The 56,909-nt window shown below is 73.3% G+C and carries 41 protein-coding genes, 1 tRNA gene and 1 pseudogene; 19 read left to right on the top strand and 24 right to left on the bottom strand.

Features of this window, described 5'->3' with window-relative positions; all coding sequences use genetic code 11:
* The coding region (locus HET64_RS04390) for a GNAT family N-acetyltransferase (RefSeq protein WP_215102492.1) at window positions 1-323 on the bottom strand (323 nt) is incomplete at its 3' end.
* A gap of 143 nt (window positions 324-466) precedes the next feature.
* Between HET64_RS04390 and HET64_RS04385 the strand changes: the two genes are divergently transcribed.
* From HET64_RS04385 to HET64_RS04370, 4 genes are all read left to right on the top strand, one after another.
* On the top strand, window positions 467-3,121 hold the full coding sequence (locus tag HET64_RS04385) for an alpha/beta fold hydrolase (protein ID WP_215102490.1): 2,655 nt from the start codon (window positions 467-469) through the stop codon (window positions 3,119-3,121).
* On the top strand, window positions 3,118-4,032 hold the full coding sequence (locus HET64_RS04380; protein WP_215102488.1) for an ABC transporter permease: 915 nt from the start codon (window positions 3,118-3,120) through the stop codon (window positions 4,030-4,032). Before HET64_RS04385 ends, HET64_RS04380 begins: the two co-directional genes overlap by 4 nt.
* Window positions 4,033-4,248: 216 nt before the next feature.
* Window positions 4,249-5,850 carry a von Willebrand factor type A domain-containing protein gene (locus HET64_RS04375; protein WP_215102486.1) on the top strand — a complete coding sequence of 534 codons (1,602 nt, stop codon included), beginning with the start codon at window positions 4,249-4,251 and terminating at the stop codon, window positions 5,848-5,850.
* Between the two features lie 193 nt (window positions 5,851-6,043).
* Entirely contained in the window at window positions 6,044-6,511 is a 468-nt protein-coding gene (locus HET64_RS04370; protein WP_215102483.1) for a DUF1772 domain-containing protein, read from the top strand.
* Window positions 6,512-6,539: 28 nt separating this feature from the next.
* Here the strand turns inward: HET64_RS04370 and HET64_RS04365 are convergent, their stop codons facing one another.
* Together HET64_RS04365 and HET64_RS04360 are read right to left on the bottom strand one after the other, a co-directional pair.
* Complete coding sequence (locus tag HET64_RS04365; RefSeq protein ID WP_215102481.1) at window positions 6,540-7,115, bottom strand: GNAT family N-acetyltransferase; 576 nt, start codon at window positions 7,113-7,115, stop codon at window positions 6,540-6,542.
* 157 nt (window positions 7,116-7,272) lie between these two features.
* The gene (locus HET64_RS04360) at window positions 7,273-8,148 is read right to left on the bottom strand and encodes a peptidoglycan-binding protein (protein ID WP_215102479.1); all 876 of its coding nucleotides are present in this window, start codon (window positions 8,146-8,148) and stop codon (window positions 7,273-7,275) included.
* A 354-nt stretch (window positions 8,149-8,502) separates the two neighbouring features.
* On the opposite strand from HET64_RS04360, the gene HET64_RS04355 reads away from it, so the two are divergent.
* The 4 genes from HET64_RS04355 to HET64_RS04340 all read left to right on the top strand — a co-directional run bounded on the left by HET64_RS04355 (window position 8,503) and on the right by HET64_RS04340 (window position 12,516).
* Window positions 8,503-9,678 (top strand): sensor histidine kinase, encoded by a 1,176-nt coding sequence (locus HET64_RS04355; RefSeq protein WP_215102477.1) that lies wholly within the window; start codon window positions 8,503-8,505, stop codon window positions 9,676-9,678.
* Window positions 9,679-9,789: 111 nt separating this feature from the next.
* On the top strand, window positions 9,790-10,455 hold the full coding sequence (locus HET64_RS04350) for a response regulator transcription factor (protein ID WP_215102496.1): 666 nt from the start codon (window positions 9,790-9,792) through the stop codon (window positions 10,453-10,455).
* A 307-nt stretch (window positions 10,456-10,762) separates the two neighbouring features.
* Window positions 10,763-11,707 carry an ATP-binding cassette domain-containing protein gene (locus HET64_RS04345; protein ID WP_215102475.1) on the top strand — a complete coding sequence of 315 codons (945 nt, stop codon included), beginning with the start codon at window positions 10,763-10,765 and terminating at the stop codon, window positions 11,705-11,707.
* Complete coding sequence (locus HET64_RS04340; RefSeq protein WP_251144753.1) at window positions 11,704-12,516, top strand: ABC transporter permease subunit; 813 nt, start codon at window positions 11,704-11,706, stop codon at window positions 12,514-12,516. The genes HET64_RS04345 and HET64_RS04340 overlap by 4 nt, the downstream gene beginning before the upstream one ends.
* A gap of 105 nt (window positions 12,517-12,621) precedes the next feature.
* Here the strand turns inward: HET64_RS04340 and HET64_RS04335 are convergent.
* Window positions 12,622-12,694, bottom strand: a tRNA-Arg gene (locus HET64_RS04335).
* A gap of 306 nt (window positions 12,695-13,000) precedes the next feature.
* Between HET64_RS04335 and HET64_RS04330 the strand changes: the two genes are divergently transcribed.
* The 7 genes from HET64_RS04330 (at window position 13,001) to HET64_RS04300 (ending at window position 21,774) form a co-directional block, all read left to right on the top strand.
* The gene (locus tag HET64_RS04330) at window positions 13,001-14,644 is read left to right on the top strand and encodes an ATP-binding protein (protein ID WP_215102473.1); all 1,644 of its coding nucleotides are present in this window, start codon (window positions 13,001-13,003) and stop codon (window positions 14,642-14,644) included.
* Window positions 14,641-16,560, top strand: a complete 1,920-nt coding sequence (locus tag HET64_RS04325) for a GTPase (RefSeq protein ID WP_215102470.1) — start codon at window positions 14,641-14,643, stop codon at window positions 16,558-16,560. The genes HET64_RS04330 and HET64_RS04325 overlap by 4 nt, the downstream gene beginning before the upstream one ends.
* Before the next feature lie 134 nt (window positions 16,561-16,694).
* Window positions 16,695-17,156: a single-stranded DNA-binding protein gene (locus tag HET64_RS04320; RefSeq protein ID WP_215102468.1), complete on the top strand. Its 462-nt coding sequence runs from the start codon at window positions 16,695-16,697 to the stop codon at window positions 17,154-17,156.
* 199 nt (window positions 17,157-17,355) lie between these two features.
* Window positions 17,356-18,843 (top strand): Cys-Gln thioester bond-forming surface protein, encoded by a 1,488-nt coding sequence (locus HET64_RS04315; protein ID WP_215102466.1) that lies wholly within the window; start codon window positions 17,356-17,358, stop codon window positions 18,841-18,843.
* Window positions 18,844-18,968: 125 nt separating this feature from the next.
* Window positions 18,969-20,633: an energy-dependent translational throttle protein EttA gene (gene ettA / locus HET64_RS04310; protein ID WP_215102464.1), complete on the top strand. Its 1,665-nt coding sequence runs from the start codon at window positions 18,969-18,971 to the stop codon at window positions 20,631-20,633.
* Between the two features lie 5 nt (window positions 20,634-20,638).
* Window positions 20,639-21,061, top strand: a complete 423-nt coding sequence (locus HET64_RS04305; protein ID WP_030077631.1) for a thioesterase family protein — start codon at window positions 20,639-20,641, stop codon at window positions 21,059-21,061.
* Window positions 21,058-21,774, top strand: coding sequence for a hypothetical protein (locus HET64_RS04300; protein WP_215102462.1), 717 nt, complete (start codon window positions 21,058-21,060; stop codon window positions 21,772-21,774). The genes HET64_RS04305 and HET64_RS04300 overlap by 4 nt, the downstream gene beginning before the upstream one ends.
* Window positions 21,775-21,807: 33 nt before the next feature.
* Here HET64_RS04300 and HET64_RS04295 read toward each other — a convergent pair whose 3' ends face one another.
* The 5 genes from HET64_RS04295 to HET64_RS04275 all read right to left on the bottom strand — a co-directional run bounded on the left by HET64_RS04295 (window position 21,808) and on the right by HET64_RS04275 (window position 31,223).
* Window positions 21,808-23,355 (bottom strand): alpha/beta hydrolase, encoded by a 1,548-nt coding sequence (locus HET64_RS04295; protein ID WP_215102460.1) that lies wholly within the window; start codon window positions 23,353-23,355, stop codon window positions 21,808-21,810.
* A 99-nt stretch (window positions 23,356-23,454) separates the two neighbouring features.
* Entirely contained in the window at window positions 23,455-24,459 is a 1,005-nt protein-coding gene (locus tag HET64_RS04290) for an ABC transporter ATP-binding protein (protein ID WP_215102458.1), read from the bottom strand.
* Complete coding sequence (locus HET64_RS04285) at window positions 24,456-27,323, bottom strand: ABC transporter permease (protein WP_215102456.1); 2,868 nt, start codon at window positions 27,321-27,323, stop codon at window positions 24,456-24,458. Before HET64_RS04285 ends, HET64_RS04290 begins: the two co-directional genes overlap by 4 nt.
* A 1-nt stretch (window position 27,324) precedes the next feature.
* The gene (locus HET64_RS04280; protein WP_215102454.1) at window positions 27,325-30,615 is read right to left on the bottom strand and encodes an FtsX-like permease family protein; all 3,291 of its coding nucleotides are present in this window, start codon (window positions 30,613-30,615) and stop codon (window positions 27,325-27,327) included.
* A 203-nt stretch (window positions 30,616-30,818) separates the two neighbouring features.
* Window positions 30,819-31,223: a globin gene (locus HET64_RS04275; RefSeq protein WP_003969111.1), complete on the bottom strand. Its 405-nt coding sequence runs from the start codon at window positions 31,221-31,223 to the stop codon at window positions 30,819-30,821.
* A 109-nt stretch (window positions 31,224-31,332) separates the two neighbouring features.
* Here HET64_RS04275 and HET64_RS04270 point away from each other — a divergent pair, with 109 nt between their 5' ends.
* Window positions 31,333-32,328, top strand: coding sequence for a methyltransferase domain-containing protein (locus HET64_RS04270; RefSeq protein ID WP_215102452.1), 996 nt, complete (start codon window positions 31,333-31,335; stop codon window positions 32,326-32,328).
* A 30-nt stretch (window positions 32,329-32,358) separates the two neighbouring features.
* Here the strand turns inward: HET64_RS04270 and HET64_RS04265 are convergent, their stop codons facing one another.
* The 14 genes from HET64_RS04265 to HET64_RS04200 all read right to left on the bottom strand — a co-directional run bounded on the left by HET64_RS04265 (window position 32,359) and on the right by HET64_RS04200 (window position 51,966).
* Entirely contained in the window at window positions 32,359-33,789 is a 1,431-nt protein-coding gene (locus HET64_RS04265) for an FHA domain-containing protein (protein WP_215102450.1), read from the bottom strand.
* A gap of 131 nt (window positions 33,790-33,920) precedes the next feature.
* The gene (locus HET64_RS04260) at window positions 33,921-35,282 is read right to left on the bottom strand and encodes a VWA domain-containing protein (RefSeq protein ID WP_215102448.1); all 1,362 of its coding nucleotides are present in this window, start codon (window positions 35,280-35,282) and stop codon (window positions 33,921-33,923) included.
* 89 nt (window positions 35,283-35,371) lie between these two features.
* Window positions 35,372-36,805: a PP2C family serine/threonine-protein phosphatase gene (locus HET64_RS04255; RefSeq protein WP_215102446.1), complete on the bottom strand. Its 1,434-nt coding sequence runs from the start codon at window positions 36,803-36,805 to the stop codon at window positions 35,372-35,374.
* 2 nt (window positions 36,806-36,807) lie between these two features.
* Entirely contained in the window at window positions 36,808-39,654 is a 2,847-nt protein-coding gene (locus tag HET64_RS04250) for a serine/threonine-protein kinase (protein ID WP_215102444.1), read from the bottom strand.
* Entirely contained in the window at window positions 39,651-41,021 is a 1,371-nt protein-coding gene (locus HET64_RS04245) for a hypothetical protein (RefSeq protein ID WP_215102442.1), read from the bottom strand. The genes HET64_RS04250 and HET64_RS04245 overlap by 4 nt, the downstream gene beginning before the upstream one ends.
* 118 nt (window positions 41,022-41,139) lie before the next feature.
* Entirely contained in the window at window positions 41,140-42,177 is a 1,038-nt protein-coding gene (locus HET64_RS04240; protein ID WP_215102440.1) for a glutamate ABC transporter substrate-binding protein, read from the bottom strand.
* 11 nt (window positions 42,178-42,188) lie between these two features.
* On the bottom strand, window positions 42,189-43,577 hold the full coding sequence (locus HET64_RS04235) for a hypothetical protein (RefSeq protein WP_215102438.1): 1,389 nt from the start codon (window positions 43,575-43,577) through the stop codon (window positions 42,189-42,191).
* 391 nt (window positions 43,578-43,968) lie between these two features.
* Entirely contained in the window at window positions 43,969-44,952 is a 984-nt protein-coding gene (locus HET64_RS04230) for a BadF/BadG/BcrA/BcrD ATPase family protein (protein WP_215102437.1), read from the bottom strand.
* Window positions 44,943-46,208: a 6-phospho-beta-glucosidase gene (locus tag HET64_RS04225; protein ID WP_215102435.1), complete on the bottom strand. Its 1,266-nt coding sequence runs from the start codon at window positions 46,206-46,208 to the stop codon at window positions 44,943-44,945. Before HET64_RS04225 ends, HET64_RS04230 begins: the two co-directional genes overlap by 10 nt.
* Before the next feature lies 1 nt (window position 46,209).
* Window positions 46,210-47,121, bottom strand: coding sequence for a carbohydrate ABC transporter permease (locus HET64_RS04220; protein ID WP_215102433.1), 912 nt, complete (start codon window positions 47,119-47,121; stop codon window positions 46,210-46,212).
* Window positions 47,122-47,124: 3 nt separating this feature from the next.
* Window positions 47,125-48,066 (bottom strand): carbohydrate ABC transporter permease, encoded by a 942-nt coding sequence (locus tag HET64_RS04215; RefSeq protein ID WP_215102431.1) that lies wholly within the window; start codon window positions 48,064-48,066, stop codon window positions 47,125-47,127.
* 6 nt (window positions 48,067-48,072) lie between these two features.
* The gene (locus HET64_RS04210) at window positions 48,073-49,404 is read right to left on the bottom strand and encodes an ABC transporter substrate-binding protein (RefSeq protein ID WP_215102429.1); all 1,332 of its coding nucleotides are present in this window, start codon (window positions 49,402-49,404) and stop codon (window positions 48,073-48,075) included.
* A gap of 58 nt (window positions 49,405-49,462) precedes the next feature.
* A complete protein-coding gene (locus HET64_RS04205; protein WP_215102427.1) occupies window positions 49,463-50,686 on the bottom strand; it encodes an ROK family transcriptional regulator in 1,224 nt (407 codons plus the stop codon).
* 215 nt (window positions 50,687-50,901) lie between these two features.
* Window positions 50,902-51,966 carry a mechanosensitive ion channel family protein gene (locus tag HET64_RS04200; protein WP_215102425.1) on the bottom strand — a complete coding sequence of 355 codons (1,065 nt, stop codon included), beginning with the start codon at window positions 51,964-51,966 and terminating at the stop codon, window positions 50,902-50,904.
* Window positions 51,967-52,280: 314 nt separating this feature from the next.
* Between HET64_RS04200 and HET64_RS04195 the strand changes: the two genes are divergently transcribed.
* Window positions 52,281-52,817, top strand: coding sequence for an HNH endonuclease (locus HET64_RS04195; RefSeq protein ID WP_003969129.1), 537 nt, complete (start codon window positions 52,281-52,283; stop codon window positions 52,815-52,817).
* A 93-nt stretch (window positions 52,818-52,910) separates the two neighbouring features.
* Here HET64_RS04195 and HET64_RS04190 read toward each other — a convergent pair whose 3' ends face one another.
* Window positions 52,911-55,901, bottom strand: coding sequence for a beta-N-acetylglucosaminidase domain-containing protein (locus tag HET64_RS04190; protein ID WP_215102423.1), 2,991 nt, complete (start codon window positions 55,899-55,901; stop codon window positions 52,911-52,913).
* Between the two features lie 353 nt (window positions 55,902-56,254).
* Between HET64_RS04190 and HET64_RS04185 the strand changes: the two genes are divergently transcribed.
* Window positions 56,255-56,566 (top strand): hypothetical protein, encoded by a 312-nt coding sequence (locus HET64_RS04185; RefSeq protein WP_215102422.1) that lies wholly within the window; start codon window positions 56,255-56,257, stop codon window positions 56,564-56,566.
* A pseudogene (locus HET64_RS04180) lies at window positions 56,567-56,909 on the top strand (4-alpha-glucanotransferase); the annotation flags it as partial.

The raw sequence follows: 56,909 nt of genomic DNA, 5'->3' as shown, positions 1-56,909 counted from the left end.
CCCTCCACCCCGACCCACAGGTCGTAGCACCCCCGCTCCCGGGCGACGGCCACGAGCGCCAGCGTCAGGGCCCTGCCGATGCCCCGGCGGCGGAACGGGTCGTCGACGGCGAGTTCGTACAGGCACATCTCCGTGCCCTTGTCCGGGTGCAGCATCTCGATGCCCGTGACGAAGCCGGCCGGGACGCCGTCCACGTACGCGATCAGCAGCACATGACCGTCCGCCGCGAGGAAGCGGGCGGCCCATTCCTCACGGGGCGGTGCGTCGTAGAGGTGGCCGGCGGCCAGGAGTTCCCTGACGGTCGTAGCGCGGCGAATGTCCACAATGGCCTCCCGGGGCAAGGGGTCTGAGGGCATTCTGTACCGCGTCCGGAGTACGGCGGGGGCGCGCCGTACCTCTCAGGGAGGCCGCCCGCCTCCCCCTGGCGGCACGCAACCGACTTGCGTCCTCCGCTTAGGGTCGAGGGATGGAGACCTCTACTGCTCGATGGCGGCGCCTGCTGCCCCGCACCCCTGGCCGGTGGGCCGCGGTCGGCGCCGCGCTCGCCGTGCTCGTGGGCGGCGGCACCTGGACCGCCGTCGCCGACGACGGCACGCCCGCCGTGCAGCGCGAGGACCGGACACTGCGCATGGACGGGGTGCCGATCGACACCTCGTACTTCCACGCCGAAGGCTCCGGCAAGCGGCCCGCCGTGCTCATCGGACACGGCTTCGGCGGCAGCAAGAACGACGTACGGGCCCAGGCCGAGAAGCTGGCCGCCGACGGGTACGCCGTGCTGACCTGGTCGGCGCGCGGCTTCGGCAAGTCCGGCGGGGAGATCTCCCTCAACGACCCGGACCACGAGGTCAAGGACGTCTCGCGGCTCATCGACTGGCTCGCGGAGCGGCCCGAGGTGGAGCTCGACGAGAAGGGCGACCCCCGGGTCGGGCTCACCGGCGCCTCCTACGGCGGGGCCGTCTCGCTGCTCGCTGCCGGGCACGACGAGCGGGTCGACGCCATCGCGCCCGTGATCACCTACTGGGACCTCGCCGACGCCCTCTTCCCCGACGGGGTCTTCAAGAAGCTCTGGGCCGGGATCTTCATCACCACCGGCGGCGGCTGCGAGAAGTTCGAGAAGCGGCTCTGCGAGATGTACGAGCGCGTCGCGGTCAGCGGCAAGCCCGACGCCGAGGCGATCGACCTCCTCACCGAGCGTTCGCCGTCCGCCGTCGCCGACCGCATCAAGGTCCCCTCGCTGCTCCTGCAGGGGCAGTCCGACTCCCTCTTCCCGCTCGGCCAGGCCGACGCCATGCAGAAGGCCATCAGCGCCAACGGCGCTCCCGTATCCGTCGACTGGATCTCGGGCGGTCACGACGGCGGCGACAGTGAGACCGGGCGGGTCCAGGGCCGGGTCGGCTCCTGGTTCGACCGCTATCTCAAGGAGGACACCGGCGCCGGCACCGGGCCCGCCTTCCGCGTCACCCGTACCGGAGGCGTCGACTCCACCGACGGCGCCGCCCTCCTGCGCGGCGCGAGCGGCGACACCTACCCGGGGCTGCGCGGCGGCGGCCGGGACATCGCGCTCGGCGGCGGGACGAAGACCTTCCGCAACCCGGCCGGCGCCGCACCGCCCGCCATCTCCGCCGTGCCCGGCGTCGGCGGCGGACTCGCCCAGCTCTCCTCCCTCGGCGTCGGGCTCTCGCTCGACTTCCCCGGACAGTTCGCCCGCTTCGAGTCCGCCCCGCTGGACACCTCCGTACGCGTCACCGGCACGCCCACCGTGAAGGTGAACGTGACGGCGAGCGGCGGCCGGGACGCGGTGCTCTTCGGCAAGGTGTACGACGTGTCGCCGGACGGCAGGCAGCAGGTGCTGCCCCACCAGCTCGTCGCCCCCTACCGGATCACCCCCGACCAGCAGGGCAAGCCGGTCGAGCTGGCGCTGCCCGCCGTGGACCACGAGTTCGACGCCGGACACCGGATGCGGCTGGTGTTCTCCGCGACCGACCTCGGCTACGCGTCCCCGGCCGAGCCGGCCACGTACACCGTCACCGCCGACGGACCGCTGACCGTCCCCACCGCGCCCGCCGTGAAGACCGCGGCGGCCACCCTCCCGTGGTGGACCTGGGGCCTCCCGGCCGCCGCCCTCGTCATCGCGGCCGGGCTGCTGCTCACCGCCCGCCGCCGGACCGCGACGCCCGCGCCGGACCCCGCGCTCACCGACGTACCGCTCCAGATCACCGGTCTCTCGAAGAAGTACGCGAAGGCGGTCGACCGGTACGCCGTGCGCGAGCTGTCCTTCCGCGTCGAGAAGGGCCAGGTCCTCGGACTCCTGGGGCCCAACGGCGCGGGCAAGACGACCACCCTGCGCATGCTCATGGGGCTCATCACCCCCGACGAGGGCGAGATCCGCGTCTTCGGGCAGGCCATCAGGCCGGGCGCGCCGGTGCTGTCCCGGGTCGGGGCGTTCGTGGAGGGGGCCGGGTTCCTGCCCCACCTCTCCGGGCGCGCCAACCTCGACCTCTACTGGCAGGCCACCGGCCGCCCCGCCGAGGACGCGTACATCGAGGAGGCCCTGGAGATCGCCGGGCTCGGCGACGCGCTCGCCCGTGCCGTACGGACGTACTCCCAGGGCATGCGGCAGCGGCTGGCCATCGCCCAGGCCATGCTCGGCATGCCGGACCTGCTGATCCTCGACGAGCCGACCAACGGGCTCGACCCGCCGCAGATCCGCGAGATGCGGGACGTGATGATCCGGTACGCGGCCGGCGGCCGGACCGTCATCGTCTCCAGCCACCTCCTCTCCGAGGTCGAGCAGTCCTGCACGCACCTGGTCGTCATGGACCGGGGCCGGCTCGTCCAGGCCGGACCGGTCGCCGAGATCACCGGATCCGGCGACATGATCCTGGTGACCACGGCGGACGAGGTGTCCGAGCCGCTGGCGGAGAAGGTCGCCGCCCTGCCCGGTATCGGCTCCGCCGTCCGCACCGACGACGGGCGCGGACTCCTCGTCCGCCTCGACGGGGCCACCACCTCCCGGCTGGTCTCCGATCTCGTCCGGCTCGACGTCCCGGTCACCGGCGTCGGACCGCACCGCCGCCTGGAGGACGCCTTCCTCACCCTCATCTCCGGAGGAGCAGCATGAGCGCCCCCGTACAGCCCCCCGAGGCCCGGGTGGAGACCGAACACCCGGAGGCCCCCGGCTACCGTGCCGGGCGCACTCTTCCCCTCCGCGTCGAGGCCATGCGGCAGTTGCGCAGACGGCGCACCCTGCTGATGGGCGGAATCCTCGCCGCCCTCCCCTTCATCCTGATCATCGCCTTCGCGATCGGCGGCACGCCGGACGGCGAGGACGGCGGAGGAGGCGGCGGCGGGGGCGGTGGCCGGATCAACCTGATGGACGTGGCGACCGAGTCCGCCGCGAACTTCGCCGCCACCTCGCTGTTCGTCTCGGCCGGATTCCTGCTGGTGGTGCCGGTGGCCCTGTTCTGCGGGGACACCGTCGCCTCCGAGGCGAGCTGGTCCTCGCTGCGCTATCTGCTCGCCGCGCCCGTGCCGCGCGTCCGGCTGCTCTGGTCCAAGCTCGTCGTCGCCCTCGGCTTCAGCCTGGCCGCGATGGTGCTGCTGCCGCTCGTCGCGCTGGTGGCGGGCACGGCGGCCTACGGATGGGGGCCGCTGAAACTGCCCACCGGGGGAGCGCTGTCCGCCGGGGACACGGTGCCCCGTCTCGCGATCGTCGTGGCATTCATCTTCGTCTCCCAACTGGTCACCGCGGGGCTGGCGTTCTGGCTGTCCACGAAGACGGACGCCCCGCTGGGCGCGGTCGGCGGCGCGGTGGGCCTCACCATCGTCGGCAATGTGCTCGACGCGGTCACCGCGCTCGGCTCCTGGCGCGACTTCCTGCCCGCGCACTGGCAGTTCGCCTGGGCCGACGCCCTCCAGCCGCAGTTGGAGTGGGGCGGCATGATCAAGGGCACGGCCGTATCAGTGACCTATGCCCTGATCCTGTTCGCGCTGGCCTTCCGCGGGTTCAGTCGTAAGGACATCGTGTCCTGAACCTGATGTTCCGCCGGTTTCCCGCCCGCTGTTGCCGCATCGAGATGGTTCCGCAACGCTTTCGCCGACTCCGGTCGGCGACCCCGTACGTCACATTCACAGATGTCGAGGACATCGTGACGACGTGGGGGGTTACACATGCACCAGGCAGGCCGACGACACGAGAAGTGGACGGAAGGCAGGGCAGGTGTCCGGGCGGGGGGCCGGGCGGGCGCCATGGCGCTCCTTCTGGCGGGCGCCATGGTCCTCACCGCGTGCGGCAGCGGCGACAGCGCCTCGGAAGGCAAGCGCGACCTGACCTCGGATACGCGGAACGGGCAGGGATCGACCGGCGGCGGACAGCCCGCGCCGGACGCGGCGGCGCCCGAGAAGGGCCGGTCTGCCGCGCCGACGGGGGAGTCCGGTGACGAGAGCGGGCCGGGCTTCGCGGCACCCGACTACCTCTCCACCTTCGCCCTGGACGTGGACACCGCCAGCTACGGCTACGCGCGCCGCACCCTCGGCGACGGCAGGCTGCCCTCTCCCGAGGAGGTGCGCCCCGAGGAGTTCGTCAACAGCTTCCGCCAGGGGTACGAACGGCCCAAGGGCCCCGGCTTCTCGGTGAACGTCGACGGGGCGCGCATCGGCTCCGGGAAGGGCGGGGGCGGTGGAACCGGAGCCTCCGACTGGTCGCTGCTCCGCGTCGGCCTGGCCACCGAGGCCGCCCCGTCGACCGCCGAACGGCCGCCCGCGGCCCTCACGTTCGTCGTCGACATCTCGGGGTCCATGGCCGAGACCGGTCGCCTGGACCTGGTCAGGAAGTCGCTGACCATCCTCACCGACGAACTGCGCGACGACGACTCCATCTCCCTGGTCACCTTCAGCGACGCGGCCGAGACCCGGCTGCCGATGACCCGCCTCCAGGGCAACCGGAACCGGATCAAGGACGTGGTGGAGGAGATGCGGCCGGACCAGTCCACCAACGTGGAGGCGGGCATCACCCTCGGCTACGAGGAGTCGGTCGAGGGCCACCGCAAGGGCGCCACCAACCGGGTCGTGCTCCTCTCCGACGCACTGGCCAACACCGGCGACACCGAAGCCGAGGGGATCCTGGAGAAGATCGACTCCACCCGCCGGGAGTACGGCATCACCCTCTTCGGCGTCGGCGTCGGCAGCGACTACGGCGACGCGTTCATGGAGCGGCTCACCAACAAGGGCGACGGGAACACCACGTACGTCGGTGACGAGACGCAGGCCCGCAAGGTCTTCGTCGACCAGCTGCCCGCCCACCTGGAGATCCGGGCCCGCGACGCCAAGGCCCAGGTGGCGTTCGACCGGAAGACCGTGAAGCAGTTCCGGCTGATCGGCTACGAGAACCGCAAGGTCGCCGACGAGGACTTCCGCGACGACAGCGTCGACGGCGGCGAGGTGGGCCCCGGCCACACGGTGACCGCCCTGTACGCCGTACGGCTGCGTGAGGGCGCGTCCGGCACCGTGGCCAAGGCCACTGTGCGCTGGCTCGACCCCAAGACCCGCGAGGCCCAGGAAGAGACCGGAACCGCGACGACCGGGGCGGTCGACGGCTCCCTGTGGAGCGGCGGGGGCGACCGGCTCCAAGTAGCGGCGGTGGCGGCCTACTTCGCCGACCACCTGCGCGGCGGCGACCTGCCCGGCGCACCCGGCCTCGGCGAACTCGCCTCACGGTCCGCCGGGCTGGCGGAGGCGACCGAGGACAGCTCCGTCACGAAGCTGGCCAAGGCCATCGGGCAGGCGGACCGGATCGAGCGGGGATCCGGAACGGACGACGAGCCGGAACCGGGCGAGGGCGAGATGGGCTGAGGCGGAGCGGCCGGAGGTCCGAGGAGGCCGAGCGGGCGGAGGAGGCCGAGCGGGACGTGTGTCCTTGGGGGCCCGCTCGGCCCGCCCGCTCGGCCGACTCGGCCCGCTCGGCCCGGGGCCGCCGGGGCCACCGGGGCCGAAACTCTTCGCACGGTCATTCGAAAGTGGGTCCGGTGAAACGCCGTTCCGGGTCATGATGTCCGCCATGACCTCCCTCTTCCTCGTGCTCGCCACGATCGTCAACGGCCTCTACGCGGGCTTCATGCTGACCTTCCTGATCGCGATCATGCCCGGCCTCGGCGACCTGACGGACGAGCAGTTCACGGCGGCCATGCGCCGCTTCAACGAGAAGGTCCCCGGCCCCGTCTTCCTGGTCCTGTTCCTCGGCGTCGTCGCGCTGCCCGCCGCCGCGTTCTTCACCGGCCTCGGCGAGCCCGGCGAGGCGGCGGGGCCCGCCGTCCTGGGGGCGCTGATCTGCGTGGTCGCCGGTCACCTGGTGACCGTGGTCGGGAACATCCCGCTCAACAACGCCCTCGCCGCCTCCGAGGGCGGCGACGACAGTGCGGCCCGCGCGGCCTTCGAATCCCGCTGGAACACCCTCCACCGGGTGCGCACCGCGTTCGCGCTGGTGGCGTGCGTCCTGCTGGCCGTCGCGCTGTAGGGCTGGGCGCCCCTCCGTACGCGGGGGGTCACCGGTCTCCCGCCCCCGCCTCCGCCCGCCGCGGATGGCGGGGGCCGAGCAGCACCACGAGACCGGCCGCGCCGGGCACGGGCGCGTCGACCCGCTGCCAGCCGGCCCGCTCGTACAGGCGCAGCGCCGACCCGGCCCGCACGGAGGTCAGCAGCCAGCAACGGCCGTCCGGGGCGGGCCCCGTCACCGCGTGCAGCAGCGCCGCGCCGAGCCCCGCGCCGTGCGCCTCCGGCGCCACCGCCAACTCGTTCACCTCCAGCGCACCGCAGAGCCACGCCCGCGTCCGCCCGGGCCCCAGCGCCTCGGCGACCTGCCCGTAGCTGCGGTCGGCCGGAAAGGCCTCCGGGGTGATCCAGGCCGTGGCGAAACCCGTCACCGTCTCCCCGGCCGTCGCCACCGCGGCCGTGAAGCCGGGCCGGAGCGCGTCCCGTGCGAGCCGCTCCGCATAGCTGTCGGCCTGCGCCGGATCCTCGTTCCAGGGCGGGGCGGCGAACGCCCGCGCGTACACGTCGCGGATCCCGTCGGCGTACCGGTTCAGCTCCCCGGCCGCCACCGTTCGCACCTCGGCCCTCATCGCACCGTCCCTCGGATCTCGTCGGCGCTCCATCGGCGGGCCGCCGGGCGCCACCGGCGCTACGAGGAAACCACAAGGAACCGCCGTGGCCGTCGACGCCGCCCGGCTCCTCCCCTTCACCCGGGGCGGCGAGGGGGAGGAGCCGGACGTGCTGCGGTCACACGTTGGGCACCTTCAGCCGGTCCCAACTGCTCTTGCCGGGAACGCCGTCCGCGTCGCCGCCCGTGTAGCCCAGCTTGCGCTGCCAGGCGGCGTACGACTTCCGGTCGGCCTCGGACCAGGCCGGGCCGGGACCCACCGTGTACCGGCCGCAGCCCTCGGACACCAGACGCCTGCCCATCGCCGTGACGACCGCACTGGTGCGGCCGACCTTGAAGAACGCGGCCCCCGGGAACGGCTCGTACGTCGGCTTCGGCGGCGGATCGGAGGGCCCGTCCGGGGAACCGCCCAGCCGCTTGGCGATCCGCGTGCGCATCGCGTTCATGGTGAACCCGCGCGGATCGATCTTGCCCGGCTGCCACTCCAGGTGCCCGATCACCGACCGCTGCGACCAGCCGTGCGCCCGGCAGACGGCGGCTGCGGCCCGCTCGATCGCCAGCAGCTGGGCGGCCGGCCAGGGGTCCTTGCCGTCACCGAGGTTGACGCATTCGAAGCCGTAGAAGTGCCGGTTGCCGTCGGTGTTGGCCTCGTTGTCCGGGGGCAGCGCCTTCTCCGCGACGACCGCGCGCAGGACGTCGTCGTCGCCGAGCCCGGCGTGGTTGGCCCGGCCGTTCCCCACGAGGTGGACGGACCCGTCCTTGGCGATGACCCCGTGGCAGAGCGGGCCGGGCAGGGCGGAGTGGCCGTTGTAGCAGAGTTCGACGGAGGACGCGGTGCCCGAGGTGACGGTGTGATGGATCATCACGCCGTGCGTCGGACCCCAGGGTCCCTTGTGGTTCCGGTTGTTGGTACGCCAGCTCCGGTGTTCGACGACGTGGAGGCCTTCGTCGCGGAGGGCTTTGAGCAGCCTGGCTGCAGACAGCGGCGTCGCCATCGCGGCGCTCCTTTCCCTGATGGTGCGTAGTTCACGCGGGCGCTTCGGTGTGGGGTCGGCGGGACCGGCGGGCGGACGGCGGCGGGGAGCCGCGTGCGCCCGCCGGGTGACGGGACGGTCGGGAGCGCCCTGCGGCGGGGATTCCGCCTTCGGGCCCACCTGATCGATTTGCCCGCTCCCACGCCCTGCCGAACGTCCTGCCGGACGGAAGGTTGCGCCGTGCCCGAACTCCCGCCCGGGTATGTCCGAACTCCTGCCCGATGTGCACGGCCGCCCGAGCCGCCCGCCGCCCTCCCGCAGCTACTCCCGCTGTCGTATGCGGCCCGGCCCCCTGCCTCCTACCGTGAGGGGGTGATGACCTTCGACCGCCTGGCCGCCCGTGCGCGGGTTCTGCCGCCGATCGTCGCGGACCTGCTGGTGGTGACGGTGGTGGGGGTGTTGACCACCGCCGACGCGGCCGTCAACGAGCCCGGCTACCGGCAGGCCGACGCGCTGACCTGGGTCCTCCTCGTGGTCTCGCTGGCGGCGCTCGTCTGCCGCCGCCGTTGGCCCGTTCCGGTGGTCTGTGTGACCGGGGCGGCCTGTGCCGGGTGGGCGCTGCACGGGCACATCGGCGAACTGCTGAACCTCCCGGTGATCGTCGCGCTGTACACGGTCGCGGTGCTGGGCGACCGCCGGCGCACCCTGTGGACCGGGGTGATCGCCGCGACGGTCTCGGGCGCGGTGGCGCTGAAGGTCGGCCGGGACGTGGTCAACCCGCAGGGGCTGCCCGTCCTGGAGCTGGTCTGGCCGCTCGTGCCGCTCCTCCTGGGTGAGGTGGTGCGCACCCGCCGGGAACTGCTGACGGAGTACGCGGCGCGCGCCGCGCGGGCCGAGGAGGACCGCGAGCGGGAGGCCGCCCGCCGGGTGCGCCAGGAGCTGGCACGGGTCGCCCGGGAGATCCACGACATCCTCGCGCACACGGTGAGCGCGATGACCGTGCAGGCCGGGGTGGCCCTGGACGCGCTGGACGCCGCGCCGGAGGTGTCGCGGCAGGCGATGACCCAGGTACGTGCCTCCGGCAAGGAAGCCGTACGGGAACTGCGCGCCACGCTGTCCGTCCTGCGCGCTACGGAGTCCACGGCGCCGGCGCCCCGCCTCGGCCAGCTGGACGAACTGGTCGCGGGGGTCGAGGCGGGCGGCGTGCGGGTCAGCCTGCGGCGGGAGACGGGGGGCGCCGGCCTACCCGCGGTCGTCGAGGCCACGGCGTACCGGATCGTGCAGGAGGCGCTGACCAACGTGGTGAAGCACTCCGCGGCGCGGCACGCCGCGGTGTCGGTGACCCGCGACGCCACCCGGGTGACCGTCGAGGTCGTGGACGACGGCCCCCCGGCGCCGCCGCCCGCCGTCCCGCCCGCCGACCGGGGCTTCGGCCTGATCGGCATGCGGGAGCGAGCGGTCGCGGTGGGCGGCGACGTCACGTACGGTCCGGTGCCGGGCGGCGGATTCCGCGTCCGCGCCGAACTGCCGACGGAGGGAGCGGCCCCATGAACATGACGCCGTACGGAACCGGGGGAGCGGCCTCATGAGCACGATGCCGTACGGAACCGGGGGAGCGGCCCCGTGAGCGGGCAGGTGGAGCGCGCGGCGGGCCCGCCGGGGATCGTCCGCGTGGTCCTCGCCGATGACCAGACCGTCGTACGGGCCGGGTTCCGCGCCCTGCTCGACCTCACCGACGACCTGGTCGTGGTCGCGGAGGCCGCCGACGGGGCCCGGGCCGTCGAGGCGGTCCGGACGACCCGCCCGGACGTCGTGCTGATGGACGTCCGGATGCCCGGCGTCGACGGCCTGGAGGCCACCCGCCGGATCGCCGAGGACCGCTCGCTCGACCGGGTCCGTGTCGTCATGCTCACCACGTACCAGGTCGACGCGTACGTCTTCGAGGCCCTCCGGCACGGCGCGGCGGGCTTTCTGCTGAAGGACATCGAACCGGACGACCTGCGTGCCGCGATCCGCACGGTCGCGGCGGGCCGGAGCCTGCTCGCCCCCGCCGTGACCCGCCAGGTGATCGAGGAGTTCGCCCGGCTGAAGGCCCCCGAGGCGGCGGGCGCCGAACGGCTCGCCGTGCTCACCGGCCGGGAGCGTGAGGTGATGGCGCTCGTCGCCGCCGGGCTGTCCAACGAGGAGATCGGCAAGGCGCTGATCATGAGCCCGCTGACCGCGAAGACCCATGTCAGCCGGACGATGACGAAGCTCGGCACCCGCGACCGGGCCCAGCTGGTGGTCCTCGCCTACGAAACGGGCCTGGTCAGGGCGGGAGAACGCTAGGAGTACCCGAGCACGCCCGGTGCCCGGCGCGGAAGACCGCGCAGCAGGCGCGTGTACGGTTTCCGGCGCGCCGGGTGCGCCTCCGTGCCCGTGTACGCCCGTTCGGCGTGGTCCAGGCCGTCCGCCGGCAACGCGTCGTGGGGTGGGCGTCAGAGGAGCGGCCAGGTGAGCCGGCCCGGCCCGGGCACCGGCTGCCCCCTCCGAAGAACGCGCGCGGGCGGCACCGGGATGCCCTACTCCGACGGGAGCAGGAAGCGACTTCCGGCGGAGGATTCGCCATCGGCCCCCCGCTCGTAGCGTCGGCCGCATGATCCAGGCAACGGAACTCACCAAACGCTACGGCGGGCGAACCGCCGTCGACCGGCTGTCGTTCACGGTCCGGCCGGGCCGGGTGACCGGCTTCCTCGGCCCGAACGGCGCCGGGAAATCGACCACCATGCGCCTGATCCTGGGCCTCGACTCCGCGACCGCGGGGCGCGTCACCGTGGGCGGCAAGGCCTACGCGGACCTGCCCGTACCGCTGCGGGCGGTCGGCTCCCTGCTCGACGCCAAGGGCGTCCACGGCGGCCGGTCCGCCTACCACCACCTGGCCGGACTCGCCGCGAGCAACGGCATCCCGCGCCGTCGCGTGGAGGAGGTGCTGGACCTGGTCGGCCTCCCCGTGGAGACGGCCCGCAGGCGCACCAAGGGCTTCTCGCTCGGCATGGGCCAGCGGCTGGGCATCGCGGCGGCACTGATCGGGGACCCGGAGGTGCTGATCCTCGACGAGCCGGTCAACGGCCTCGACACCGAGGGCATCCGCTGGATCCGCGGACTCATGAAGTCCCTGGCGGCGGAGGGCCGCACGGTCTTCCTCTCCAGCCACCTCATGAGCGAGATGGAACTGACGGCCGACCACCTCATCGTGATCGGACAGGGCCGGCTCATCGCGGACACGGGCATGCGCGACTTCATCGCGTCCAACTCCCGCGCGCACACCCTCGTCAGGTCCCCCGAACCGGAACGGCTGCGCACCCTGCTGGAAGCGGCCGGAGCGCGCGTACGACTGGACGCCCGGGGCGGCTGGCGGGTCGACGGCCCCGACGCCCCGGCCATCGGTGACCTGGCCCGGGACCACGGGGTCGCCGTCCACGAACTCATCCCCGCCCACTCCTCCTTGGAGGAGGTCTACACGACGCTCTCACGGTCATCGGTGGAGTACCGGGCCGAGGACAGGAGCTCGTCGGCACCCAGGAAGGAGACAGTCCGATGACCACGAACACGACCACGCCCGCGCTGTCCGACACCCGCCGTAACCGTAACCGGAACCGTAACCGGACCGGCTTCCGGGAGGCCCTCGCCTACGAAGGGATCAAGTTCCGCAGCGTGCGCTCCACGGTGTGGACGACCGCGGCCACCGGCGTACTGCCCGTCGTCGGCGCGGTGTTCATCGCCGCCACCGGCAGCCTGCAACCCGACGACACCGTCCTCGGCGGCAGCCTCACGCTCACCGTCGTCGCCCAGATGCTGGCCGCGGTCGTCGGGGCGCTCGTCGCCTCGGGGGAGTACAGCAGCGGCACCATCCGCACGACGTTCGCCGCCTGCCCCCGCCGGGGCAGGGTCCTCGCCGCCAAGGCGACGCTGGTGGCGGGCGCGATGTACCTCCTCGCCCTGGTCTCCTGCACGGCCGCCTACCTCGTCGGGGACGCCATGCTGCCGGAGGGCCGGTACGCCCGGGGCGAGCCGCTGCCCGCCCTGTTCGGCATCGCCGCGTCCTTCGCGGTGGCCGCCGTCCTCGGCCTCGCCGTCGGCACCCTCGTACGCCACTCCGCCGGTGCGGTCACCACGGTGATCGGCCTGCTGCTCCTGCCGTCCCTGTTCGGCCCCCTCTTCGGCGACGCCGAACGCTGGGTCGCCGGACTCTCCCCGACGGCTGCCCTGGAAAAGCTCACCCAGACCTCGGACGCCGCCGCCGACACCGTGGGCAGCCTGGGCCCCTGGCCCTCCCTGCTCCTGGTCGCCGCCTGCACGACGGCGCTCACGCTCGGGGCCCTGCTGCTGCTCCGCCGCCGGGACGCGTGAGGGGCGGGGCGCCGCTTACGCCGCCATGACGCCGCGCTCGCTAGCGTCCCCCTGACCGACGAAAGGCCCTCCGGTGCGGAGGGCCTCTCGGTGGTGCGGTCGGTGTGCCCCCGGCAGGACTCGAACCTGCGGCCAAGCGCTTAGAAGGCGCCTGCTCTATCCACTGAGCTACGGGGGCCGGGAGTCCTGATCGGTGGTTCCGTGGCCGTGCCGGGACAAGGATAGGGCTCCGATCCCCTGGACCCGGTTGCTTCACCTGCGTGGCACGATGTGGAGGTTCGGTGAAGCGAACCGATAATCGCAGGTAGGTGCGATTCCTGCATCGGTTTTCGCTCCCCTCGCGCCGGGTGTTGTGCACTCGTTATGCCCCCGCCCCACTCGTCCCCTCTGTCCTGACTCTGTCCAGAGGGTGGAACCGCCGCGCAGAGAGGGCTATACGCTTCAAAAAGTATCTAAAATTGGGCATTCTTCGCATGTGGTGACCATGGACGTACGGCCTCAGCTCATCGACGCACTTTCCGCCCTGCGCGACCGTGTCGCCGCCGTGCGTCTTCCACTGCCCCTGCCGGGGGCCGAACGCGCCCGGCAGACCAGGGTCGAACTCCTCGCCCAGCTCGACGACTACCTCCTGCCACGCCTCAAGGACCCCGAGGCGCCGCTGCTCGTCGTGATCGGCGGATCCACCGGGGCCGGGAAGTCCACCCTGGTCAACTCGCTGGTGGGATGCCGGCTCAGCGAGGCCGGGGTACTGCGGCCCACCACGCGGACCCCGGTGCTGGTCTGTCACCCGGACGACCACCACTGGTTCGCCGGGGTGCGGGTCCTGCCCCAGCTGACCCGGATCTGGCTGCCGCCGGGTCAGACGCCCGACCCGGACGGGCTGGACGACCTCGCGGCCCGGGGCGAGGACGGGGAGACCGCACTGCGGGTGGAGACCGCTCTGAGCCTGCCCCGCGGACTCGCCCTCCTGGACGCCCCCGACATCGACTCGCTCGTCGTACGCAACCGGGTCCTCGCCGCCGAACTCATCTGCGCCGCCGACGTCTGGGTGATGGTCACCACCGCCTCGCGCTACGCCGACGCCGTGCCCTGGCACCTGCTGCGTACCGCGAAGGAGTACGACGCGGCCCTCGTCACCGTCCTCGACCGGGTGCCCCACCAGGTGATCGCCGAGGTGTCCCGGCAGTACGCGGCGCTGCTGACCCGGGCCGGACTCGGGGACGTACCCCGGTTCACCATCCCGGAGCTGCCCGAGTCCGCGGGCGGCGGCAGCGGACTGCTCCCCACCACCGCCGTCGCCCCGCTGCGCGCCTGGCTCGCCCACCGGGCCCAGGACCCCGCCGCCCGGCAGCAGGCGGTGGGGCGCACCGCGTCCGGCGTCATCGAGTCGCTCAACGTGCGGATGCCCTCACTGGCCTCCGCCGTCGCCGCCCAGTACGCCGCCTCCGTACGGCTGACCGGGGTGGTCCAGGACGCGTACGGCAAGGAGGCCGCCCGGATCCGGCGCCGCCTCCAGAGCGGTGCCGTGCTCTCCGGGGACGCGCGGACCCGGTGGCGCGGCTACCCGCTCTACAGCTCGCCCGAGGAGCTCCTCGAAGCCCTCGTCGACAGCCTGGTGGCCCTGCTCCAGTGCTCGGTCTCCGCCGCCGACGAACAGATCCGCACCCAGTGGCGCCGCGAGCCCGCCGGGGGTCTGTTCCGGTTCGAGGACGCCGGACGGGAGGCCGGCGGCTGGGGGCCCGCCGAGGACATCGAGGGCCGGATCTCCGTCGCCGTACGCCGGTGGCGGCGGGTCCTGGAGGAACTGGCCGAGGAGGAGGTGCGCCAGCTCGAACGCAATGTGGCACCCGCCCCCGAGACCGTCGCCGCACTGCTCGCGGCCGCCCTCCTCGGCGGGCGGCGCGCCCGGGCGGCGGGGGAGCAGCTCGCCGAACGCATCGGTGCCCAGGGCGCGCTGCGCCTCCGCGACAAGGGCGGTGAGCTGCTGACGACCTACCTCGACCAGGTACTCGGCGGCGAACGCGACCGCCGCCTCGCCCCGCTCGACGCGCTCGACGTCGCCCCCGAACCCCAGGCCGAACTGATCGCCGCGCTTTCCGTACTGCAGAAGGAGAGGTGGCAGCGATGACCGCCGTCACGGACCAGGACAACAGCAACGGCAACGGCAGCAGCGGCAGTGACGGTGGCGGTGTCGGCAACGGTGGCGGCGGTGCGAAGCCGGACGGGGAGGTGGCGGGCCGGAGCGGGGGCGGGCGCTGGGACGACGGGCTCATCGCCCGGCGTGCCGCGGCGGCCGAGGCCCGTGAGGCCGGGGAAGCCGCCCCCCGGGCACCCGCCGAGGACGACGTGGAGCCGCAGGTCGAGGCGTACGTCCCCTCCGGCGGGCCGCTGCCGCCCCGGCTCGACGCCCTGCGCGAGCTCGTCGGGCTCTCCCGCGCCCGGCTCGACCGGGACACCCTCGCCGAGGCGGGACGCGTGCTGGACGAGGCCGCCGCCCGGCAGCGGCTCTCCTCGCGGCACACGGTCATCGCCGTCGCGGGAGCCACCGGCAGCGGGAAGTCGACCCTGTTCAACGCGCTCGCCGGAGCCCCGATCTCCGACACCGGGCTGCGCCGGCCCACCACCTCCCAGCCCATCGCGTGCAGCTGGACCGACGGGGCCGCCGGACTGCTGGACCGCCTCGCCGTCCCCGGCCGGCTGCGGCGCAGGCCCCACCCCGGTCCCGCCGCCTTCGACGAGGCGCTCCAGGGACTCGTCCTGGTCGACCTGCCCGACCACGACTCGGCGGCCACCGAGCACCGCGACCAGGTGGACCGGGTGCTGGCCCTGGTCGACGCGGTGATCTGGGTCGTCGACCCGGAGAAGTACGCCGACGCCGCCCTCCACGAGCGCTATCTGCGCCCGCTCGCCGGGCACGCCGAGGTCACCTTCGTCGTCCTCAACCAGACCGACCGGCTGCCGGGCGAGGCGGCCGACCTCGTCCTCGACGACCTGCGCCGCCTCCTCGACGAGGACGGCATCGCGCTCGGCGAGCACGGCGAACCCGGTGCCACCGTCATGTCCCTGTCCGCGCTCACCGGCGACGGAGTGCCCGAACTCCGCGAGATGGTCGGCCGGTTCGTCCAGGACCGCACGGCCGCCACCCGCCGCCTCTCCGCCGACGTCGACGCGGCGGCGGCCCGGCTGCGCCCGGTCTACGTGGCCGAGGGCCGGCCCGGACTCGGCGAGCTGGCCCGCGACGAGTTCACCGACCGGCTGGCCGAGGCCGTCGGCGCGGCGGCCGCCGGAGAGGCCGCCGAGCGGGAGTGGCGCAGGAACGCCGGGCGGGCCTGCGGGACGCCGTGGCTGCGGCTCTGGCGCTGGTACGAGAACCGGGGCCTGCCCGGCAGCCTGGACCGGATGGGCCAGGCGCTGACCCCGCCCGAGGAGGAACCGACGGCCCGGCAGCGGGTCGAGCAGGCGGTGCGGATCGTCGCGGACGACGCCGCCGACGGGCTGCCGGGACCCTGGGCGCAGGCGGTGCGCGAGGCCGCGTTCAACGGGGCGAAGGGGCTGTCCGAGGCGCTGGACGAACTCGCGGTCAAGGCCGGGACCGCCGGCGCGTCCAAGCGGGGCGGCGGAACGGGGGCGGGACAGGGGGCGATCGCCGGAACCCCGCTCGGCGGCCGTCCGGTCAAGCCGCCCCGGCCGAAGTGGTGGCCCGCCGCGGTGCTGGCCCAGGTGTCGATGACGCTCCTCCAGATCTTCGGCGGCCTGTGGCTGGTCGGCCAGATCATCGGCGTCCTGGAGCCGGGGCTCGTCACGCCCGCGCTCATCATGCTGGCCGGAGTCGTCGGCGGCCCGCTCGTGGAGTGGTCCTGCGCCGCGGCCATCCGGGGACCGGCCAGGCGGTACGGGCAGGACGCCGAACGGCGGCTGCGCGAGGCGGCCGCCGGATGCGGCCGGGCCCGGGTGCTGGATCCGGTCGCCGCCGAGCTGGTGCGCTACCGGGAAGTGCGCGAACGGTACGTGGCGGTGACGGAGTTCTCCACAACCGGCCGGTAGTCCACAGGCCCCGACGTGATTCCCGCCCGGCGTCCACCATGGAGTCCGCACCCCACCGGCGCCCGCGGAGGTACGAGCGGTGCGATGCGGTACGAGCGGTGCGATCCGGTACGACAAGGAAAGCGGGGCGGGAAATGAACGAGACCTTGGTGACACTGGTGGGTAACGCCGCGACGGCGGTCGAGTTCCGCGAGACGGCCACCGGTGGAATGGCGCGATTCCGTTTCGCCGTGACTCCGCGGCGCTGGGACCGTGAGAAACAGCTCTGGGCCGACGGCCGCACCAGCTTCTACACCGTCTGGTCCTGGCGGACGCTCGCCGCGAATCTGGCCGGTTCCGTTTCGGTCGGCGAACCCCTTGTCGTGCACGGCCGGTTGAAGGTCCGTGAGGAGGAACAAGCCGGTCAGCGAAGGACGTTTGTCGATGTCGAGGCCGTCGCGGTCGGCCACGACCTGAGCCGGGGAACGGCCGCCTTCCGTCGAGCGGCCCGAGCGGAACCTGTTCTGACGGAGCGTCCGGAAAGTGTCACGGACGGCGATGCGCGGGAGTCGCCGAAACAGCGGGAACACGTCGACGCAATGGCCGCGGTGTCCTGAAAAGGCCGATCGCCGACAAGCGCTGCCGGCCGTCGCGCGATAACGATTCCGATTCGGAATGGTTGTGCAAGGGCAGTACGGGGGACTGCCCTTGCCCCGTTCTTTAGGATTCCCAGTGCTCACGGGTCACTTGGGTCTGCTGGCGAGGCATTCCCCACACGCGCACCATGCGCGAGGGCCTCGCCCGGAGGGGAATTCTGTGTTTTCTGCGTCTTCAGCGTCCGCTGCGTCGTCCGGCACGACAGGGGCGCCTCCCGGCCGCGGCATCCGCCGCCCGGTCGCCGCGCTGCTGCTCTCCGGTCTCGTCGCGGCTGCCGCACTCGTCGGCGCCGGACCGGCGGCGGCCGACGACCCGGGCCGGCACCACGGCGGCGCGGCCGCGGTGCTCGACGGGCTGAAGACCTTCGACAGCGCCGTGCTCCGCGTCGCGGGGGAGGGCGGCGCACCCGACCGGACCCAGGTGCTGCCCGCCGGACTGTTCGAGATGACCGTGGACGGCGGCGGCAAGCTCAAGACCTACTGCATCGACCTCCACAACCCCACCCAGGACCAGGCGAGGTACCTGGAGACCCCCTGGGCCGAGACCTCGCTGAGCACCAACCGGAACGCGGGGAAGATCCGCTGGATCCTCCAGCACTCCTACCCCCAGGTCGACGACCTGGCCGCGCTCGCCGACGCGGCCGGCACCGGCCCGCTGACCGAGCGGACCGCCGCGGCGGGGACCCAGGTCGCCATCTGGCGCTACTCGGACGACGCCGATGTCACGGCCTCGGACAAGCAGGCGGAGAAGCTCGCCGACTGGCTGCACCGCAACGCGCGCGAGACGAAGGAGCCCCGGGCCTCGCTCACCCTGGAGCCGGCCGCCGTCTCCGGCCGGGCCGGTGAGCGGCTCGGCCCCGTGACCGTCCGCACCGCCGCGGACCAGGTCTCGGTGTCGCCCCCGGTGGACGCGGCGGTCAGCGGCATCGCGGTCACGGACGAGAAGGGCGCCCCCGTCACCGCCGCGGCGGACGGGGACCGGCTCTACTTCGCCGTGCCGAAGGACACCGCCGACGGCACCGCCTCCCTGACCGTCCAGGCAACCACCTCCGTGCCGGTCGGCCGGGCCCTCGTCGGGACCGGCCGCACCCAGACCCAGATCCTGGCCGGCTCCAGCGAGTCCACGGTCTCCGCGCGGGCCGGCGCCACCTGGGCCGAGAAGGGTGCCGCCCCCGCACTGACCGCGCGGAAGAACTGCGCCGAGGGCGGTGTCGACATCACGGCCGCCAACCGGGGCGACCTGCCCTTCACCTTCGAGCTGGCCGGAACCGAGCACACCATCGCCGCCGGGGCCACCCGCACGGTGACGGTCCCCGTCGCCGAGGACCAGGCGTACGACTTCACCATCACCGGGCCCGGCGGGTTCGCCAGGACCTTCACCGGGGTGCTGGACTGCGCCACCAGCGGCAGTGTCCTGGACCGCGAGGGCGCGGGCGACGCGGGCAACGACATCGGCACGCGGAGCGCCCAGCAGTCCGTCCCGGCCACGACCGGCTCCGCCACCTCGGGGCCGGCGGGCGACCTCGCCGAGACCGGTGGCTCCAGCGCCACCCCGATGCTCGCCGCGGTCGCCATCGGACTGCTCGTCGTGGGCGGCGGCGCCGTCTTCCTCCTCCGCCGGAAGGCACCGCACTCCGACGGTGAGTGACCAATCGCACGCGGGAAGTGACGTCGCTCCCGTGTCGGTCCCCGGACGGGTTTCCGTCCGGGGAGGGCTGTCAGGCAAGATGGGGTGTATCTGCCCACACCTCTATTGCTGCCGGACGGTTTCTCTTGGCTGAGTACATCTACACCATGCGCAAGACGCGCAAAGCGCACGGCGACAAGGTGATTCTCGATGACGTCAACCTGAACTTCCTGCCCGGCGCGAAGATCGGTGTCGTGGGGCCCAACGGTGCCGGTAAGTCCACGGTGCTGAAGATCATGGCGGGCCTGGAGCAGCCGTCCAACGGTGACGCCTTCATCTCGCCCGGTTTCAGCGTCGGCATCCTCATGCAGGAGCCGAAGCTGGACGAGGAGAAGACCGTCCTGGAGAACGTCCAGGACGGCGCCGCCGAGGTCATGGGCAAGCTCAAGCGCTTCAACGAGGTCGCCGAGCTGATGGCGACCGACTACTCCGACGCGCTCATGGACGAGATGGGCAAGCTCCAGGAGGACCTGGACCACGCCAACGCGTGGGACCTGGACGCGCAGCTGGAGCAGGCCATGGACGCCCTGGGCTGCCCGCCCGGCGACTGGCCCGTCACCAACCTCTCCGGTGGCGAGAAGCGCCGCGTGGCGCTCTGCAAGCTGCTCATCGAGGCCCCGGACCTGCTCCTCCTCGACGAGCCCACCAACCACCTCGACGCCGAGTCGGTGAACTGGCTGGAGCAGCACCTCTCGAAGTACCCGGGTGCCGTCGTCGCCGTCACCCACGACCGGTACTTCCTGAACAACGTCGCCGAGTGGATCCTGGAGCTCGACCGCGGCCGCGCGATCCCCTACGAGGGCAACTACTCCACGTACCTGGAGCGCAAGGCCACCCGTCTCAAGGTCGAGGGCCGCAAGGACGAGAAGCGCCAGAAGCGGCTCAAGGAGGAGCTGGAGTGGGTCCGCTCCAACGCCAAGGGCCGCCAGACCAAGTCCAAGGCCCGACTCGCCCGGTACGAGGAGATGGCGGCCGAGGCGGACAAGATGCGGAAGCTGGACTTCGAGGAGATCCAGATTCCGCCGGGCCCGCGGCTCGGTTCCATCGTCGTCGAGGTCGAGAACCTCTCGAAGGCCTTCGGCGACAAGGTCCTCATCGACGACCTGTCGTTCACGCTGCCCCGTAACGGCATCGTCGGCATCATCGGTCCGAACGGCGCGGGCAAGACCACGCTGTTCAAGATGATCCAGGGCCTGGAGACGCCGGACAGCGGCGCCATCAAGGTCGGCGACACGGTCAAGATCTCCTACGTCGACCAGTCCCGCGCCAACATCGACCCGAAGAAGACCCTCTGGGCCGTCGTCTCGGACGAGCTGGACTACATCAACGTCGGCCAGGTCGAGATGCCCTCGCGCGCCTACGTCTCCGCGTTCGGCTTCAAGGGCCCGGACCAGCAGAAGCCGGCCGGCGTCCTGTCCGGTGGTGAGCGCAACCGCCTCAACCTGGCGCTGACGCTCAAGGAGGGCGGCAACCTGCTGCTCCTCGACGAGCCCACCAACGACCTCGACGTCGAGACGCTCTCCTCGCTGGAGAACGCCCTCCTGGAGTTCCCGGGCGCCGCTGTGGTCATCTCCCACGACCGCTGGTTCCTGGACCGCGTCGCCACGCACATCCTCGCCTACGAGGGTGACTCCAAGTGGTACTGGTTCGAGGGCAACTTCGAGTCGTACGAGAAGAACAAGATCGAGCGGCTCGGCGCGGACGCGGCCCGCCCGCACCGTGCCACGTACAAGAAGCTCACGCGAGGCTGATCGTCTTGGCTCGTCACCTCTACAGCTGCCCCCTGCGCTGGTCGGACATGGATGCCTTCGGCCACGTCAACAACGTGGTCTTCCTCCGCTACCTGGAGGAGGCGCGCATCGACTTCATGTTCCGGCTGGCGCCCGGGGACGGCTCGCCGTCGTTCTCGGGCGGGTCCGTCGTGGCCCGTCACGAGATCGACTACGTGCGGCCGCTGGTCCACCGGCACGAGCCGGTGACCGTCGAGTCGTGGGTCACGAAGATCGGTGCCGCGTCCCTGACGATCGCCTATGAGATCAAGGACGCCGACCAGGTGTACGTACGCGCCTCGACCGTCGTCGTGCCGTACGACCTGGCGGCGGAGCGGCCCCGGCGGATCTCCGCCGAGGAGAAGCTCTTCCTCCAGCAGTACCTGGCAGAGGAGCCCGCCGCGGCATGACCGTGCCCGTGCAGTCGCTGCGGTTCGCCGACGCGAGGGAGGCGGCGGATCTCGCCGCCTTCCTCGGCCGGCTGCTCCACTACGACCGGGCCGCCGCGGTCCGGTTGCAGGCGGGCGGCGGCGACGCACTGGCCGTGTTCGGCCGTCCGCCCTCCTTCGAGGTCCTCGCCGTCCGCGCCGCCCGCCTGGCCCGCCCCGAGACGCTCGACGTCACGGTGTCGGCCGGGGAGCTGCTGGAAACCCTCGACGTGCCCGCCCCCGGCGACCCCGCGGGTGCCCCTGAGCCGGGCGCCGGTGCGCTGCCCGCCCCGGTCACCGGGCCGCCCTGGACCGGTGTCCTGCCGCCCCGGGGGCCCTGGCGGGAGCAGCCGGGACTACCGGGGCCTGACGCCCTGCGCGCCGCGCTGGACGGAGCCGTCACCGAATTCCGCACCCGGGACGAGGCCCTGCCCGAGGAACGGCGCACCCGTGCGGAGCGGGACCGTATCGGCCGGGAGATCTGGTCCCGGCCGGTCGGGACCACGGATCTTCCGCTCCGGGCCGTCCACGCGGCCCAGTCCCTCGGCTTCCTCCGGGCCGACCCGCGGTTCCCGGTGTCGCTGCTGTCCTCGGGCAGCTGGCTCCGGCTGCGGACCCCGTACGGCTCGATCGCCCTGCGCCGCGCGACGAGCGGCGAGCTCGGCGCCCTGCCGTTCACCGTCGGCCCCCGCTGAGCCGAAGGCCCCGCGCCCCCGGACGCCCGCTGATCATCGCTCGGACCTCCCTGCGGCGCGGCAGGTGAGGTCGTGCGCGGGCAGGGTCCCGTCGCGCAGATAGTCGTTGACGGCCCGGTCGGCGCAGGGCACCGGCCGCAGCCCGTCGGTTCCGCGCCCGTAGACGCCGTGCGCGCGGATGTCCGCCGTCACCAGCCGCGAACCGGTCAGCCTGCGGTGCAGGGCCAACGCCCCCTCGTACGGCACGTTGTTGTCGCGGCGGGCCTGGAGCATCAGGACGGGCACGTCGTTGCCGATCGGCGTGCCGGGCTCGGCCGGTTCCGTCTCCCAGAACGCGCAAGGGGCCGTCATCCCGTTCACGAACGGGCCAAAGACGGGCTGCTCGGCCCGGCTGCGCAGGGAGTTCTCCCAGTACGTCTCCGGGTCGGGCGGCCATCCGCCGGCCGGCCAGCCGCCGTCCCCGCACATGAACACCGCACCGCCCAGCATGCTGTCCGCGAGCTCGGGGGAGGCGAGCATCTCCAGCATCGCGGCCAGTTCGGGGCCGGGCTCGACCGGCTTCCCGGCGGCCGCGTCCACCAGGTCCCGTACCGTACCGGCGAGCGCCGCGTCGTACTCCTCGTGCTGGATCAGCTGCCGGAGCACGAGCCGCAGGACGGGGGCGTCGAGCCGGACCCCGGCGACGGGCACCGGGCGTCTCTCCGCCCCGTCGAGGAGCCGCTGCACACGGGCCCGCACCTCGGCGGCCGTGCGGCCCAGGGCATAGGCGCCGTGGCGTCGGGCGGTCCAGCCGGCCCAGGCGTCCAGGGCCTCTTCGAGCGGCTTCCCGGCCGACCGGAACAGCTCGTACTGGGTGGCCGTCGGGTCGGTGCTGGAGTCGATCACCATCCGGTCCGTCCGCCTCGGGAACAGCTGGGTGTAGACGGCGCCCAGATCGGCCCCGTACGAGACGCCGTAGTACGAGAGCCCGCGCTCGCCCAGCGCCGCCCGGATCACGTCCATGTCGCGGGCCACATTGCGCGAGGAGGCGTGCGGGAGCAGCGTGGTGTTGTCCCCGTACCGGCCGCAGCGCCGCGCGGTGTCACGGGCCGCTCGGACCGATCTGTCGAAGTCCTGGCGCGCGGAGGTGACGGGACCGGGCGGCACGGCCGGCGCCGCCGGGGCGCAGCCGACCGGGGTGGAGTCGCCGAGGAAGCGGGGATCGAAGCCGATCAGGTCGTAGCGGTCCGCCACGTCACCCAGCGCCGGTCGCAGGCGCAGGGTGTTGTCCAGTCCGGCCCCGCCCGGTCCGCCCGGGTTGGAGAGGAGGATGCCGCGACGCCGGGAGGGGTCCGCGGCCTTGATCCGGGAGATGGCGACCTGGATCGTGCGGCCGTCGGGATCGGAGTGATCGAGGGGCACGGTGACGTCGGCGCACTGCGCGCCCGCCGCGTTCAGCTCCTCGTACCGGTCCGGGCAGGGGCCCCAGTCGAGGTGGTGGCGCGCGGGGGAGGGCGACGGGGAGGCGGCGGTCGCGGGCACCGCCCCCGCGAGCAGACCGGCCAGTCCGAGGCCGGCGAGGTACAGCGGGGCGACGCGCATGGCGCTCCTCGGAACAGGGGGAATGACCTGATCGACGCTACGGGCGCACCCGATGCCGCAACCATCCGGACAGCCCCCCGAACTGTCCTGGTGCCGGCCCTACTTGCCCGGCTCCTCCGGGGCCGCTCCGTGCGCGTCCGGCCAGACGCCGATGTGGTCCTGCTCCAGCTCCAGCAGCACCCGGTGCTCCATGCCCAGCGCCTGCGTGTAGTCCGCGGGCAGTTGGAGCCGTCCCGCCCGGTCGAGCATCGCGTACTCCCGGGCCACCTGCGACTCCTGGCCCGTCGCCGCGTCCACCTCCGTGCGGCGCAGCACCTCGGAGGAGGTACGGCCGTCGCGGATGGCGACCGTGCGCCGCACCTCGTTCGCGACCGCCTGGTCATGGGTGACGATCACGATCGAGGTGCCCAACTCCTCGTTGGCGCGCCGGAACGCGGCGAAGACCTGCTCCGCGGTGGCCGAGTCCAGCTCACCGGTCGGCTCGTCCGCGAGCAGCACGGACGGGGAGTTGGCCAGCGCCACCGCGATGGCCACCCGCTGCTGCTGCCCGCCGGACAACTGCTGGGGGCGCCGGTCGCGGCAGTCCACAATGTCGAGCATGGTGAGCAACGACTCGGCGCGGGCGGCCCGTTCGCGCTTGCCGCCGCCACCGCGCAACTGCATGGGCAGGGTGATGTTCTGGATCGCGGTGAGATACGGGAGCAGATTGCGGGCGGTCTGCTGCCAGACGAACCCGACCACGTCGCGGCGGTAGCGCAGCCGTTCCTTCGGGCCCATCGACAGCAGATCGCAGCCCGCGACCTTCGCCGACCCCGCCGTCGGCACGTCCAGGCCCGCCAGGATGTTCATCAGCGTCGACTTGCCGCTGCCCGACGCCCCCACCAGAGCCATCAACTCGCCCTCGGTGACGAGCAGATCGAGGCCCTGGAGGGCTTGCACCTCCACCCCGTCCGTGGTGAAGATCCGCACCACGCGGTCGCAGGCGATCAGCGCGTCGTGCCCGTAGGAAGGGCGGTCCCGGTGGGCCGCGGCCCGCTGCTCCAGCTCCGCCAGCGTCGTTTCGGCCGCGCGGGCCGTGCCTTCCGTCTCGGTGGACGAGGTCATCGGGAGTCTCCTGCCCTGAGTTCGGTGATCGATCCGCGGCGGCTCGCCCACCACGCCTGAACGCCCGCCACCGCGGCGGCGAGCGCCACGACCCCGGCGGCCGGGAGCGCCAGCGACCAGAGGTCGGTGCGCAGGAGGACGGGGCTCGTGTCCGATCCGGCGACGCCCGCGAGCGCCAGCGGGACCAGATCGACGCCGGGGGAGAGCAGGGCGATGGTCGCCCAGCCGGTGAACAGACCGCCGCCCGCCGCCAGCAGGGCCTGCGGCGTCGCCTCGAAGGCCAGCAGCCGCCTGCCCTGCCCGGTGGTGAGCCCCATCGTGCGCAGCCGTGCCAGCAGCGTCTTGCGCTCCGGCGCGGTCTGGAGCAGCGACAGCAGTACGGCCAGCAGCGCGTATCCGGCGCCCGCCGCGACGGCCGCGAGGTAGATCCGCTCGGCCCCCGCCTGCATCGGGGTGTTCACATACCGCGCGCGCTCCTCGGAACGCAGCTGTACGGCGTACTCCTTGCCGCTTCCCTCGACTGCCGCGTGCAGCTTCCCGGGGTCCGGGGCGCCGGTGAGGAGCAGCGTGGTGGGCGCCCGCTGCTCCAGGGCGGCGGAGTTCACGATCAGGAAGTTCGTGGTGGAGACCGAGGCGACGCGCGGGGTGGTCCCCACGACCTGGACCTTGAAGTTCCCGGACAGCGTGTCCAGCGCCTGCGGCTCCTTGCCCAGGCGGGCCGCCACCGCCGGGGAGGCGATGGCCGGCAGGACGCGCTCCGGGCCGGACCCCGTGCCCTCGGGCAGGGGGGCCGAGGGGCCGGTGGCCTTCAGCCGTGCGGCCGGGAAGGCCGGCAGCCCGGTCGCCCGGGCCAGCTCGGCGTACCGGGCGGGATCGACGCCCACCATGGCCGCCGCCCCCACGTCCTCGGCGCTGCCGCTTCCCGTGCCCGTACTCGTACTCGTATCCGTACCGGCGCTGTCCCCGTTCGCTCCGCCGTCCCCGGCCACGGGCTCCGGCAGGGCCACGCTGTGTTCGATCCGCAGCGGTGCCGCGCCCCGTACGCCGTCCAGGTCGCGCACCGTGCGGACCAGCCCGTCGGGCAGCGTCGTCCGCTCGCTCACGCCGCTGATCCTGGCGTCCGCGCCGACGGACGCCAGCGCCGCGTCGTCCCGCGCGTCCCCGATGCCGGCGATCACCGAGCCGCCGAACGCCGCCGTGGCCAGCGCCAGCAGCAGGGCCAGCAGCGGCAGCGCCCCGCCGGCCGAGGAACGGCCGGCGCGGGCCAGCGACAGGAAGCCGATCGCCCCGCGCAGCCGGGCCATCGGGCGCGTGGCGAGCCGCAGGGGCAGCGGGTAGAGGCGCACCAGCACCAGCGCCGCGATCAGCGCGACCAGCACCGGCGCGGCGCTGACCAGCAGGTCGGTGCCGCCCTCGGACGACGTACCGCGACGCCGCAGCGCCGTCACCGCGCCGACCGCCAGCACGAGCAGGGTCAGTTCGGCCACGGTCCGCCGACGCGAGGGCCGGGCGCTCACCATGTCCTCGCGGGCCCCGTGCAGCAGGGGCCGGATGTGCTGGAGCGTCGTCCGCAGCGGCAGGGCCACGCACACCAGGAGGCCGACGCCTGCGGCCGCCAGCGCTCCCGGCCACCACCGGCCCTCGCCCACGGCCAGCACCGCGAGCAGCAGCCCGAGCGCGGTCGCGGGCAGCACGGTCACCGCGGTCTCCGCGAGCAGCCGGCCGCCGATACCGCGCAGCGAGCCGCCGCGTGAGCGCATCAGCGCCAGTTCGCTCCGGCGGCGGGCGGCGATCAGGGCCCCCGTCATCAGCAGTACGACGGCGGCCACGGAGCCGATGCCGAGGGCGGCGACCGCGATCACGGGACCGATCGCGTCGCGCATCCGTGCGTTGGCCTCCACGACGTGGCCGAGTCCGGTGGCGAACACCGCGGTCTCGCCGGCGGTCTCCCGCACCTTCAGCAGCCCGGGGCCGCTCTCCAGAGAGGCGATGACGGACGTCAGCCGGGCGCCGTCGGGGCCGGTCAGCCCGGCCGGGTCGGGCGGGATCCGCCAGAAGAGGACGGGCTCGGTGGCCGTGCTCAGGAGCGCGGGACCGGCGTCCTCGGCCAGCAGGACGGTGCCGGTCCAGTAGTACACCGGGAAGGGGGCCTCGGGGTCCGGGACCAGGGACGGGGTGCGCAGCAGCGGATCGGCGGACCAGTACCCGCCGCGCGGATCGCGCGGGGACACGATGCCGGTGATCGTCACGGTGATCGGTTCCTGGGCCGCGGTGAGCAGCTCGACGGTCGCGCCGACCTTCACCTTCAGCTCGGCCGCCGTCTCCTCGGTGACCGCGCCCTGCACCTCACGGGAGTCCGATGTGACCTCGCGCGGCGTCGTCGGCCAGGCGCCCGAGGCCAGGGTGGCGTGGTCCTTCAGGCCCGACTGCGCCACGTAGGAGAGCCGCGGCGGAATCGCGTCGGGCCTCGGCAGCCAGGGCTCGTCCGCGAGGGCCGGCTTCGTGGTGCGCACCCCGTACGCGACCGACGACGTGTCGGCGCGCAGCGGTGCGGGCAGCGCCTTCACGAGCCCGGTCCCGACCCGTGTCAGCTCGGGGCTCCGGGCCTCGGCGTCCCGCTCCGCCTGCGGCAGTTCCAGCCCGGGCTGCGGGCGGGCGACCTCCAGAACGCTGCGGCTCCCGTCCGCCGACCGGATGTCGTGGCGCAGCCCCTTCGTCTCGTACGCGTCCACGGCCCGCGGGAACGCCGCGGCGAGGAACGCCGTCACCAGCACCAGCACCGCGAGTGCCGCCGCCGCACCGGGCGCGGTACGCAGCCGGGTACGGATCCACGGGGCGGTGGCCGCCCGGTTGTCGTGACGCATGTCAGTGGTCCCCCTGGTGGCGCAGTGTGACCGCCGGGTCCCCGCGGCGGAGCGCCATCGTCGCGACGATCACGAGCGGCAGCGCGGCGACCCCGGCCAGCAGCGCGCCGACCTGCCCGGCGGGCAACTCGACCAGCACCGGTGGAACGGGCCGGTCGGCCTGTCCGGTCAGCACGATGAGCGGAACGACGGCCCGGGTCAGCACCGTGCCGATGCCGAGCCCGATGAGCAGCGCGAGAGCGATCAGTACGCCCTGCTCGGCGGCGATCATGCGGGCCAGCTGGCGGCGCGGCGCGCCGAGCGCCCGCAACACGCCCAGCTCGGCGTAGCGTTCGCGCCGCGACCCCGAGGCACTGACCGCGAAGCCGACCGCCGCCAGCGCGGCGGCGACCACCGCCACGGCCGGCAGCGCCGACTGCGGCCCCGCCCCCAGCGGATCGTCCACCAGCCGCTGGGCGGCCTCCGCCCGGACCAGCACCTGGGCCGGATCGGTGTCGGGAAGGGCGCGCAGGGCGGCCGCCACCTTCGCGGCGTCGCCCGGGGCGGCGCTCAGCCACCATTCGGTCGCCTCGATCGTGGCGGTCGGCCGGTGGGCCAGCACCTCGGTGACGGCCTTGAGGTCCAGCAGCAGCGCGCCGCCGCTCGCCACCGGGTCCGGTGAGCCGGACGACCCGTCGGCCCCGGTGGTCGGCAGCCGGCGCACCGTCTGGGCCAGGGTCACCCGGACGGTGTTCCCGGCCAGGGTGACGTCGATCTCGTCGCCCAGTTTCGCGTTGGTGCTCTTCAGATAGGCGTCCGTCGCGACCGCCTTGACCGCGACGGCCTTCGGCCGGGCGGCGGTGACCCGCAGGGCGCCGCTGGTCGGCTCCCAGTTGTCCTCGTTGTCCACACCCGTGTCGTACGTGAAGTCCGGCAGGCCCGACGCGCCGTTGCGCACCGGCGGCTTGCCCGGCCGGTCCTCGCCGTACTCGGTGAGCGTCATGGCCGCGTCCCAGCGCAGCGACTCCGGGGCCGGCACCGGGCGTTCGGCGCCCGACCCGGCGACCACCCGCACGTCGCTCACCGAGACCCGGTGCTCGCGGGCGTAGTCGGACGGCGCCGCGGCGTCCACCTCGATGCCGGTCACGGCCAGACCGCCCGCCGCCGACACCGGGAAGGACACCGGGACCGGCCGTCCGTCCACCGGCACGGGACCGGCCAGGGCGCGGTAGGGGAGACCGTAGCGGTCCTCCAGGAGGACGGTGACCACCGGCGGATCCGGGTCCGGGTACAGGCTGTCCCCGGAGGGCTTCGACACCGTGGCGATCCGCAGGTCCAGCTTCAGCCGGGTGCTGTCCTCGGGGAGTACGAGCCCGGGGCGCGGGGCCCGCTCCGGGGCGATGGCCCCGAACAGCTCCCCGGGGCTTCTGTCGGCGAGGTCGGAGCGCATCAGCATCCGCTCGTCCGCGTGCGCGGTGTCCAGGGCGATGACCTCCGCGGTGCGCCCGCCGGAGACCTCCACGTCCGCCCGGTAGGCGGGGGCCGCCTGCCGCACCCCCTCCAGTGCGCTGTAGGAGCCGGCCGTGGCCGGACCGCTCCCCTGCCCGCCCACGAGCCGGACCGAGGCGCCGGAGCCGAAGTCCGCCTGGTCGGACTGCGAGCGGTTCCAGGAGGCGCTCTGCCCGATCGCCAGCATGCCCATCGCGACCGACAGGACCAGCAGCAGCACCGGCCCCGCCCCGCGCAACGGGCGCCGGCTGAACTGCCAGCCCGCCAGGGCCGCGGGCAGCCCCCGGCCCTTGGCCGCGCGCCGCTCGGCGAGCTTCGCCGCGGGCGGCAGCAGGCGCAGCGTGAGGACGGTCCCGGCGAGCAGCGCCAGCGCGGGGGCGGTGACCAGCAGGGGGTCGATCCCGAGGTTGCCCGCTCGGTCGCCGCTGAGCGCCCCGCTGCCGGACTGCCGGTCCAACTGCCAGTACGCCACCGCCGCGACGAGCAGCAGCCCGAGGTCCGCGCCCGCCCGCACCGGACCGGGCAGCGACGCGGCCCGGGTCCTGCGCCCGCCCGCCCCGGCCGTCAGGGACGGAGCCACCACGGCCAGGGCGCAGGCCAGCGCGACGGCCGCGGAGACCAGCCACACGGTGCCCGTCGAGGCCTCCTGGACCTTCAGCCCGATCCGGGCCAGGGCGCTGCGCTCGGCCAGCAGCCCGGTCAGCGGGCCCGCGAGCAGGGGGGCGACCACCGCGGCGGGCACGGCGAGCAACAGCGCCTCGATCGCGGCGAACGAGGTGATCCGGCCCCGCGAACCGCCCCGGGCCCGCAGCAGTTCGCGCTCCCCGTCACGCTCGCTGTTCAGCAGCCGGGCCACGAGCAGCAGGGCGTACGCGGCGAGCAGCACCAACTGCACCGCGACGATCATCAGCGTGGAGCGGGAGACCAGCAGCGCCCGGTCGAGCTGGTCGAGCACGGTGGGCAGCGACGTCCGCGCGGTGACCCCGGAGGCGAACACCGGTGCGGCCGTCAGTGCCTTCGGGGCACCGGCCGACGCCTCGCGCAGCCCCTCCATGGAGCCGGTGGTCAGCTCGGCGAAGTCGGCGGACGCCAGCCAGGAGGTCTCGCCCTCGGCGAGCACACCGGAGGCGAGGACGGAGGGGTCGGTGAGCAGGGGGCCGTACGTCGTGAAGGCGAGCTTGCGCACCCCGCGCCCGCCGAGCGGGTCCAGCTGCCAGTACGGGTCGGACTGGTCGGCGGCCTCGTAGACGCCGGTGACCAGGACCCGCTGCTTCTTGTCGCGCAGCCGGTCGGTGATGGTGAGCCGCGCGCCCGGCTCCAACTCCAGCGCCTCGGCGGCCACGACGGGCAGCGCGACCTGGACGGGGCCCGCGCCGTCGGGGGCCGCGGGCGCCTTGCCCCCCGTGATCCGCACCCGGCTCGGGTCGAGGGCGGCGAAGTGGGTGAGGTCGGGCTCCTTGCCCCGCCGGGCGGCCGGGTCCTGGAGGCTCCGCGGCAGCGCGTACGACCCCGAGCTCTCCAGCTTCCCCACGGTCACGGGCAGCCCGTCGAAGGCGTCGCGGGAGGCCTTGCGGACGGCTTCGTCGGCCTCCGCGCGCTGTTCGTGGTCCACGGACGCGGAGACGACGAGGGCGGCGGAGGCGGCCGACCCGTGGGTGAGCGAGTGGCGCAGGGCCGCGTCGCCCACGGAACCGGAGAACGCGGTGAGCGCCGCCAGGACGGAGGTGGTCAGCAGGACGGCCAGGACGGCCGCGGAGAGCAGGAGGCGATGAGCCCTCACCCGTAGAAGGACGAAACCCGTCACCTGATCCCCCAGCCCCGGAAACACCGCGTGCGCACGCCCCCCGACGTACCGGTGATGTTTTCAGAGGCGACAGGGTTCTGGTAACCGCTTACAGCTACACCTTGATGCGATCGTGATCGTTATGCGGAGGTGGAGTGCCGAATTCCGGAGTTGTCCGGTCACGGATCGTGCACAGGTGATCAGTTTGGCGCTGTTGGCGGTGATCAGTCGGCGGTGTTGACCATCGAGGCGGCGGCATAGGTCAGGTAGTCCCACAGCTGCCGCTCGTGCTCGGGCGCCAGCCCCAGCTCGTCCAGCGCGACCCGCATATGGGCGAGCCAGGCGTCGTGCGCCGCCCGGTCCACCCGGAACGGCGCGTGCCGCATCCGCAGCCGCGGGTGACCCCGGTGGTCGCTGTAGGTGCGCGGGCCGCCCCAGTACTGCATCAGGAACAGCGCGAACCGCTCCTCGGCCGGACCCAGATCCTCCTCCGGATACATCGGCCGCAGCAGCTCGTCGCCCGCCACGCCCTCGTAGAAGCGGTGGACCAGGCGCCGGAAGGTCGCCTCGCCGCCGACCTGCTCGTAGAAGGTCTGCTCCTGAAGCGTGTCGCGCGGAATCTCAGTCACCCGTCCATGGTCGCAGACGCGCCGACCGAGGACGGGGGTCCGGGGGCCAAGGGCCGAAAAGCCCGCCCGGCCGCTCGCCCGCGCGGCCCCGGCGCAGGACAGTGGAGGCATGGGTGCACACCGGCAAGGCTCCTCCCCGCCCGACGCCGAGGCCGACGCGGCGCGGGCAGCCCTCGTGCGGGAGATCGCCGCGCGGGGCGAACTCACCGACCCCGCCTGGCGCACGGCCTTCGCCGAGGTGCCCCGCCATCTGTTCGTGCCGTTCTACTACGTGCACGGAATCCGGGGCTTCGAGCGCCTCTGGGGCGAGGACCCCGACCCCGAACGGCGCTCCCGCTGGCTGCGCGGGGTGTACGCGGACGGGGCGCTGGCCACCCGCCTCAAGGACGGCGAACTCGTCTCGTCCTCCAGCCAGCCGTCCCTGATGGCCCTGATGCTCGACGCCCTCGGCCTACGGGACGGGCACACGGTCCTGGAGATCGGCACCGGCCCCGGCTACAACGCGGCGCTGCTCGCCCACCGGCTCGGCGACTCCGCGGTGACCAGCGTCGACCTCGACCCGGAGATCACCGAGTCGGCCCGGGGTCACCTCGCCGCGGCCGGGTACCACCCGACGGTGGTCACCGGCGACGGGGCCCGGGGCTGCCCGCGGCACGCCCCGTACGACCGGATCATCGCGACGTGCACCCTGCCGTCCGTACCGGGGACCTGGCCGGAACAGTGCCGTCCGGGCGCGCGTATCCTCGCGCCGCTCGCCACCGGCCTGGTCCTGCTCCAGGTCCGCGCGACGGAGCACGGCCCGCGCGCCGAGGGGCACTTCCTGCACACCCCGGCGTACTTCGTGCCGCTGCGCGGGGCGCTCCCGGGGCCCGGCGTGCTGCCGCACCTGGGCGGACTGCCGCGCCGGGTCGCCGGGGACGACCTGTTCCGGTTCCTCCTGACCCTGACCGCGGGCACCCTCGATCCGCACGAGGCCCTCTCCCTCTGGGAGCGCGAGGAGCGCCCGCGGCGGGAGAGGTACGGCATCACGGTCGGCCAGGGCCGGCAGTGGGCCTGGCTGGATGACCCGCAGGGCCCGTACACCTGGCCGCTCGCCGCCGGGTGAGGCGCCGCGCCGCGCGGCGCCCCGGTCCCGTCAGTCCCGGCGCACCGTGATCGTCGTCCACGCCCCGACGTGCACCTGGTCGCCGTCCTGGAGCGGTACGGGGACGTAGGGCTGGATCGGGTCCTCGGCGCCGTTCAGCGTGGTGCCGTTGGTGGAGTTCTGGTCCACGACCGCCCAGCCGCCGTCGGGCTGCTGCACCAGCACCGCGTGCTGGTGCGAGACGCCCGGGTCCTCCGGGGGCACCGACAGATCGACGTCGGGGGACTCGCCGGTGCTGTGCCGGCGACGCCCGATGGTGATCTGGCTCCCGGTGAGCGGGAGGCGCTGCTCCGGGGAGTACGCGGGCAGGTTCAGCCCGGTCGCCTCGGGGCCGCTGCGCTGCATCATCGCGAGGAAGTACGCGCGGTCGGGGGCGATCACGGCGGTCCAGGAGGCGGACTGCTGGGGCCGGCCCTGACCGGGCACCCCGCCGTGCTGCTGACCCTGGTCGTAGCCCTGGTCCTGGCCGTGCCCCTGGTCCTGTCCGTGGCCCTGCCCCTGGTGGGGGCCGGGCTGCTGGAACCCCTGCGGTGGCTGTGATTGCTGTGACTGCTGGGCCTGGGAGGGCGGCGGCAGCATCCAGTCGTCCCCGCCGCCGGTGTGCCCCGAGGGCTGGGGCGGCCCGGGCGGCGCCGACTGCTGCTGCTGTTGCGGCGGCGCGAAGGGCGAGGCCTGCTGGGGCTCGAACGGCGAGGGAGCCGACTGCTGCGGTTCGAACGGCGAGTGTGGCGAGGGAGCCGACTGCTGCGGCTCGAACGGCGAGGGGCCGGACTGCTGCTGCGGCGGCGGGCCCTGCTGGAACGAGGGCGGCGGCGGGGGTCCCTGCCGGAAGGCCTGCGGCGGAGGCCCGCCCCGGCCGTCGTTCCCGTGCGGACCGCCGTTCCCGTGCGGGCCGTGCTGCTCGGGAGCGAGCGGCTCGGCGGGGCGGTTCATCTGCGAGGGGCGCGAGCCCTGGTAGTCGAACGGGTCGCGCGGCTGGGGAGCGCCGGGCGGACCGCCCTGGCCCCCGGGAGCACCGGGTCCGCCAGGACCGGGCCCGCCACCGGGTCCGCCGGGGCCGGGCCCCTGTGCCTGGAATCCGGGCGGCAGATTGAGGCCGGGCGGAGGTCCGCCGGGCGTGCCGTGCTGCGGGGCCAGCGGGGTGTAGGAGGTCGCCGTGTTGGTGAGGAAGTTCCAGCGGCACTCCTCGCAGTACGGCGCCATCGCCTCACGGGGCGTGCGGCACTGCGGGCACAGCTCCGCCTGCATGGTGGGCTGGCCACCGCCGGAACCCTGCTGCGGGTAGCCGTAACCGGGCGCGGGCGGCGGAGGAGGCGGCGGGGGCACCGCGCCCGCGGGCGCACCGCCGGTGGCCATGCGGTGTCCGCAGACCTCGCACCAGTCCTCGGAACCCGACTGGTGTCCGTTCGGGCAGGTCGGCATGTCGGCGCTTCCCCCTCTCCTCTTCCGGCCCCGGGGGCCGTCATGCTGTCGATCGCGGGCGTCCTTGCCCCACGCATACGTATGGTTGCTCTGTGCTCACGGCCCGGCGGTCGTCCGATGACCGTGCCGTGCTACTTCTTGACGCGAACGGTCTTGGTGGAGCGCGTTTCGAGGGTCATCTCGTCCGCTTCCGCAACCTTCGCCTTCAGTCGCACAGTACCTGTCGCGGCATCGACGACGTCGACCACCTTCGAAAGCAGTTTCGCAGTGTCCTGGTTCCCGGACGCCGACGCCAGCTGCACCGCACGGCCCAGCTTCGCCGTCGCGCCGTCGAAGTCGCCCGACTTGCGCGCGTCCAGACCCTGCTGGATGACTTGTGCCAGTTCCGCCTGACCCGTGTAGTGCGCGACCTGCGGATTGATCGAGGTCGAGGCCACCATGTCGTCCGTCCACACGGCCCGTACGAGCCCCTGCGACAGCGTCTGCGGGGCGCCCGCGCCCGAGGGGTCGGGCAGGATCAGCGAGACCCGGGCGGCCAGCATCTCCTGGCCGATCCCGGCCTCCGGCACCAGGACGCACACGTGGTAGTCGCGGGACTCGTCGCCCCAGGAACCGGTCGGGTAGTCCCCGGCCCGGGGTCCCGCCTCCGTCCGCCGGCCGGTCAGGTCGGCGACGGTCGGTGCGACCTGCTTCACGAACCGGATCTCCACCCCCACCGGCGTCCAGAGCCGCAGCGCCACGTCCGCGACCTCCTTGCCCATGGCGTTCTCCATCATCCGCGTGAAGTCCGCGGCCAGGCCCGCCGGGTCGGCGACGATGTCGGCGGTGCCGAGGAGGGCGGCGGCGATGCCGGTGACCTCCTTCACCTCCCAGTCGGTGCCCACCCCGCGGGCGTCGCAGGTGAACCGGCCGGCGCAGGAGTCCAGGGCCGCCCGCAGATCCTCGGGCGCCTCGTGCTCGTTGCGGCCGTCGGTCAGCAGGATGCCGTGCCGGATGCCCACCTCGGCCGCGCCCAGCAGCCGGTCGGCCAGCCGCAGCCAGGTGCCGATCGCGGTGCCCCCGCCCGCGCTCAGCTTCCGCAGGGCGTCCTTCGCCCGGGCCTTCGTCTGCTGGTCGGCGACCGCGAGCTGCCCGTTGCCCGGGTAGACGTCCTTGGCCACATGCGTCCCGGCGACCACCGCGAACCGGGTGCCCTCGCGCAGGGCGTCGATGGCCGCCGCCGTCGCGTCGCGCGCGTTGCGCATCTTCGTCGGCGGGTAGTCCATCGAGCCCGAGCAGTCGACCATCAGCACCACGGCCGCGTCGGGACCCCGCCCCGGCCCGTGCGCGGGCGCCGGCGCCGAACCCGCCAGCGGTACGCCACCGGTGGTGCCGCCGCCGGTCGAGGTCACGGTGACGATCGCGTTGACCTCACGACCGCCCTCGGGCAGGAACTCGTTCTGGTACACCTCGACGGAGAACTGCGGCACGTTCGACTTGGAGAAGTTGGCCATCTGGTCGGCTCCTTGAGGCTCCACAGGGGATCAGGTGAAGAGGGGAAGCGGGCGGCTGACACGGGTCGGGGCAAGGGCGGAGAACCGGCTCAAACGGTGTCGCAGGCCGATCCTGCCCCTTGCGGCCGTACGGCGAACGGCAGAAGCGCCACTGTTACGTTGTCGTGGCCCCCGCCGTCGAGAGCGTGCCCGACGAGCATCTGGGCCGCGCGCAGCGGCTGTTCCTGGGCGTCGGCCGGGACGGCGGCGGCCATCTCCTCGGCGGATTCCGCGTAGTTCCACAGGCCGTCCGTGCACACGACGACCAGGCCGGGCCGGTCCGGCTTGAACGCGGCGGTGTGCGGCTCCAGTTCGTACGCGTCGGCGCCGAGCCAGCCCGTGATGGCGTGGGCGCGCTCGTCCGCGTACGCCTCCGCCTCGTTCATCAGGCCGGCCGCCACCATCTGCGCGGCCCAGGAGTCGTCCTCGGTGAGCCGGGCGGTCGGCCGGGTCCGGTCCTCCGGCACCCAGTAGACGCGGCTGTCGCCGACCCAGCCGACGATCAGCAGGCCGCCCGCCATGATCGCGCCGACCAGGGTGCAGGCCGGGGCGTTCTGGTGGCGGTGCGCGTCGTGCTCCCTCGCCCCGGTCGGCTCCTGCGCCAGGGCGTTGACCGCCTCGGACGCGGCGACGATAGCCTCGTGCATCGCCGTCTGCGGATGGGTACCGCGCGGCAGGGACTCCAGCAGCGCCTCGTTGGCGGCGCTCGCGGCGGCGGCCGAGGCCTCGTCGGGACGGCTCGCCGAGGAGACGCCGTCGCAGACGATCGCGACGACGGCGGCCGAGCCGTCCGGCAGCGCGGTGGAGGACACCGCGAAGGAGTCCTCGTTGCGGTGGTGGCGCAGCCCCCGGTCGCTGACGGCGGCCACCGCGTCGAGCTCCTGCTCCATGTGGTCGCGCTCACGGGGCTGCGCGTGCCCGCAGTTCTCGCAGTAGCCGTCGGGGTCCACCCGGCCGGAGTGGCAGGCCACACAGACCTTCGCCCCGGGGGCGGGCGCGGCCGCGGGCGCGGCGGCATGCTCCGCCGCCCGGGGATCGGGCGCGGCCAGCGCGAAGTCACCGGAGGCCTCCGCACCGCCCGGGTCCGCCCGGTCGTCGTGGCGCACCTGGACGGCCTCGGCCTCCGGGCCGCCCGCCCGCACCGGCTCGGGCGGCGACGCCGCGCCCCGCCCGGACACCGCGTCCGGCGTGTCCGGTTCCGCCAGGGGCCTGCCGCCCGAGTCCGTCCCGGGCACGTCCGCCGGACGGACCACGGGCGCGGGCACGTCCGAGCTGTCGGTCTCCTCGGCGGCGGGCCATCGCACCGCTCCGGCAGCCGGAGCCGCCGGAGGCACGGTGATGGCCATCGTCGGCCGGTCATCGGGGCGCGCCGGAACGGCCGAGAGGTCGTAGCCGCACACCCCGCAGAACAGATCGCCCGCAACCGGCGGTTCCTCGCAGCCCGGGCACCTCGACAGGGCGGGCTGCTGGTGGCTCTGTGACATCTTCACACCCACGTCCGGGGGCGGAAACGGTTGGCCCGCTCCACCAGTTCGATCCTCTCGTCGCCCCGCTGCGCGAGCCGGGCGAGCATCCGGTACGAGCGTTCCAGCCCGAACCGCAGCCCCCGCTCGTTCAGTTCGGCGCCGAGCAGCTTGCCTGCCCCGGACGAACCGGCGGCCGGTCCGCCCAGCCCCGGGACACCGGGACTACCGGAGAGTACCCAGTCGAGCGCCTTGCCCAGTACCTCGGTCGACAACTGCTCGCGACGCACCGGGTCCAGGCCGAAGGCGGCCAGCGCCGCCACCTGGACGCCGGCGGCCGTCAGGTCGGCCAGCAGCGGCTCCCGGTGCGAGCGCTCGCGCAGCCGCGCCCGGACGGCGGCGACCCGCGCCGCCGTGTAGTGGATCGAGGCCTCCGGCACCGACTCCAGGGTGCTCACCGCCCCGGCCCGCTCACCGGCGGCGATCTGCACCCGGGCCAGGCCGAACGCGGCGCTGACGAACCCCGGGTCGGTCGCCCACACCAGGCGGTAGTACTCGGCGGCGTTGTCCAGCTGACCCAGCACCTCCGCACAGATCCCGAGGGCCAGCTTGGGCGCCATCTCCCCGGGGAACGCGTCGTAGACCGCGTCGAAGGAGAGCGCCGCCGTCTCGTGGTCACCGGTCACCAGCGAGGTGACGCCGCGATACCAGACGACCCGCCAGTCGTCCGGGTGTTCACCCTCCAGGGTGGTCAGCGCACGGGCGGCCGACTCCAGCTCCCGCATCTCCAGCCGGGCCCGCAGCTCCCGCAGCCGGGTCTCCAGCGAGGGGGCCGGCACCGTGTGCAGGGCCGTGATCAGCTCGGCCGGGGCGGAGGCCATGAGACCGGCGAGGAAACCGGCGTTCGGGTCCATCGCGTCGACCCGGGGGACCGGCAGCGCCAGTGACGTGGCCCGCGTGTCGAACAGGGCGAGCAGGACACCCCCGGAGGTCGCCCCGAAGGGGCCGTACGGTCCGGTCGCGACGTACGGCCCGTACGTCGCCACCGGGGCCGGCTCGGCCGACCGGGGCGCCGGGAGCGGAGCCTGTGCCGGGGGAGCGTAGGCGAGCGGGGCACCGCCCTGCGCAGGGCCCCGCACATGGGTCGGCGGCGCGGCCAGCGGAGAGGCCCCCGCCGGACCCGACGGTCGGGCCCCCGCAGGACCGGGCGGCTGGGTGCCCACCGGCAGCGCCCCGGCCACCGCGGACGTCACGGCCCCCGGCGCGACCGGAGTCGCGCCGCCGTGGGGCTGCCAGGTGCCGCCCTGCGCCGGAACGCCGGACGGCGGAAGGCCGCGGCCCTTGCGGCGGCCCCGGAGCCCGCCACGCCCGGAGCCGGTTTCCCGGCCGCCCAGCCGCGAGACGTCGTCCGTCTGCTGCGCGAACAACTCGGTGTCGATCAGCCGTAGTTCCGCGCCGAACAGCGTCGACAGAGCGGGGCGCGGCCGACCCGTCTGGAGTGCCACGACCTCCCGCAGCACCCCCGTCAGCTGCTCGGCCATCTCCGCGGCGGAGGCGAACCGGCGGGCCGGGTCCGGGTCCGTGGCCCGCACCAGCAGCCGGTAGAACGACTCGTAGGTCCGGAACACCTCGATGTTGTCCGGGTCCGGCAGCGAGTCCACGAAGACGTTCGTGTACCCCTGGAAGTCGAAGGTGAGGACCGCCAGCGTCCGGGCCACCGTGTAGAGGTCGGAGGCCACCGACGGGCCCACTTCCGCGACCTCGGGGGCCTGGTAGCCGACCGTGCCGTAGATGGCCGACTCCTCGTCGTCCATCCGGCGCACCGCGCCCATGTCGATCAGCTTGAGCTGGTCCTCGGTCTGGATCGCGTTGTCGACCTTGAAGTCGCAGTAGAGGAGGTTGCGGCTGTGCAGATGACCGAGCGCCTCCAGCGCCTCGATCCCGTATGCGCAGGCCTGTTCGACCGGCAGCGGGTCGCGCTTCCCGGCCGGGGTGCGGCGTTCGTTGGCGATCTCCTTGAGCGCCTTGCCGCCGACGTACTCCATCACGATGTAACCGTCGAGCGAGCCGGTCCGCTGGTCCAGGTGTTCGACGAAGTTGTAGATCCGGACGATGTTGGAGTGCTCGATCTCGGCGAGGAAGCGGCGCTCGGAGATCGCGGCGGCCATCGCGTCCTGGTCGCCGGTGTCCAACAGGCCCTTGAGGACCACCCAGCGGTCCGAAACGGCCCGGTCCACCGCCAGATAGACCCAGCCGAGCCCGCCGTGCGCCAGACAGCCCACGACCTCGTACTGGCCGTGCACGATGTCGCCGCCGGTCAGCTTCGGCACGAAGGAGTACGGATGGCCGCACTTGGTGCAGAACCCCTCGGTGCGGCCCGGCCGCTCACCGCGCGAACGGCCCACCGGCGCACCGCAGTCCGAACGGGAGCAGAACCGCTTGCGCTCGGGCACCTCCGGGTTCTCCATCACCGCCGTGCGCGGATCGGGCCGGGGCACGTCCGGGACCTCCACCAGACCGACGCCGAGCCGCCCCCGGGCCGAGGCCGCCGATGTCGAGCCGGAGGAGCGCACCGAGACCGAACGGGAGGTGGACGCCCCGGACAGCGAGCGCGACAGCCGGCCGGAGACCGAGCGGCGCGAGGTCGACGAACGGGACGAGGCGCGTCCGGAGGCGCGGGAGCTGGAGCGGGACGACGAGCTGTCCCGGCTGCTCGCCCGGCCGCCCCCGGCGATCCCGGTCGGCGGCGAGGAGACCATGCCCGTCGGCGAGACGACCGGAGCCAGACCGCAGGTGTCGCAGTACGTCTCACCGCCGCCCATGTCCTCGTAGTTCCCCTCGCACGCGGGGCGCTGGCACTGCGTACTCATCGTGTCTCCCCCTCTTCGCCGGTGCCGGTGCCGGTGCCGGTGTCCCGCCGGTCCTGCGGTCCGTCGGGCCGGCGCGGTGTCAGCGTCTCCGCGACCGCGTGCTGGTAGCGCAGGACGGCCTGCTCGGCGACCCGCAGATCGCACGGCGCACTCCACAGCATGCGGCGCGCCGCGTCGTACCGCTCGATCAGCACCGGATCCTCCGCCAGGCCGTGCCGGGCCACTTTCGCCTTGTACGCGTCGAGCCGGCCGCGCAGCTCCGCGCGGACCGCCAGCGGGGCCGTCACCGAGGTCAGCGACTCCCGGGCGCGCAGCAGTTCGTCCTCGGCCTCCTGCTCCAGCGACTCCAGCAGCGGCGACAGCCGGTGCCACTGGGCGTACCTGCGGTGGTCCGACGCCGCCGCCAGCCGCTCCTGGAGGGCGGTCGGCGGGCCGCTGACCGCGGGCACCTCGGAGGCGGCGATCTTGGCCAGCACCTCGCCGCGCGCCGCCCGTGCCTCCGTCAGGGTGCGGTCGGCCCGCGAGAGCACGTCCCGCAGCCGCACCAGCCGCGCCTCGGCGTCCTGCCGGACCGTGAGCACCGCCTCGATCTCCCGCCGCACGTCCTCCAGGGCACGGGCCGCCCGGTCGTAGCGCGAGGTGTCGGGACGGCCGCCGCCCGGTGCGGCGCTGCCGGGCCCCGGCAGCCAGAACGCCAGCGGGTCGGAGATCACCTGCACCCGCAGCGTGGCCAGCTCCTCGGTGATCTCCGCCAGATCGTCCCCGGCCGGATGCTCACCGGGCCGCACCCCCACGGAGTGCGCCAGCGAACGCGTGCGGTGCAGCTCGGCGGCGAGCAGGTCGATCCGGGCGGGCAGCGCCGACCACACGGAGTCGGAGGAGACGACCATGTCCAGGGACCTGGCGTACAGCTCGTTCATCCGGGCGACCAGCTCCTGGAGGGAGAACCGCTCGGAGAGCCTGGCCGGACCGGCGACCGAAGGCGGGGGCACCGCACCCGGGTTGGCGACGGTGACCGCCTCGCCACGCAGCAGCTCGGTCAGCGCGGTCAGGTCCTCCCGGTTCGGGTGGCGCCGCCGCGCACGGATCTCCCGGGCCTGGGACAGGGCGCCGGCGTACGCGTCGAAATAGCCCCACAGCAGGGTGATCGACTGTTCGGTCGTGGCCCAGCGCTCCCGGGTGACGCCGGTCAGCTCGGCACCCTCCAGGAGCCGGCGGCCGGCATGGTCCTGGAGCGCGAGGAGCGAGGTCTCGATGGCCTCGTGCTCCGCACCGAGCCGGGCCAGCGCACGGTCCGCCTCCTCCCGGTCCATGACCGGGCCGGGGGGCCTCCCCGCGAAGCTGGGGAAGGATCCCGCGACGCCCATCGATCACCTCTCCGCTCTCCCCGCCGGGCCGGTGGGCCCGGCGGGATCGGTCTGTCTCGGTCTGCTCGCCCTGTATCGGTCCGCTCGCCCCGGCCCGTGCGCGTGGGCGCGCTCCGGGTCAGTCGCCTCGGTACTTGGGGGCGGGCGGGCCCGCTATGCCGGGCAGCCCGGCCGCCAGCCACTTGCGGTACGACGTCATCCAGGGGCTGTCGTCGCCGCCCGCCCGGTAGTCGACGAGGACCTTGTTCACCCGGGCCACCAGGTCGTCGGCGCCCTTCTTCGTCGCGACGCCGTAGTACTCGGTGGTGAACGGGGCCTTCCCCTTGAGCTCCACCGCCGGGTCCTGCGCCGCCTGGCCGGCCGCCAGGGCGTTGTCCGTGACGACCGCGTCGACCTCGCCGAGCTGGAGCCGCACCAGGCAGTCCAGCTGGTTGGGCACGGTCAGCAGGTCCGGGTCGCGCTCGGTGCCGTCGAAGTCGTCCTTGTAGAGCGCCCCGAACGACTGCTTCTCCAGCGCCTCGTACGCCGTGGAGCCCTCGGCGGAGCAGACCCGCTTGCCCTTCAGCGACTTGTCGTATCCGGTGATCGTCGACCCCTTCGGGGCGAGCACCTGCTGCCCGGCCTGGAAGTAGGCGGTGGAGAAGGAAACCTGTTCCAGCCGCTTGCAGTTGATCGTCATCGTCCGCACGACGACGTCGACCCGGTCCCTCTCCAGTGCGGCGATGCGCTGGTTGGTGGGGATCGCGCGGAAGATCACCGCGTCCGGGTCGCCCAGGACGTCCTTGGCGATGGCCCGCACCAGATCGATGTCGAACCCCTCCAGCTCCCGGGCCTCCGGATTGCGGTAGCCCCAGCGGAAGCTGTTCTGGTCGACGCCCGCGATCAGCTTGCCGCGCTCCTTGATCTTCTCGATGCTGGGCCCGTCGGCGCTCGACGCGGGCAGGCTCGCCTCCGGCTCGGTGCACTCCTCGGCCCGTGCCTGGTCGGCCGCCACCGCTCCGCCGCCCGGGGCATCCGCTCCGGCCGCCCCGCCGCTGTGGTGGGCCAGCGGCAGCAGGGTGACCGCCGCGGTCACCGCGCACGCCGCCGCCATTCCCGCCACGCCGCCCCAGCCGCGCAGGCCGCCGCGTGCGGGACGCTCCTTCGACCTGCTCATCGCTGCCCCTCTCACCGGTACTCCGAGAGCCTGCGGTTGACCCCGACGATCACGGCGGCGGCCCCCAGGACCGCCAGCGCCGCGGCGCCGACCGGCAGGCCCCGCAGGGCCCCCCGCCCGTTCTTCGCCGCCGCGGTGAACTCGCCCTGCTCATGGGCGAGCGCCTTCTCCAGCGCGGCGTCCACCCGCTGGAAGGCTTGCCCGGTGGAGCCCTCGGTCCCGATGATCTGCTCCAGGGCGCCGTCGTAGTCGCCGCGGTCGTCCGTGGCGCGGGCCTCGCGGTGGCGGGCCTGCCACTGGGCCACGTCCTCGGTCGCGTCGAGGACCGGCGCGTTGCCGGTCTCGTCGTCCGCGAGCCGGTCGGCCTTCTCCAACCGGTCCTTCAACGCCTTCATCCCCGTGGTGTAGTCCGCCTCGTACTGGTCGGCGGAGCCGTCGGGGGTCAGCACCGCACCGCGCGCCACCAGGGTGAGGTTCTCGTTGGCGCGCGCCTTCAGGGAGTTGATCCGCGCGTCGTTGAGCACGTCCAGGGACGCCTGACCGTGCACCATCGCCGACCGCAGCTCCGTACGGGCCACCGCGTGCCCCACGGCCAGCCAGAGCACCACCACCGAGGCGGCGGCCGTCGCCGCCAGCAGCCCGTGGTTCAGCACCCGGTTCGTCCGGCGGTAGGTCCGCCGCTGCATCCACCCCAGCGCGCCGAGCACCAGAATCCCGGCGCCGAGCGACAGGAGGGGCCACTGCCGGGCGTCGGCCGAGTCCGTCTCCAGCCGGCCCGTCTCCGCCGCGTACAGCCGCTCGGCGGCCGGCAGCATCTCGCCGGTCATCTTCTGGTTCGCGTACCGGAGATAGGCGCCGCCCAGCGGCAGGCCCTGGCGGTTGTTGGCGCGGGCGCGCTCGATCAGGCCCGTGTAGACCGGGAGCAGCTTGTTGAGGGTGGCTATCTCACGGCTGGACGCGCTGTCGGAGTCGGTGCTCCCCGACGCCTTCACCAGCAGCCGGGCCGCCTCCTCGATGTCCTTCCGGTACTGCTGGTGCACGGCCTCGGGCTCCTGCGCACCCGCGAGGAACCCACTGGCCGCCGTCGTGTCCGCGTCCGCCAGGAAGCGGTAGATGTCCGCCGCGTCGGCGCTGAGCGGCTGGCTGCGGCTGACCACGTCGTCGGCCGACGAGGCCCGCGACGAGATCTCCAGGGTGGTCACCGCGCCGAACGCCACGACCAGCAGGGCCAGGACGGCCCCGATGATCTGGAGCCGGCCGGGCTCGGTCGTCGCCACGGCGCGCAGGCGCTCCGCCTGCGCGGCCCACGTGGTGCGGCGCTGTGCGTCCACGCCGGCGTGCGCGGACACCGGATCCGGCGTGCGCAGCGTCTGCCTGCCGCCGCTCGGCGGGTGTGTCACTCGACCTCCCCCTCGGTCACTGACGGCGGGCCCCCGTCCCCGGCCCATGGACGCGCGCCCGGCCAGAAGTATGGCCGCGGGGACGGACATCCACACCGGGAACGGCTGTTTCCCCCAGCGGCCCCCGCATCAGTCCCCGCATCGGTCCCGAAACCGGTCCCGACATCAGTCCCCGCATTCGATCAGGGCGGACGCGGCCGATCAAGACAAGCGGTGCAACGTGCCCTGATACATCCCCATAAGCGAACGGACTCCCCATCAGGTACACGTTCCAGGAGCCCGATCGGTTCCCTCGCGCCCCGCGCGTGCCGGGCGTTCACCCGTACGGGGAACGTCCCCCCACGCGAACCGCGTGAGGGGACGCCCCGTGACGTACGACGTGCTCCCGTCCTCAGACGTACTGCGCGCGCAGCCTCCGGTGGACCTCGGGCGCCGCGCCCGTACGGTCCAGGCCCAGCAGCGCCGACCCCAGCACCGGCGGCTCGGACACGACGCGCACCTCGGCCTTCGGGGCGCGTGCCGCCAGGAGCGCGGTGATCCGGTCGTCCAGCTGCGGATGGCGCGCGGCCAGCACACTGCCGCCCAGCAGCACCGGAGCCTCCTCCGTCAGCAGACCGAGCCGCCCCAGCGCGACCGAGGCCATCGCCACCACCTCCTCGGCCAGCCGCTCCACCAGCGCGAGGGCCACCGGGTCCCCGCCCGCGGCCGTCGCGAACAGCACCGGCGTCAGCTCGTGCCGGCGCGCCGACGGGATCCCGCCCCGGTGCAGCGCCTCGATGAGCGCGTACATCGAGGCGAGCCCGAAGTGGCCGGGCAGCGCACGGGCCAGCTCGGAGGGTTCGCCGCGCCCGTCCTCGGCGCGCGCGGCGAACCACAGCGCCTCCTCCGCGAGCCCCGAACCGCCGCCCCAGTCACCGGATATCCGCCCGATCGCCGGGAAGCGGGCGGTCCGCCCGTCCGGGGTCATGCCCACGCAGTTGATCCCGGCCCCGCACACCACCGCGACGCCCCGGGGCTCGTCCACCCCGGCGCGCAGGATCGCGAAGGTGTCGTTGCGCACCTCCACCGAGGAACCCCAGCCGCGGGCCTCCAGGGCCCCGGCCAACTCGGCCTCCTCGACCGGCAGATCGGCGTTGGCCAGGCACGCGGAGACATGGGCGGACGCGCCGAACGCGCCACCGGCGTCCGGCAGCTCCGCGACGGCCCGCTCCAGCGCGGCGGCCAGCACGTCGATCGCGGCCTCCACCCCGACCACGGGCGGCTGGAAGCCGCCGCCGCGCGCCGAGGCCAGCACCGTGCCGTCCTCGCCGATCAGTGCCACGTCGGTCTTGCTGTTGCCCGCGTCGATGGCGACGACCGACACGTTCACGCCCACGAAAGGTGCTCCCGGTTGTGCGCGATCAGCCGGTCGGTGAGGCCCTCGGCGTAGTCGTACTGGCCGATCAGCGGGTGGGCGAGGAGCGCCTTGAAGACCCGGTCCCGGCCGCCGCGCAGCGCGGCTTCCAGGGCGAGGTCCTCGTACGCCGTCACGTTGGCGATCAGACCGGCGTACAGCGGGTCCAGCGCCGGCACGGCCAGCGGTGTCGCGCCGTCGTGCCCGACCCGGGCCTGGACCTCGATCACCGCGTCGTCCGGGAGGAACGGCAGAGTCCCGTTGTTGTACGTGTTGACCACCTGGACCGGGGAGCCGCCGTTGCCCAGCAGGGAGGCCGCCAGGTCCACGGCCGCCTCGGAGTAGAACGCGCCGCCGCGCTTGGCGAGCAGCTCGGGCTTCTCGTCCAGCGTCGGGTCGCCGTACATCGCGAGCAGTTCCTTCTCCATCGCCGCGACCTCGGCGGCCCGGGACGGCTTGGTGCCGAGCTCCCTGACCACCTCGTCGTGGGAGTAGAAGTAGCGCAGGTAGTAGGAGGGGACGACGCCGAGCCGGTCGACGACCTGGCGGGGCATGCGCAGGTCGTCGGCGATGGTGTCGCCGTGCTCGGCGAGCAGCCTGGGCAGGACGTTCTCGCCGTCCGGGCCGCCCAGGCGGACCCCCAGTTCCCAGGTCAGGTGGTTGAGCCCGACGTGGTCGAGGTGCACCTCGGAGGGGTTGACGTCCAGCAGCCGGGCGAATTTCCGCTGGAAGCCGATCGCCACATTGCACAGGCCGACGGCCTTGTGCCCGGCCTGGAGCAGCGCGCGGGTGACGATGCCGACCGGGTTGGTGAAGTCGATGATCCAGGCGTCCGGGTTGGCGCGGCGGACCCGCTCGGCGATGTCCAGGACGACCGGCACGGTACGCAGGGCCTTGGCGAGGCCGCCGGCGCCGGTGGTCTCCTGGCCGACGCAGCCGCACTCCAGCGGCCAGGTCTCGTCCTGGTTGCGCGCGGCCTGTCCGCCGACGCGCAGCTGGAGCAGGACCGCGTCGGCGTCGGCGACGCCCGCGTCGATGTCGGTGGTGGTCGTGATCCTCCCGGCGTGGTCCTGCTTGGCGAAGATCCGCCGGGCGAGACCTCCCACCAGGTCCAGGCGGTCGGCCGCCGGATCGACGAGCACCAGCTCCTCGATCGGCAGCGTGTCCCGCAGCCGGGCGAATCCGTCGATCAGTTCAGGGGTGTAGGTGGACCCGCCACCCACTACTGCGAGCTTCATGTCAGCCCTTTACTCCGGTCAGTGTGACGCCCTCGACGAATGCCTTCTGGGCAAAGAAGAAGACGGCGATCACGGGGGCCATGACCAGAACGGTCGCGGCCATGGTCAGGTTCCAGTCGGTGTGGTGTGCGCCCTTGAAGGATTCGAGGCCGTAACTGAGCGTCCAGGCGGCCGGGTTCTCGGAGGCGTAGATCTGTGGTCCGAAGTAGTCGTTCCAGGCGGCGAAGAACTGGAAGAGGGCGATGGCCGCGATACCCGGCTTGGCCATCGGCAGGACGACCTTCATCAGCGTACGGAACTCACCGCAGCCGTCGACCTTGGCGGCGTCCAGGTACTCGTTCGGGATGGTCAGCAGGAACTGCCTCAGCAGGAAGATGGAGAACGCGTCGCCGAAGGCCATCGGGATGATCAGCGGCCACAACGTGCCGGACAGGTCCATCTGCTTCGCCCAGAAAAGGTACATCGGGATGATGACGACCTGCGGCGGCAGCATCATCATCGAGATGACGAGCATCAGCGACAGCTTGCGGCCCCGGAAGCGGAACTTCGCCAGGGCGTACGCCACCGGGACGGAGGAGACGACGGTCAGGACGGTGCCGACGCCCGCGTACAGCAGGGTGTTGCGCCACCAGGTCAGGAAGCCCGGGGTGTTGAAGACCCGCTCGTAGTTGCCCCACTCCCAGGTGTTCGGGGTGAGGTCGCGGGTCAGCGCCTGCTGGTCGCTCATCAGCGAGGTCAGCACCACGAAGACGAACGGCAGCACGAAGAAGAGCGCGGCGGCGATGCCGAGCGAGTGCACGGCGATCCAGTGCAGCAGCGCCTTGCGGCGGGCGGTGCGCGCGGCGGGGGTCCGGCCGGAGCGCTCCGGAGAGGAGGCGGCGGTCTTGCCCACGGGTTCGAGGAGTTGGGTCATGGCTCAGTCACCGGCCTGGATCAGGTTGTTGCGGCCCCGCATCAGCAGCGCGGTGAAGGCCATGGCCAGGGCGAACAGGACGAGTGCGACGACGCAGGCGGCACCGTAGTCGAAGCGCTGGAAGCCCAGGTTGTAGACGAGCTGCGGGAGCGTCAGTGTCGACTTGTCGGGATAGCCGGGTTCGAAGGACTGGCCGGAGCCGCCGATGACTCCTGAGGCGACCTTTCCGGCGACGAGTGGCTGCGTGTAGTACTGCATCGCCTGGATGACGCCCGTCACCACGGCGAACAGCACGATCGGCGAGATGTTCGGCAGGGTCACGAAGCGGAACTTCTGCCAGGCGGACGCGCCGTCCAGCTCGGCCGCCTCGTACTGCTCGGTCGGCACGTCCAGCAGCGAGGCCATGAAGATGACCATCAGGTCCCCGATGCCCCACACCGCGAGCATGGTGAGCGCCGGCTTGGACCAGGAGGCGTCGTTGAACCAGCCCGGCGTCGGCAGCCCCAGGTCCCCGAGGATCGCGTTGACGGGCCCGGTGCCGGGGTTGAGCAGGAAGACGAAGGCGAGCGTCGCGGCGACCGGAGGGGCCAGGTAGGGCAGGTAGAACAGGGTCCGGAACAGCCCGGTCCCCGTCTTGATCTTGGTGATGAGCATCCCGATGCCGAGGCCGAACAGGACCCGGCAGGTGACCATGACGAGGACCAGCCACAGGGTGTTCCACAGCGACGGCCAGAACATCGGGTAGTCGCTGAAGACGTAGGTCCAGTTGGTCAGCCCGTTGAAGACCGGCGCCCCGAAGCCGTCGTACCGCGTGAAGGAGAAGTAGACGGTCGAGAGCATCGGATACGCGAAGAAGACCGAGAACCCGATCAGCCACGGCGACATGAAGGCCGCTGTGCGCAGCGCCGACCTGCGGCGCTTGGAGCGGAGCGTGTGCGTCGTCATCGGGGGCTACTTGGCCTTGGCGATGTCGGTGTCGATCTGCTGGGCGGTCTTCTCCAGACCGGCCTGGAGGTCCTTCACCGCGCCCTTCTCGTACTGGTAGCCGAAGTCCTGGAGCGTCAGCTGGTACGTCGACCCGTTGACGGCCCCGTCCGAGGTGCTGGACTTGGGGTGCTGGGCGATGTCCAGGAAGGTCTTGAACCTGGGGTCGAACTTCAGGTCGGGCGACTTCAGCGCGTCGAGGGTGGACGGCACGTTGCGGATGCCGTTGGCGAACTCGACGACCGCCTTCGTGTCGCTGGTCATGTACTTGATCAGCTCCCACGCGGCATTCTGCTTCTTGCTGGCCGGGGCGATGCCCACGATGGTGCCGGAGAGGAAGCCCTTGCCGTAGCTGTCGGCCTCGTCGTCGGCGACGGGCATCGGCGCGACGCCGATCTCGAAGCCGGCCTTGGCGCTCTCGGCCATCCCGAGCCGCCACTCGCCGTCCAGCTGCATGGCCACCTGGCCGGTGTGGAACGGGTGCTTGGCGCCCCACTCGTCACCGAAGGTGCCGCGGTACTTCTCCAGCTTCTCGTAGCCGCCGAGGTCCTCGACGAGCTTCTTCTGGTACGTGAACATCTCCGCGAACGCCGGGTCCTTGGCGATGTTGGACTTGCCGCTCTCGTCGAAGTACGTGTGGTCCCACGAGGACATGTAGTGGCTGGCGACGGTCTCGTAGCCGTGGAAGGTCGGCATGAAGCCGAGCTGCTCGTAGCTGTCGCCCTTCTCGACGGTCAGCTTCTTGGCGACGCTCGCCAGTTCGGACATCGTCTTCGGCGGGGCCTTGATCCCGGCCTTCTCGAAGGCGTCCTTGTTGTAGTAGAGGCCGTAGGCGTCCGTGAGCAGCGGCAGGGCACAGCGCTTGCCCTCGAACTGGGTGTAGTCCAGGAGGACCTTCGGGAAGGTCTTCTCCAGGTCGAGCTCCGACTTCTCGATGAACGGCTTCAGGTCCGCGAACGCGCCGGACGAGCAGAACTTGCCGACGTTGGCGGTGGTGAAGGACGAGACCACGTCGGGCCCGTCCGAACCGCCCGCGCGGAGCGCCTGGTTGAGCTTGTCGTCGTTGATGTTGCCGGAGACCTTCACCGTGATGTTCGGGTGGGCCTTCTCGAACCGGTCGATGTTGTCCTTGACCGCCTTCACCTCGGCGGGAGCGCTCCAGCCGTGCCAGAAGTTGATCGTGGTCTTCGCGTTCGGGTCGTCGGAGGCGCCGGCCTCGGACTGGCCGGTACACGCGGTGGCGAGCACCGATATCGCGGCGACGGCGACAGCGGTGGTGGTGAGACGGCTTGTGCGCATGACAAAACTCCCAGGGACGGGGAAGAGGCAGACGGCGGGGAACGGGGGGAAGCGTGGTTCAGCGCGAGGTGTCGAACACTTCGTCGCGGGTGTCGGCGAGCGCCCTCTCCAGGGCGCCGCGCAGTACGGGGGTGCGGTCGATCTCGCCGACCACGAGCCGCGGCCGGGAGGCGGCGAGTTCGGCCAGCTCGGACTGGATCAGGGAGCGCAGGATCTCGCCGCCCGCCGCGACCGCCTGGCCGGAGAGCACGATCAGCCCGGGGTCCAGGACGGCGGTGACGGAGGCGAGGCCGGTGGCGAGCCGCTGGGCGTACTGGCGCAGCAGCTCGGTGAGCGCCTCGTCCCGCTCGTACGCGTCGGCCGCCCGCGCCAGCAGCTCGGCGGCGACCTTCGCGTACGGCTGCTGCGGGGTGTCGACGCCCAGCGCCTTCGCGAGCCGGGGCACCGCCTGGGCGCCCGCCAGCTCCTGGAAGCCGCCGCTGTTGGCCTTGACGACCTGGCGCACGAGCGGGGTGCCCGGCACCGGCAGGAAGCCGACCTCGCCCGCGCCGCCGGTGAAGCCGCGGTGCAGCCGGCCGTTGATGACGAGGGCCGCGCCGAGGCCCTCCTCGTTCCACAGCAGGACGAAGTCCTCGTGGCCGCGGGCCGCGCCCAGGCGCTGCTCGGCGACGGCGACCAGGTTGACGTCGTTCTCGTACTCCACCGGCATCGGCAGGAACGCGGCCAGCTCGTCCAGCAGGGTGGAGGAGTGCCAGCCGGGCAGGTGCGAGGCGTAGCGCAGCCGTCCTGTGCCCGGGTCGAAGGCGCCCGGAGTGCCGATGACGAGTCGGTGGACGTCGGCGCGGGTGAGCCCGGCGTCCTTCACCGCCCCGTCCAGCGCGTCGGCGACCTGGCGCACCACGCTGTCGGCGCGCCGGCCCGGCGTCGCCAGCTCGAACTCCCCGACGGTCTGCCCGGTCACGTCCGCGACGGCGGCGACGATGCGCCGCCCGTTCACGTCGAGCCCGGCCACATGGGCGGCCCGCGCGTTCACCGTGTAGAGCTGCGCGTTGGGCCCGGGGCGCCCCTCGCTGGTCCCGGTGGCGACGACCAGCCCGGCCGCCTCCAGCCGGGCCAGGAGCTGGGACGCGGTGGGCTTGGAGAGACCGGTCAGCTTCCCGATCCGGGTCCGGGAGAGCGGCCCGTGCTCCAGCAACAGATCGAGGGCGGCCCGGTCGTTCATGGCCCGCAGCACCCGTGGTGTGCCCGGTGTGCCGGGTGCGCCGGGAGTGGTTCCCGCCATCGTGGATGCACCGCCCTCTGTTCGGGACCTCCGGAGCGGATCCGGAGAAACTCTGTTAGGAAAGTTTCCTATTCGGTTGAGAGGACGGTAGGGCGCAGGTCACCGGGGCGTCAATGGGTGACCCCCGTCCGGCAATCAAAGTGTTACCCGGCACGGCGACGCCCCCGGCCGCCACCCTGGGGTCCAGGGGGCGGCCGGGGGCGTCGCGGCAGGTGCTACTTGGCCAGGTTCGGCGGCGGTATCGGGGTCGCCGCCAGCGACTGCGGGGAGGTCGCCGAGGCGTACGCGGAGGGGGCCGCCATCGCGGCCGTCGGGTCCGCCGTGGACGCGCCCTCCACCTGGAGCGGCAGGGTGCCGACCATCCGGATGCCCGCGTCGTCCAGCGCCTGCTTGATGCGCCAGCGCAGCTCGCGCTCCACTCCGAGCGCCTTGCCCGGCATCGTCTTGGCGGTGACGCGGACGGTCATGGAGTCCAGCAGGACCGCGTCCAGGCCGAGCACCTCCACCGGGCCCCACAGCCGCTCCGACCAGGGTTCTTCCTTCGTCATGGTGTCGGCGGCCGTGGCGATCGCCTCGCGGACGTGCTCCAGCTTCTCCGTCGGGCGCACCGTGACATCGACCCCGGCCGTGGACCAGCCCTGGCTGAGGTTGCCTATCCGCTTCACCTCGCCGTTGCGGACGTACCAGATCTCGCCGTTGTCGCCGCGCAGCTTGGTGACGCGCAGCCCCACCTCGATGACCTCGCCGGAGGCCACGCCCGCGTCGACGGTGTCCCCGACCCCGTACTGGTCCTCAAGGATCATGAAGACACCGGAGAGGAAGTCCGTGACCAGGTTGCGGGCGCCGAAGCCGAGTGCCACACCCGCGACACCGGCGGAGGCGAGCAGCGGCGCCAGGTTGATCTTGAAGGCGCCCAGGACCATCAGGGCGGCCGTGCCCATGATCACGAACGAGGCCACCGAGCGCAGTACCGAGCCGATCGCCTCCGAGCGCTGGCGTCTGCGCTCGGCGTTCACCAGCAGCCCGCCCAGCGCCGTGCCCTCCACCGCCTGGGCGCTGCGGTTCATCCGCTCGATCAGATTGGTCAGGGCGCGCCGGATCAGATAACGCAGCGTGATCGCCACAGCCACGATCAGCAGGATGCGCAACCCGGTGCTCAGCCAGGTGGACCAGTTCTCCTCGACCCAGCCCGCGGCGTTCCCGGCCTGTTCGGCGGCTTCGTCCAGCGAGCCGCCCGGCTCGGGAGACGGGGCTGCGGCCAAGAGGACGGACAGCGACACGACAGGGACCTCCAGGGGGACGACGGCTGGTCAACAACACTAACGAAGCCGGGGGAGTGGATCGTTGCCGTCGCGCGAGGAGAGACAGGTCTCACCGGGAACACCTCCGTTGTGGCCGATCGCACAGTGCGGACGGCCTCCCAGGTGAAACACCTGTTCGGTACCGCCGAGCGGTGTGCGGAGCCCGGAGTGAGAAAAATCCTCCCGGCCCGTTACCCGTACGTGGTGGCGCTTTGACCAGGCATGAGGAGAGACTGAGATCGGATCGTCCCGGCGCGAGCCACGCGCCGCCGGCGTACAAGGAGGCATCCACCGTGCCGCACGTCCTGGTTCTCAACGCGTCGTACGAGCCGCTCGGCGTCGTACCGCTCCGCCGCGCGCTCGTCCTCGTCCTGGAGAACAAGGCCATCTGCCTTGAGGAGTCCGGCTCCTTTCTGCACAGTGCCACCCGTGCCGTGCCCGCACCCAGTGTGGTCCGGCTCAAGCGCTTCGTCCGCGTCCCCTACCGGGGCCCCGTCCCGCTGACGCGGCGGGCACTGTTCGCCCGGGACGGCGGGCGCTGCATGTACTGCGGGGCCGCCGCGACCAGCGTCGACCACGTCATTCCGCGCAGCCGCGGCGGACAGCACGCCTGGGACAACGTGGTGGCGGCCTGCCGCCGCTGCAACCACGTCAAGGCCGACCGCCATCTGCCCGAGCTCGGCTGGCGGCTGCGCCACCAGCCCGCCCCGCCGACCGGCCTGGCCTGGCGGATCATCGGGACCGGACACCGCGACCCGCGCTGGCTGCCGTATCTGCAACCGTTCGGCGCGGACGACGTGATGGCCCGGATCGACGGCGTGTCCGCCTGAGATCCGGGTCTTCGCCGTTCTTCCCGTGTACGTAAGCGGTCCCGTGTACGTACACGGTCCCCTGTACGTACGCGGTCCCCTGTACGTACGCGGTCAGTCGTCCACGACCGCGTACGCCTCCACCGACCAGAGCGAGTAGCCGTACTCCGTCGCCCGGCCGTCCCCCTGCACCCGGATGAACCGGGTGTCCTTCGCGTCCATCCGGACCGACTCGCGCCCGCCCCGGCCCTCCGTCACCGTCGCGGCGGTGCGCCAGACGCGGCCGTCGGCGGAGACCTGTATCCGGTAGCGGGAGGCGTACGCGTCCTGCCAGTTCAGCACCACCTGGCCCAGGCGCACCGGCTTCGGCAGCTCGGTTCCCCACCAGGCCCCGTCCTCCACCGGTGAGGACCACCGGGTCTCCGGATCGCCGTCGGAGGCCGCCGACGCCGGGAAGTCCGGGGTCTCGTCGCCGGAGGACGAGGCCTTCGCCGTACGCGCCAGATCCGGGCCGCCCGTACGCGGGAAGGCCCGCACGGTCAGCGTGGACTCCTGGCCGCCGAAGGCCAGCGGCACCTCGTACTCGCCCGCCGGGGTGTCCGCCGGGACGGTGATGTCCACGGGCACCTCCGTACGCGATCCGCGCGGCACGGTCGTCTGCTTCGGGATCCGCACCTCGATGCCCTCGGGGGCCTTCGCGGTGAGCTTGCCCTTCACCTCGGCCGGACGCCGCCCGGCCAGCCGGGCCTCGACCCGCTGGGGCTCGCCGCCGATCTCCGCGTCCGTCTCGCCGCGCGTCAGGTCGAGCGTGGCGGCGGGCTCGTCGCCGAACCACGGCACCAGGGCGCGCACCTGCGGGGACCCCGCCACGACGGCGGGGGAGCGGGGCAGGGTGGGGCTCAGGTACGAGGGCGGGACGGTCCGGGCGGCCTCCGGCACCGTGACCCGCACGGCGTCCGCGCGCAGCCCCTTCGCGGCGGTCTGGGTGAAGCCGCTCGGCGAGAGCTTCCCGAGCGCCCGCCACCCCTCACCGGGCACGTGGGCCTCCACGACCGCGTCGGTGAGGGCGCCGCCGGGCTCGGCGAGCGCCGTGACGGCCTCCACCGGGCGGGGCCCGGCCAGCCGGACCGTATAGCTGTGCGCGTCCTTCGTGACCCGGCCAGAGGCGCGGTCGGTGCCGTTCCATCCGGCCGACACCTTCGCCGCCCTGTCCAGGAACGGGTCCAGCACACCCTTGCCGACCGTGGCCCGGCTCGCCCCGATCTCCTCGCGCAGCGGCTCCAGGGCCAGCTGGACGCGCCAGGCGGCGGCGCCGTCCCCGGCGGCCTGGGCCTGGAGCAGGTCCACCGCGAGCTCACCGGCCCGGCCGTAGCGGGCCAGCTGCTCCGTCCAGGGGCGCACCTCCGCGGTCAGCCGGCCGTCGGCGGGGGTCTTCAGCCGCTCGGGGGCCCCTCGCATCACGGAGAAGGCCGCGCGCAGCTCGGCCGCCGCCCGGTCGCGGCGGGTGGCGTCGGCGCGGGAGTTCCAGAACGCGTCGAACAGGGGCTGGAGGTAGGCGGACTCCTCCGCGCCGAGCACCGAGCCCGCGCTGTTCCCGGCCAGCGCCAGCAGCGCCTCCCGGGCGCCCGCGTCCCCGCCCGCCAGATCCTCGACGGCCGCCCGCCACGACTCGTCCGGGCGGTACCCCTTCGGGTTCCAGGCGAAGTCGGCGGCGGTGAACAGCGGGATCCGCGAGGCGGACGCCTGCTCCATCGCGTTGGCCAGCAGCGCCGCCGAACCGCTCGCCACCGCCGGGTCCCGGCCGGTGTACGGGCCGAGGAAGATGCGGTCCTGGGCGTAGTCGTTGACCGGGTAGTTGTCCATCGTCACCAGCGGGTGGCGGAACGCGGCGCGGGCCCCGGCCAGTTCACCGCCGGTGATCTTCTTCGGCACCACGCCGACCCCGGTCCAGGCCACCTGCACCCGGTCGTCCAGCTCGGCCGCCAGCGCGGTGCGGTAGTCGGTGGCCCCGTCCTGGTAGAACTCCGTCGGCAGCACCGACAGCGGGGCCGCGTCCGGGTGCCGTTCCGCCAGATGCCGGGCGAGGGCGCCCGCAACCCGGGCCTGCGCGCGGGCCGCCGCCTTCGGGCCGCTGCGATAGGTCTCCGCGTCCAGGTCGCAGTGCCACTCGCTGTAGCTGACGTCCTGGAACTGGAGCTGGAAGACCCGGATGCCCAGCGCCCACATGGCGTCGACCTTCTTCGTCAGCGCCCGGACGTCCTGGTCCGAGGCCATGCACATCGCCTGACCGGGAGAGACCGCCCAGCCGAGCGTGACGTGCTCGGCGCGCGCCCGCTCGGCGAGCGCCCGGAAGTCGGCCCGCTTGTCGGCCGGGTAGGGCTCGCGCCAGCGCGCCAGCCGGTAGGGGTCGTCGCCCGCCGCGTAGAGATAGCGGTTCTGCTTGGTGCGGCCCATGAAGGAGATCTGGGCGAGCCGCTCCTCGCGCGTCCACGGCTCTCCGTAGAACCCCTCGGCCATGCCGCGTACGGCGGTTCCCGGCCAGTCCCGTACCGTCACGCCGGCCACCGAGCCGTCGGCGATCAGCTGGCGCAGGGTCTGGACGGCGTGGAAGAGGCCGTCCGCGCCGAGCCCGTCCAGCGCGACGGTGGCGCGTCCGGAGACCTCGCCGACCGCGATCCGGTAGCCGCCCGAGGGCAGATCGGCCCGGTCGGGAGCGCGCAGCGCCCGCAGTGCCTCGCCGGCTCCGCTGCCGCCGATACGGACCACCGGCCCGCCGCCCGGCAGGCTCTCGTGCAGGGTGCGGACGCCCGCCCCGCGCAGCAGCGAGCGCGCCTGTTCGACGGCGTACGGATCGGCGTCGGGCGCGGCGACGAGCGTGGCCTCGGAGCCCAGCGGTACGGCGGGCCCGGTGGTCCTCAAGCTCTGCGGCCGGGGCCAGACGGACGGGGTCCGCGCGCTGTCGGCGCGGTCGGCGGAGCCGACCGCGGGCCTGCCGGGATCGGCGGGAGCGGCCGTCGCGGCCGGAGCGACGGAGACGGATCCGAGGAGTCCGCCGATCACGGCGGCGGCCACGGCCGTTGCCTGCCTTCTGCGCCCGATCCGCACGTCGCGCTCCCCTTCGTAACGACCAACCGCCGGCGATGGACCGCCGTGCCGACCCCTCGGACCGCAGGCGGTGGGCCCCGGCGGGCTCCGAGCCCACCACCCGGGCGCGAGGGTGTCAATGCGCATGGCCGTTCTGCCGTATTTGCCGGGAATAGCGACGTCTTCGAGCCCTCTGGGGCTGGTGTGGCGGGCGGGAGTGGCTGAAAACGGCCCATACCTGCCGTCCGGGGGAACGGAGTGTGACCCAGAGCACGTTGGGCTCGTTGTCATAACGCCTGCATCACGTTCACGTCTGCCACGACGAGGCCTGGGTAGGCCTGCTGTGTCCTGTTCTCCATGGCCAGGAGGCCACCATGCCCGCTGCCGCGCAGCTTCTGCTCTCCGCCCTCTCCAAACAGGTACCCACGCGGACCGAATCCGCACCGCTGACCAGCGAACTCCCCCTTGCCGACGTCGCCCACCTGATCAGCGGGCCGCCGCTCGCCGATGTCTCCCTCCTCCTCGGCGAATCCTCCTTCGCCGATTCCGCGCCGCTGACCAGCGAGCCGCCGCTCGCCGATGCCACCCCTCTCACGAGCGAGCCTCCGCTCGCCGCCGTCGCCCCTCTGACCAGCGAGCCGACCGCACCCGGCACCGCAGGGGGCATGGAGTTCCCAGGAGTCTGAATGGGCTTGTCCCGGCTCGCCGCACTGCACGGTGTCGCCACCTCCTACTCCCCGTCGCCGGATGTCACGGTGTCCGTCCCCGACGACACGGTCATCGCCGTGCTCGCCGCGCTGGGCGTCGACGCCGGCACTCCGGCGGACGTACGGAAGTGCCTCGTCGCCGCGGAGTCCCGCTCGCGCCTGCTGCCGCCGACCGTGGTGGTCTGGGCCGGCGAGCCCCTGCCGCCCGCCCTCGCCGGGCTGCCCCCCGGCTCGACCGTCACGGTCGAGCCGGAGCCGGCCGAGACCCCGGGGCACCCCTCGGGCCGCCCGCCCGCCCCGCTGAGCATGCGGGCCCGGGCAG

This window comes from Streptomyces sp. McG3 (assembly GCF_018619185.1).
Taxonomy (GTDB): Bacteria; Actinomycetota; Actinomycetes; order Streptomycetales; family Streptomycetaceae; genus Streptomyces.
The sequence above is the reverse complement of the archived record's forward strand: the minus strand, read 5'-3'. Positions and strand labels throughout refer to the sequence as shown.

Excerpts from the sequence above, each read along its gene's own strand:
- HET64_RS04365 (WP_215102481.1), bottom strand. The coding sequence starts at position 7,115 with ATGAGGGCCGAGGTGCGAACGGTGGCGGCCGGGGAGCTGAACCGGTAC.
- HET64_RS04185 (WP_215102422.1), top strand. The coding sequence starts at position 56,255 with ATGCCCGCTGCCGCGCAGCTTCTGCTCTCCGCCCTCTCCAAACAGGTA.
- HET64_RS04205 (WP_215102427.1), bottom strand. The coding sequence starts at position 50,686 with ATGGCGGGAACCACTCCCGGCGCACCCGGCACACCGGGCACACCACGG.
- HET64_RS04370 (WP_215102483.1), top strand. The coding sequence starts at position 6,044 with ATGATGTCCGCCATGACCTCCCTCTTCCTCGTGCTCGCCACGATCGTC.
- HET64_RS04385 (WP_215102490.1), top strand. The coding sequence starts at position 467 with ATGGAGACCTCTACTGCTCGATGGCGGCGCCTGCTGCCCCGCACCCCT.
- HET64_RS04320 (WP_215102468.1), top strand. The coding sequence starts at position 16,695 with ATGAACGAGACCTTGGTGACACTGGTGGGTAACGCCGCGACGGCGGTC.
- HET64_RS04265 (WP_215102450.1), bottom strand. The coding sequence starts at position 33,789 with ATGCCGACCTGCCCGAACGGACACCAGTCGGGTTCCGAGGACTGGTGC.
- HET64_RS04285 (WP_215102456.1), bottom strand. The coding sequence starts at position 27,323 with ATGCGTCACGACAACCGGGCGGCCACCGCCCCGTGGATCCGTACCCGG.
- HET64_RS04260 (WP_215102448.1), bottom strand. The coding sequence starts at position 35,282 with ATGGCCAACTTCTCCAAGTCGAACGTGCCGCAGTTCTCCGTCGAGGTG.
- HET64_RS04215 (WP_215102431.1), bottom strand. The coding sequence starts at position 48,066 with ATGACGACGCACACGCTCCGCTCCAAGCGCCGCAGGTCGGCGCTGCGC.
- HET64_RS04295 (WP_215102460.1), bottom strand. The coding sequence starts at position 23,355 with ATGCGCGTCGCCCCGCTGTACCTCGCCGGCCTCGGACTGGCCGGTCTG.
- HET64_RS04355 (WP_215102477.1), top strand. The coding sequence starts at position 8,503 with ATGACCTTCGACCGCCTGGCCGCCCGTGCGCGGGTTCTGCCGCCGATC.
- HET64_RS04225 (WP_215102435.1), bottom strand. The coding sequence starts at position 46,208 with ATGAAGCTCGCAGTAGTGGGTGGCGGGTCCACCTACACCCCTGAACTG.
- HET64_RS04220 (WP_215102433.1), bottom strand. The coding sequence starts at position 47,121 with ATGACCCAACTCCTCGAACCCGTGGGCAAGACCGCCGCCTCCTCTCCG.
- HET64_RS04255 (WP_215102446.1), bottom strand. The coding sequence starts at position 36,805 with ATGTCACAGAGCCACCAGCAGCCCGCCCTGTCGAGGTGCCCGGGCTGC.
- HET64_RS04325 (WP_215102470.1), top strand. The coding sequence starts at position 14,641 with ATGACCGCCGTCACGGACCAGGACAACAGCAACGGCAACGGCAGCAGC.
- HET64_RS04270 (WP_215102452.1), top strand. The coding sequence starts at position 31,333 with ATGGGTGCACACCGGCAAGGCTCCTCCCCGCCCGACGCCGAGGCCGAC.
- HET64_RS04240 (WP_215102440.1), bottom strand. The coding sequence starts at position 42,177 with ATGAGCAGGTCGAAGGAGCGTCCCGCACGCGGCGGCCTGCGCGGCTGG.
- HET64_RS04360 (WP_215102479.1), bottom strand. The coding sequence starts at position 8,148 with ATGGCGACGCCGCTGTCTGCAGCCAGGCTGCTCAAAGCCCTCCGCGAC.
- HET64_RS04300 (WP_215102462.1), top strand. The coding sequence starts at position 21,058 with ATGACCGTGCCCGTGCAGTCGCTGCGGTTCGCCGACGCGAGGGAGGCG.
- HET64_RS04245 (WP_215102442.1), bottom strand. The coding sequence starts at position 41,021 with ATGGGCGTCGCGGGATCCTTCCCCAGCTTCGCGGGGAGGCCCCCCGGC.
- HET64_RS04330 (WP_215102473.1), top strand. The coding sequence starts at position 13,001 with ATGGACGTACGGCCTCAGCTCATCGACGCACTTTCCGCCCTGCGCGAC.
- HET64_RS04290 (WP_215102458.1), bottom strand. The coding sequence starts at position 24,459 with ATGACCTCGTCCACCGAGACGGAAGGCACGGCCCGCGCGGCCGAAACG.
- HET64_RS04250 (WP_215102444.1), bottom strand. The coding sequence starts at position 39,654 with ATGAGTACGCAGTGCCAGCGCCCCGCGTGCGAGGGGAACTACGAGGAC.
- HET64_RS04375 (WP_215102486.1), top strand. The coding sequence starts at position 4,249 with ATGGCGCTCCTTCTGGCGGGCGCCATGGTCCTCACCGCGTGCGGCAGC.
- HET64_RS04210 (WP_215102429.1), bottom strand. The coding sequence starts at position 49,404 with ATGCGCACAAGCCGTCTCACCACCACCGCTGTCGCCGTCGCCGCGATA.
- HET64_RS04380 (WP_215102488.1), top strand. The coding sequence starts at position 3,118 with ATGAGCGCCCCCGTACAGCCCCCCGAGGCCCGGGTGGAGACCGAACAC.
- HET64_RS04340 (WP_251144753.1), top strand. The coding sequence starts at position 11,704 with ATGACCACGAACACGACCACGCCCGCGCTGTCCGACACCCGCCGTAAC.
- HET64_RS04345 (WP_215102475.1), top strand. The coding sequence starts at position 10,763 with ATGATCCAGGCAACGGAACTCACCAAACGCTACGGCGGGCGAACCGCC.